At 47.4% G+C, this 54,568-nt stretch carries 38 protein-coding genes and 3 pseudogenes; 10 read left to right on the top strand and 31 right to left on the bottom strand.

Annotated features, from left to right (window positions below; all coding sequences use genetic code 11):
- Positions 1-97: 97 nt before the first annotated feature.
- Both NDA06_RS15935 and NDA06_RS15930 read right to left on the bottom strand, forming a co-directional pair.
- Positions 98-670: pseudogene (locus NDA06_RS15935) on the bottom strand (Uma2 family endonuclease).
- Between the two features lie 97 nt (positions 671-767).
- Positions 768-4,745: a magnesium chelatase subunit H gene (locus tag NDA06_RS15930; RefSeq protein ID WP_190987158.1), complete on the bottom strand. Its 3,978-nt coding sequence runs from the start codon at positions 4,743-4,745 to the stop codon at positions 768-770.
- A 280-nt stretch (positions 4,746-5,025) separates the two neighbouring features.
- On the opposite strand from NDA06_RS15930, the gene NDA06_RS15925 reads away from it, so the two are divergent.
- On the top strand, positions 5,026-6,315 hold the full coding sequence (locus NDA06_RS15925) for a lipid-A-disaccharide synthase (protein ID WP_190987157.1): 1,290 nt from the start codon (positions 5,026-5,028) through the stop codon (positions 6,313-6,315).
- Positions 6,316-6,318: 3 nt separating this feature from the next.
- Here the strand turns inward: NDA06_RS15925 and NDA06_RS15920 are convergent, their stop codons facing one another.
- Complete coding sequence (locus NDA06_RS15920) at positions 6,319-6,693, bottom strand: hypothetical protein (protein WP_190410880.1); 375 nt, start codon at positions 6,691-6,693, stop codon at positions 6,319-6,321.
- A 355-nt stretch (positions 6,694-7,048) separates the two neighbouring features.
- On the opposite strand from NDA06_RS15920, the gene NDA06_RS15915 reads away from it, so the two are divergent.
- A complete protein-coding gene (locus NDA06_RS15915; protein WP_347275884.1) occupies positions 7,049-7,684 on the top strand; it encodes a M23 family metallopeptidase in 636 nt (211 codons plus the stop codon).
- A gap of 276 nt (positions 7,685-7,960) precedes the next feature.
- Here NDA06_RS15915 and ftsH2 read toward each other — a convergent pair whose 3' ends face one another.
- Positions 7,961-9,841 (bottom strand): ATP-dependent zinc metalloprotease FtsH2, encoded by a 1,881-nt coding sequence (gene ftsH2 / locus NDA06_RS15910; protein WP_348251776.1) that lies wholly within the window; start codon positions 9,839-9,841, stop codon positions 7,961-7,963.
- A gap of 553 nt (positions 9,842-10,394) precedes the next feature.
- On the bottom strand, positions 10,395-11,681 hold the full coding sequence (gene petH, locus NDA06_RS15905; RefSeq protein WP_190429953.1) for a ferredoxin--NADP reductase: 1,287 nt from the start codon (positions 11,679-11,681) through the stop codon (positions 10,395-10,397).
- 552 nt (positions 11,682-12,233) lie between these two features.
- On the opposite strand from petH, the gene NDA06_RS15900 reads away from it, so the two are divergent.
- Complete coding sequence (locus tag NDA06_RS15900; RefSeq protein WP_190414500.1) at positions 12,234-13,244, top strand: phosphoribulokinase; 1,011 nt, start codon at positions 12,234-12,236, stop codon at positions 13,242-13,244.
- 182 nt (positions 13,245-13,426) lie between these two features.
- Positions 13,427-13,753 (top strand): hypothetical protein, encoded by a 327-nt coding sequence (locus NDA06_RS15895; protein ID WP_190414501.1) that lies wholly within the window; start codon positions 13,427-13,429, stop codon positions 13,751-13,753.
- 408 nt (positions 13,754-14,161) lie between these two features.
- Here NDA06_RS15895 and NDA06_RS15890 read toward each other — a convergent pair whose 3' ends face one another.
- From NDA06_RS15890 to NDA06_RS15875, 4 genes are all read right to left on the bottom strand, one after another.
- Positions 14,162-14,479 (bottom strand): hypothetical protein, encoded by a 318-nt coding sequence (locus tag NDA06_RS15890; protein ID WP_190986149.1) that lies wholly within the window; start codon positions 14,477-14,479, stop codon positions 14,162-14,164.
- 54 nt (positions 14,480-14,533) lie between these two features.
- The gene (locus NDA06_RS15885) at positions 14,534-15,958 is read right to left on the bottom strand and encodes a radical SAM protein (protein ID WP_190986150.1); all 1,425 of its coding nucleotides are present in this window, start codon (positions 15,956-15,958) and stop codon (positions 14,534-14,536) included.
- A 199-nt stretch (positions 15,959-16,157) separates the two neighbouring features.
- Positions 16,158-16,361 carry a hypothetical protein gene (locus NDA06_RS15880; protein WP_190986151.1) on the bottom strand — a complete coding sequence of 68 codons (204 nt, stop codon included), beginning with the start codon at positions 16,359-16,361 and terminating at the stop codon, positions 16,158-16,160.
- Between the two features lie 34 nt (positions 16,362-16,395).
- Entirely contained in the window at positions 16,396-17,199 is an 804-nt protein-coding gene (locus tag NDA06_RS15875; protein WP_190986152.1) for a prolipoprotein diacylglyceryl transferase family protein, read from the bottom strand.
- A 396-nt stretch (positions 17,200-17,595) separates the two neighbouring features.
- On the opposite strand from NDA06_RS15875, the gene NDA06_RS15870 reads away from it, so the two are divergent.
- Positions 17,596-19,470 carry a PAS domain S-box protein gene (locus NDA06_RS15870; protein WP_190986153.1) on the top strand — a complete coding sequence of 625 codons (1,875 nt, stop codon included), beginning with the start codon at positions 17,596-17,598 and terminating at the stop codon, positions 19,468-19,470.
- A gap of 29 nt (positions 19,471-19,499) precedes the next feature.
- On the opposite strand, the gene NDA06_RS15865 is transcribed toward NDA06_RS15870, so the two are convergent.
- The 7 genes from NDA06_RS15865 to NDA06_RS15835 form a co-directional block, all read right to left on the bottom strand.
- Complete coding sequence (locus tag NDA06_RS15865; RefSeq protein WP_190533779.1) at positions 19,500-19,916, bottom strand: hypothetical protein; 417 nt, start codon at positions 19,914-19,916, stop codon at positions 19,500-19,502.
- Between the two features lie 125 nt (positions 19,917-20,041).
- Positions 20,042-21,019, bottom strand: a complete 978-nt coding sequence (gene secF, locus NDA06_RS15860; protein WP_190414508.1) for a protein translocase subunit SecF — start codon at positions 21,017-21,019, stop codon at positions 20,042-20,044.
- Positions 21,016-22,434 carry a protein translocase subunit SecD gene (secD, locus tag NDA06_RS15855; protein WP_190414509.1) on the bottom strand — a complete coding sequence of 473 codons (1,419 nt, stop codon included), beginning with the start codon at positions 22,432-22,434 and terminating at the stop codon, positions 21,016-21,018. Before secD ends, secF begins: the two co-directional genes overlap by 4 nt.
- 137 nt (positions 22,435-22,571) lie before the next feature.
- The gene (locus NDA06_RS15850) at positions 22,572-23,555 is read right to left on the bottom strand and encodes an alpha-ketoacid dehydrogenase subunit beta (RefSeq protein ID WP_190414510.1); all 984 of its coding nucleotides are present in this window, start codon (positions 23,553-23,555) and stop codon (positions 22,572-22,574) included.
- Positions 23,556-23,615: 60 nt separating this feature from the next.
- Positions 23,616-23,783, bottom strand: coding sequence for a hypothetical protein (locus NDA06_RS15845; protein WP_190986154.1), 168 nt, complete (start codon positions 23,781-23,783; stop codon positions 23,616-23,618).
- A gap of 77 nt (positions 23,784-23,860) precedes the next feature.
- On the bottom strand, positions 23,861-24,205 hold the full coding sequence (locus NDA06_RS15840) for a DUF4870 domain-containing protein (RefSeq protein WP_190414512.1): 345 nt from the start codon (positions 24,203-24,205) through the stop codon (positions 23,861-23,863).
- 138 nt (positions 24,206-24,343) lie between these two features.
- Positions 24,344-26,563, bottom strand: coding sequence for an ATP-binding protein (locus tag NDA06_RS15835; protein ID WP_190986155.1), 2,220 nt, complete (start codon positions 26,561-26,563; stop codon positions 24,344-24,346).
- 743 nt (positions 26,564-27,306) lie between these two features.
- On the opposite strand from NDA06_RS15835, the gene prfC reads away from it, so the two are divergent.
- Positions 27,307-28,956 (top strand): peptide chain release factor 3, encoded by a 1,650-nt coding sequence (prfC, locus tag NDA06_RS15830; protein WP_190523949.1) that lies wholly within the window; start codon positions 27,307-27,309, stop codon positions 28,954-28,956.
- Between the two features lie 206 nt (positions 28,957-29,162).
- On the opposite strand, the gene NDA06_RS15825 is transcribed toward prfC, so the two are convergent.
- The 6 genes from NDA06_RS15825 to NDA06_RS15800 form a co-directional block, all read right to left on the bottom strand.
- Positions 29,163-35,876: a response regulator gene (locus NDA06_RS15825; RefSeq protein ID WP_348251775.1), complete on the bottom strand. Its 6,714-nt coding sequence runs from the start codon at positions 35,874-35,876 to the stop codon at positions 29,163-29,165.
- 229 nt (positions 35,877-36,105) lie between these two features.
- Complete coding sequence (locus tag NDA06_RS15820) at positions 36,106-38,967, bottom strand: methyl-accepting chemotaxis protein (RefSeq protein ID WP_190986156.1); 2,862 nt, start codon at positions 38,965-38,967, stop codon at positions 36,106-36,108.
- Between the two features lie 85 nt (positions 38,968-39,052).
- Positions 39,053-39,583: a chemotaxis protein CheW gene (locus NDA06_RS15815; RefSeq protein ID WP_190414516.1), complete on the bottom strand. Its 531-nt coding sequence runs from the start codon at positions 39,581-39,583 to the stop codon at positions 39,053-39,055.
- Positions 39,584-39,694: 111 nt separating this feature from the next.
- Positions 39,695-40,060 carry a response regulator gene (locus NDA06_RS15810; protein WP_190414517.1) on the bottom strand — a complete coding sequence of 122 codons (366 nt, stop codon included), beginning with the start codon at positions 40,058-40,060 and terminating at the stop codon, positions 39,695-39,697.
- Between the two features lie 74 nt (positions 40,061-40,134).
- Positions 40,135-40,311, bottom strand: a complete 177-nt coding sequence (locus NDA06_RS15805) for a hypothetical protein (protein WP_348251774.1) — start codon at positions 40,309-40,311, stop codon at positions 40,135-40,137.
- A gap of 33 nt (positions 40,312-40,344) precedes the next feature.
- Positions 40,345-41,649, bottom strand: a complete 1,305-nt coding sequence (locus NDA06_RS15800; protein WP_190414519.1) for a response regulator — start codon at positions 41,647-41,649, stop codon at positions 40,345-40,347.
- 119 nt (positions 41,650-41,768) lie between these two features.
- Here NDA06_RS15800 and NDA06_RS15795 point away from each other — a divergent pair, with 119 nt between their 5' ends.
- Positions 41,769-41,951 (top strand): hypothetical protein, encoded by a 183-nt coding sequence (locus NDA06_RS15795; RefSeq protein WP_190986157.1) that lies wholly within the window; start codon positions 41,769-41,771, stop codon positions 41,949-41,951.
- A 290-nt stretch (positions 41,952-42,241) separates the two neighbouring features.
- Positions 42,242-43,987 carry a pilus motility taxis protein HmpF gene (gene hmpF / locus NDA06_RS15790; RefSeq protein WP_190438377.1) on the top strand — a complete coding sequence of 582 codons (1,746 nt, stop codon included), beginning with the start codon at positions 42,242-42,244 and terminating at the stop codon, positions 43,985-43,987.
- A gap of 77 nt (positions 43,988-44,064) precedes the next feature.
- Here the strand turns inward: hmpF and tilS are convergent, their stop codons facing one another.
- The 5 genes from tilS to NDA06_RS15765 form a co-directional block, all read right to left on the bottom strand.
- Complete coding sequence (gene tilS, locus NDA06_RS15785; protein ID WP_190986158.1) at positions 44,065-45,120, bottom strand: tRNA lysidine(34) synthetase TilS; 1,056 nt, start codon at positions 45,118-45,120, stop codon at positions 44,065-44,067.
- Positions 45,120-45,422, bottom strand: a complete 303-nt coding sequence (locus tag NDA06_RS15780; RefSeq protein WP_190414523.1) for a KGK domain-containing protein — start codon at positions 45,420-45,422, stop codon at positions 45,120-45,122. Before NDA06_RS15780 ends, tilS begins: the two co-directional genes overlap by 1 nt.
- 78 nt (positions 45,423-45,500) lie before the next feature.
- On the bottom strand, positions 45,501-46,559 hold the full coding sequence (locus NDA06_RS15775) for a glycerate kinase (protein ID WP_190986159.1): 1,059 nt from the start codon (positions 46,557-46,559) through the stop codon (positions 45,501-45,503).
- Positions 46,559-46,915 carry a DUF565 domain-containing protein gene (locus NDA06_RS15770; RefSeq protein ID WP_190414525.1) on the bottom strand — a complete coding sequence of 119 codons (357 nt, stop codon included), beginning with the start codon at positions 46,913-46,915 and terminating at the stop codon, positions 46,559-46,561. The genes NDA06_RS15775 and NDA06_RS15770 overlap by 1 nt, the downstream gene beginning before the upstream one ends.
- Before the next feature lie 285 nt (positions 46,916-47,200).
- Positions 47,201-47,353, bottom strand: coding sequence for a hypothetical protein (locus NDA06_RS15765; RefSeq protein ID WP_190986160.1), 153 nt, complete (start codon positions 47,351-47,353; stop codon positions 47,201-47,203).
- 169 nt (positions 47,354-47,522) lie between these two features.
- Here NDA06_RS15765 and NDA06_RS15760 point away from each other — a divergent pair.
- A pseudogene (locus NDA06_RS15760) lies at positions 47,523-49,012 on the top strand (AAA family ATPase); the annotation flags it as partial.
- 18 nt (positions 49,013-49,030) lie between these two features.
- Here the strand turns inward: NDA06_RS15760 and NDA06_RS15755 are convergent.
- The 4 genes from NDA06_RS15755 to NDA06_RS15740 all read right to left on the bottom strand — a co-directional run bounded on the left by NDA06_RS15755 (position 49,031) and on the right by NDA06_RS15740 (position 54,121).
- Positions 49,031-50,365: an IS701 family transposase gene (locus tag NDA06_RS15755; RefSeq protein ID WP_348251772.1), complete on the bottom strand. Its 1,335-nt coding sequence runs from the start codon at positions 50,363-50,365 to the stop codon at positions 49,031-49,033.
- A 157-nt stretch (positions 50,366-50,522) separates the two neighbouring features.
- Positions 50,523-52,367 carry a dihydroxy-acid dehydratase gene (ilvD, locus tag NDA06_RS15750; protein WP_348251771.1) on the bottom strand — a complete coding sequence of 615 codons (1,845 nt, stop codon included), beginning with the start codon at positions 52,365-52,367 and terminating at the stop codon, positions 50,523-50,525.
- A gap of 593 nt (positions 52,368-52,960) precedes the next feature.
- Positions 52,961-53,494, bottom strand: coding sequence for a transposase (locus NDA06_RS15745; protein WP_190986504.1), 534 nt, complete (start codon positions 53,492-53,494; stop codon positions 52,961-52,963).
- A 33-nt stretch (positions 53,495-53,527) separates the two neighbouring features.
- Entirely contained in the window at positions 53,528-54,121 is a 594-nt protein-coding gene (locus NDA06_RS15740; protein ID WP_348251770.1) for a transposase, read from the bottom strand.
- A gap of 67 nt (positions 54,122-54,188) precedes the next feature.
- On the opposite strand from NDA06_RS15740, the pseudogene NDA06_RS15735 reads away from it, so the two are divergent.
- Positions 54,189-54,452: pseudogene (locus NDA06_RS15735) on the top strand (IS701 family transposase); the annotation flags it as partial.
- Positions 54,453-54,568: the final 116 nt, after the last annotated feature.

The following is a 54,568-nucleotide window of genomic DNA, read 5'->3' as shown; positions in this document are numbered from 1 at the left end:
AGCTCCGTATACGGCATACCAACTCCCCAGTTTCTTGATGCTGATCTACTCCCTTATTGTGCAATCTCGATTATGAACTGGCACACTACTTGACCATTCATGCAGGAGGTCTATTGAGTACGAATCCAGGGAGAACATTTTCTCCGGATAAAGTAGTAGGTGATTGCAGCACTTCTACTTCTTGACCTTGGCGATAAATTTATACTTGCTTGGATTTGCGGTTAATTAACAAACCCAAAACAGTGCCATTGTCTCGATATTCTTTCATTTTCTCTTGAGCGACTTTCAAACTATCGCTTGGTGAAAGTAACTCAACTACAAAATCAGGACAAATGGGGGGGAATTTCTCTTTCTGCTGCTGAGTTAGCGCATCCCATCGTTCCAGTTTCACCCAAGCAGCATCAGGAGAACGATCCGCACCATTGGGGAGTTTGAAACCTGTTGATGAATCGAAAACTTTACCCAATCTATTTTGCTCGTTCCAAATCCAAAGTTGAGCAGTTAGTCCGGCGTTGCGATTTCCTGTTTCTCCCCCGGCGGGTGACATGATGATTAATTCTCCCGTAGCAGTGCGCTCAAATCTTAGATTTTCATTTACTTGGCAAAGCTGAAAAAATTGCTCGTCTGTCAGTTGAATAATTGGGTTTAGATTGAGGGTTAGGGCAGTCATTTCTCGATTTTGGATTTTAGATTTTGGATTATCTAAACCATGTAGAGACGCGATTAATCGCGTCTCTACAACATCCATACAAGGGTTTAGTCTACGACTATTCTATTCCTTCAATTCGGTCTTCAACCTCCTGATACAATTCGCGTAGCATTTGTAAGTTGCTTTCGCTGGTTTCCCAGTACCCGCGACCATTGACTTCGAGTAAGGTTGCGACAACTTTGCGGAAAGAGTGAGGATTGAGATTCATTAGCCGCTTCCGCATCTCTTCATCTTGGATAAACGTAGTATTTGTATCCTCGTAAATCCAGTTATCGACTGCACCAGCAGTTGCAGACCAACCCATCGTATTTACTAGGCGCTTCGAGAGTTCGCGGACACCTTCGTAACCGTGACTTAGCATCCCTTCGTACCACTTGGGATTGAGTAGTTTGGTACGGGCATCTAAGCGGACGGTTTCTGATAGCGTGCGGACTTGGGCGTTGGCGGTTGTAGTGTCAGCAATGTAGGATGCTGGCGTTTTGCCATCGCCGCGCAGAGTGGCGACAACCTTGGTGGGATCAGAGTCAAAGTAGTGAGACACATCCGTGAGACTAATCTCGGAAGAATCAAGATTTTGGAACGTCACTTCGGCGGTTTTCAGCGTTGCTTCAAAAATCTGACGCGACTGTTCCATTGTGCCTGGGCTATCGGAGGTGAAGGCAAAGGATTTGCGGCTGAGATACATATCTTGTAGCTCAGATTCGCTTTCCCAAGTGCTGTTTTCTACAGCCAGGTTGATATTAGAAGAATAAGAACCAGAGGCATTAGAGAAAACGCGAGTTGCCGCTTGACGCAGGTTGATGCCCATTTCCTCCGCCTGTAGTAAGGCGTGTTTGCGGACAAAGTTCATCGATAGGGGTTCATCGGCTTCTGCTGCCATCTTCACGGCTTGGTCAAGTAGGTTCATCTGGTTGATGAACAAGTCGCGGAAGACACCAGAACAGTTGATGACTACATCAACGCGGGGGCGTCCGAGTTCAGCCAGGGGAATCAGTTCCAGTTTGTTGACTCGTCCCAAAGCATCTGGCACAGGTTTTACGCCCACCATCCACATAATTTGGGCGAGGGATTCGCCGTAGGTTTTGATGTTGTCGGTTCCCCAGAGGACGCAGGCGATGGTTTCGGGATAGGCACCCGTTTCGGCCCGTTGCCGTTCTAGCAGTCGGTCTACAACGACTTTGGCGGATTTGACTGCGGCTGCGGTGGGGATAGATTGGGGGTCGAGGGCGTGGATGTTTTTGCCGGTCGGCAGGACATCTGGGTTGCGGATAGGATCGCCACCTGGCCCCGGAAGGATGTATTCGCCTTCTAAGCCTTTGAGTAAGGCACCCAGTTCGTTATCGGCACAAACTTGCTGGAGGCAGAATTCCAAATACTCAAATAGAGGCTTAATCGCTTCTGGATCAACTTTCGCATAGCCTGCTTTATGCAGGGATTCGATCCAAGGTTCCTTCTTGCCCATGTTGAAGAAGTTGAGCTTGGAAACGAGGGAAACGCGACCATCGGCGTCAGTTTGTTCTTTGACGAGGGCGGAAACAGCGGCACGAGTGGCAAGGGTGATGTCTTGCAACAGCTGGACATCTTCTAAGATGCCTTTGTCGTTGTTTTTGTAAATGTCGTCAATGTCGCGTCCGATGCTGTTGGCGATGATGCGAGGAAGACTGAGAATTTCTTCTTCGTTGCGGTCGAGAGAGGCGATATTGACCAAGGTCGCGATCGCTTCTTCTGCACTCGGCGGTTTCCCAACGACGTGCAAGCCACAAGGCAATAGCCGCGACTCAATTTCCATCAGTCTCCGGTACACCAAGCCGACGAGAGTATCCCGTTCCTCGGCTGTCATCTCTTTGGCATCTTTCTCAGGCAAGGCGATATCTTTATCTAGATTCACCATGCGAGACTTATCTACGATCGTGTTAACAATCTGGATGCCGCGTCCCGTATCTTTGAGAGTTTGATAAGAACCGATTAACTCGCTCAATTCCTGCAAACCCTTGTAGAGTCCAGCATTTTCTGCCGGGGGAGTTAAGTAGGAGATGGTTTCCGCGTAGCTGCGGCGCTTGGCAATGGTGGCTTCGCTGGGGTTATTCGCCGCGTAGTAGTAAAGATTGGGAGTATTCCCAATCAAGTTATCGGGGTAACATTCGTTAGACATCCCCATCTGCTTACCAGGCATGAATTCCAGCGACCCATGCGTGCCGAAATGCAGCACGGCGTCGGCTTTCCAAATTTGCTCTAAATAGGTGTAATAAGCGGCAAAACCGTGATGGGGACTGGCAGAGCGGGAGAATAGCAACCGCATCGGATCGCCTTCGTAGCCAAAGGTTGGCTGGACGCCGATAAAGACGTTGCCAAAGTGTTTGCCGAAGATTAATAAATTCTGCCCGTCGCTGTTGAGATGTCCGGGTGGTTTACCCCAGTTTTCTTCTAGCCGTTGAGAGTAAGGCGTTAAGTCTTCATACTCCGGAACTGACATCCGATAGGCGATATTCAATTCGGGAGTACTGTATTGCGCTTGGGCATCGTGGATGACTTCTTGCATCAACGCCATCGGTGACTCTGGCAGTTCGGGGAGGTCGTAGCCGTTCTGCTTGAGGGCTTTCATCACCTCGTAGATGGAACCAAATACATCCAGATAAGCAGCAGTTCCGACGTTACCCTTGTCCGGTGGGAAACTGAAGACGGTGATAGCAACTTTCTTTTGGAGTTTTGGCTTGCGGCGCAGGTTTGCCCATTTTAAGGCGCGTTGCGCGATCGCTTCTATGCGATCTTGAAGGGCGATCGCTTTCCCAGTGGCTCCATCCCTTCCGGAAAGGATAATCGGCTCAATCGCTCCATCTAGTTCGGGGATGGCAATTTGCAATGCCACTTGCACCGGATGCAGCCCTAAATCGCTATTTTCCCACTCTTCTGTTGTTTGAAATACCAGCGGCAGTGCCACCATGTAGGGGCGATTCAGGCGTTTGAGCGTGTCAATTGCTTTGGGATGATCTTGTCTAGCAGGACCACCGACCAGGGCAAATCCGGTCAGGGATACCACCGTATCCACGATTGTCTGGTTGCCTTGGAGGAAGAAAGCCTCAACTGGCTTAGAAAAATCTAAACCGGAAGCAAAGACGGGAATTACCCGTGCGCCCATTGCTTCGAGTTCCTGCACCATCGCCACATAATGGGCATCGTCGCCTGTGACGAGGTGAGTGCGTTGCAGCACTAAGCCCACACAGGGAGCCAGGGGATCTTTGAGATCGGCAGAAATATCGTTGCGGCTGTTGTACCAGTTGAAATATTCTTTGACATCCTCAAACATCTGGGGTGCCAAGGGGTGCCAGATCCCCATATCAACATAGGTGACGGGGTCTTTGTATTGGAAAGACGAGCCACGGCGCGTCTCTACACCCTTGAGAACGTATCTATCCGCCAGCATCAGCAGAAAGTTCTCTAGGTTTTCTGAGGAACCGCCTAGCCAATATTGGAAGCTGAGCATGAAGTTCCGAGCATCCTGCGCTTTGTCCATTGGCAGGTATTTCAGAACTTTGGGCAAAGTTTGCAGCAGCTTCAGCATCCCATCCTGGAAGCCGCTACCGGATTTTTCTTTGCGCTTCCGCATGAATTGGGCGATCGCGCTCTTAGATTGCCCTAGCTGGGCCATCGAGAAGCTGCCCATTTTGTTCAGGCGCATCACTTGCGGCATCGATGGAAAGACAACAGCGACATCAAGCGCGTCGCGGTGGGGTTCTACTGCCGCAACAACTTTATCGGCTAAGTCTTCAATAAAAATCAGGGAAGCGATAAAGATATTGGCACCCGCAACGTCTCGCTTAAAACCCTCGTAGTTTTCCGGGTCGCGCAATTCTTCAAGCAGATAGCCGCTAATTTCGATGGCTAAGCCGGGATGGTTCTCGTTAATTGAGCGAACCGCTCCTGAGAGGGCACTCTGGTACTGCGGCTCTAGCACGACATAGACCACCTTGAGTAGCGATCGCCCCCGCAGGTTGTCCGGGGCAATGTGGCGAATGGTGGACTTGACGTGAGTGAACATTCGCGTAGGCTCCAAATGATAACGTGTTCTCTTATTTTGGAAGGCAGAATTAAAGATACAGAAGTCTGAGGCGATCGCTCATCTTTCTGAATTCTGGGTTCTGATGATTGATTGGCTTATGAAGTGTTTTTACCAAAAAATGCTTACCCAGTGAGGGGTTTGGGCATTATCTGACACAATTCGATAAAAACTTTGCAACAATTTTTTATATTTATTGACAAATATGAAAGTGCTTACTCATTTTTTTGCAAATAAGTATTAAGTTTTGGAGAGGCGGGGAATGCCAATATCGGACATCTTGATTCTTTCAAATGGCCCTGGGGAGTTAGCGACCTGGGTTCGTCCTGTGGTAAAAGCTTTACGGGAACAACTAGGGGATGACCGTTTGGCAGTGCGGATCTCGGTCGTTCTGTCTCCTTGTCCCAACGCGAGTGGCAAAGAAGCAGAAATTGCCCAGTCTTACCCGGAAGTAGACCGAGTACAGGGGGCAGAGAAGTTTTGGGAGTTCTTACTGTGGGGAAAGACGGCGGAAAACTGGGATTGGCGCGATCGCGGTGTGGTTCTGTTTCTCGGTGGAGATCAAGTTTTTCCCGTCGTTATTGGCAGACGCTTGGGTTATCGCACAGTTATTTATGCAGAGTGGGACGCCCGTTGGCACAGTTTGATTGACCGATTTGGCGTCATGAAACCGGAACTCATCGCCCGCATTCCCCAGAAATATGCTCATAAGTTTTCGGTTGTCGGGGATTTAATGGCAGAAGCGGCAGAATTAAACACTAAAAATGAAAAATTAGAAATTTCCGAGGCAATCTATCCGGGCGAAACGATTGGGTTATTGCCTGGGTCGAAACCAGCAAAACTTGCTCAAGGAGTGCCTTTGTGCTTGGCGATCGCAGAATGCATCTATGCTAAACGTCCCCAAACTCGCTTTGTGATCCCCGTCGCGCCGACTTTGGATCTAAAAACTTTAGCTCGATTCGCCGATCCTAGGCAAAATCCAGTGATTGAGTTAGTCAAAGGCGCAACAGCAGAACTCATAACTCCCGATCCGCCAGAACTTCCGTATTTAAAAACAGCAGCGGGAGTGCGAGTAGAACTGTGGACGCGATCGCCAGCTTATGACTTACTATCTCAATGTTCTCTGTGTTTTACGACCGTAGGAGCCAATACTGCTGAACTCGCTGCTTTAGCCGTCCCGATGATTGTCTTATTGCCAACTCAACAACTGGACGCCATGCGAAGCTGGGATGGGTTGCCGGGCTTACTTGCTAATTTGCCAGTTCTCGGTTCTAGTTTTGCCAAAGCGATCAACTGGATTATCATGCAAAAAGTCATGGAACAAGGGCGTTTATATGCTTGGCCTAATATTTGGGCAAAAACCCAGATAGTTCCAGAATTACTCGGTAAACTCCAAGCGGCAGAAGTTGCAGAATTTGCTTTGGACTATTTAAATCATCCTGAAAAATTGCAGGAAATGCGCGATCGCCTCCGCAGCATTCGAGGTGAAGCGGGTGCTGCCCAAAAACTGGCAAAGCTAGTTTGTGAGGAGTTAGAAAGACAAAATGCTTAATTTTTAAGCACTACGACGCCCTAGTTCGTAGATCCCGCAACCGACACAAGCCAGCATTCCCATACTGATTGCCCAGCTGCGCCCTAAGCCAAGTTCTACTCCGTAGTTGCAAACCGCGCCAATCAGGAAAAAAGGCACAATGCTGAAAATAGAAGCATAGAAGGCATTTTGAGCTTCTCTACCCTTGCGAGTTCTGTCAAATTCTTCTTGTGAAGTGTAGAGCGATCGCTCAGCAAAGTTAAACCAGCGATTAATTTGCTCCATCACCCATTCGCTGACCGGAGAGCAACCGAGATATAAAGCCAGCGACCATAGACCTGCACCTGCGATCGCGGTCGCATTTAGCTCGAATCTAAACGGTAGAATTTCAATCAGCATGGGTTTTACAACACTATAGTAGTTACTCTTCAGGGATTTTAACAAAAGTCAAGAATCTGTGAATATAGGTTGTTCCTCACTGCCTAAAAAAGTTGTGAGGTGCCGACAATTTCCACCCTGGGACAGACCCCAGCTCAAAGCTTGACTGCCAAACTTGACACGGCAGCAATCTAAAGTAACATCTTTCGGTTAATTGGCTGCGTAGATAAGCACCACAGTTCTCGGTTATCGATCTTAATTCGGGCAAACGAAGAGTAAAGCAATGCAGCAAGGGTCCGTACCACAAAACCTTCAAAACCGCTTTCTCCATCCAAGACGATTTCTATTTTTATTAGGGCTGCCTTTAGCCTGGTTAATGCCAGCAGTAGAATTACAGCCAAAATCAGTTGAGGCATTGGAAGTTAGAGCAAGTTCGGCATTAACTGGCAATAGTTGGCAAGGGGCATCTTTCCCAGTTGAAAATTTTCAAGGCTATACTTCTGCATTTGGCTACCGTCGCTCTCCTTCTGGTTCTGGGGGTTTGGAATTCCATCGGGGCTTAGACATTGCTGCACCTGAAGGAAGTTACATTCGTAACTGGTGGGCAGGGAAAGTCGTGAAAGTCTCACAAGATAGACTTTGCGGCACCTCAATTACTGTGGAGTCCGGTGCGTGGCGTCACGTCTACTGTCACATGAAAGGGAGCGTGGAAACCGCCAATGGCGGTCGTTATTTCATCGATCGCAGCGGGGGTCTTGTAGTTTGGGAAGGGCAACAAGTGCCAGCAGGTGCCCGGATTGGTCGGGTAGGGATGACTGGGCGCACTACTGGCCCTCATCTCCACTGGGGATTAAAGTATGGCGATAACTATGTAGATCCGGCTCAGGTTCTTAAAGCAATGTATGCTCAACAACCCGGTAATGTTCGGCAAGTTGGGCAACGTTTGCTTCAACCGTCTAGAAGTCAGACATCATGGTGGAAACGTCAGGGGCAACGAACGATTGATTATTGATCGACTTGACAACATTTTCTTAGGCTCAATCCTTCTTACCTAAGACAAAAGCAATTCAAGGACTGGGTGCAATACATCAGTAGGGACATGGCAATGCCATGTCCCTACTTGTTAGAAACCGCAATATACTGCACTCAACTGAGAAACGTTATACAGGAACGCCCCGAAGATTGGCAGGCTCAAATCTTAGCAATAAAAGAACCCGTTTTTTTCAGGAAAACGAGTTCTTTTATAGAAGTGTTCTGTTTAAAGAACAAGCACTTTTAATTAAGGTAATTAAGGAAGTGCTACCTCTTTCTTAGGCACTTGGGCGCGTTCAGTTACAATTTGACGAAAGCGATCGCCCTCAATCGTTTCTTGGTCTAACAAAAGATCTACCAGATAGTCTACCAAGACTCGGTTTTCCAAAATCAGCCGACAAGCTTCCCGATAGCAATGCTCAACAATTGTTCTGACTTGGGTATCAATGCGAGTCGCTATTTCTTCAGAATACTCGCTACGGCTCCCCCAATCGCGCCCTAAGAATACTTCCCCATTCGGAGTTTCCAACGACAGCGGCCCCAAATCCGACATTCCAAAGCGCGTGACCATCTGCCGCGCCAGGGATGTCACTTTCTCCAAGTCATTCCAGGCACCCGTCGTTACTTCGTCGTCGCCAAAAATGACTTCTTCCGCTGCACGTCCACCCAAGATTCCGGTAATTCGAGCCAGCAGCTGCGATCGCGAAAACAAACCCTGCTCTTCACCCGGAGTATACCAGGTTAGTCCTCGTGCTTGACCGCGTGGTACAAGGGTGACTTTCTGTACCGCGTCGTGACCGGGTAACAGGGTGCCGATCACGGCATGACCGATTTCGTGATAGGCAATTAATCGCTTGTTCTTGCTATCCACCAGCGGTGTGCCTTCCATCCCCGCTACCACCCGGTCAACGGCGTCGTTGATTTCTAGCTCTGTAACCGCATCTTTCCGCCGTCTGGCGGTCAAGATGGCAGCTTCGTTGAGTAAGTTCGCTAAGTCAGCACCTGTAAAGCCTGGAGTCCGACGAGCAATGTTTTCCAGCGAGACTTCGGGAGCGATTTTCTTATTCCGCGCATGAACTTCCAGAACCGCAAGGCGTCCCTTCAGATCCGGTGCATCCACCATCACTTGTCGGTCAAAACGTCCCGGACGCAACAGCGCCGAATCCAGAACATCGGGACGGTTGGTCGCGGCAATGATAATAATTCCAGTATTGCCTTCAAACCCGTCCATTTCTGTCAAGAGCTGGTTGAGGGTTTGTTCCCGTTCGTCGTTTCCGCCGCCAATTCCTGCGCCTCTTTGCCGTCCGACGGCGTCGATTTCATCGATGAAGATTAAGCAGGGAGCGTTTTCTTTGGCTTTTTTGAATAAGTCCCGGACGCGGGATGCACCGACGCCGACGAACATCTCCACAAATTCCGAACCGGAGATGCTGAAGAAGGGAACCCCGGCTTCTCCGGCGATCGCTTTGGCGAGTAATGTTTTCCCGGTTCCTGGAGGACCAATTAACAGGACGCCTTTGGGAATTTTCGCACCTACGGCGGTGAATTTCTCTGGGAGTTTGAGGAATGTGACGACTTCTTCGAGTTCTTCTTTGGCTTCTTCGATCCCGGCGACGTCGTCAAATTTGACGCCGGTTTTGGCTTCCATCTGAAATCTAGCTTTTGATTTCCCGAAGTTCATGGCTTGCCCCGGACCGCCAGGAATGTTGCTAGAGCGACGGAATAGGAAGAACAGCCCAGCAATCAACAAAATTGGAAAAATTAAATTCCCCAAAAATCCCCAGATAGCTCCATCGTTGCGAGCGGGATGGGTATCAAAGCTGATATTTGCGTTTCTGAGCTTAGCAATCAATTCTGGGGCAGTTGTTGGCAAATCTACCCGCAGCCGTTGGATGCGGTTATCCAGATCCGGATCGACGGCTTCGACAATTGCTGTCCGACCCCCATCGTAGAGGTCAACACTGGTAACTCTTTGGGCATCTAGGTATTCCAGAAAGCGCCCATAGGTCATGCGGGTACTAGCAGTGTTTTTGCCCATATCGGTGGGAGCAGCAGCAAATGCCCCTTGCCAGAGGAAAAACCCTATGACTAAGGCGGGTAATGTCCAAAGTACTAATATTCTCCAGGAAAATTTCATAAATCGGTTGTCTCTAGATACGGCTAATAGAAGCAGATTCAGCGCAGATAAAGCGTTATCACAAACAAGGGATGAGAGCTGATTGAAGGAACTGAAACATTCCTTTTTTTACCTAATTGAGCAAGACTTTAGGCAGAAAATCCCAGCCAAAAGCTGGATTTGCTACCACCAGGACATTTAGGCTTGTCCCTATAGGGCGAACATTGGCACCTTAAACGTGAACTTAATTAAATTTAACTTAATTCTCATCATTGGATCAACTGACTGCTTTATTTATATCCTTTGAGGACTTTTGTCAAGAGAAAATAATCATTGCAGATATTCATCTGTGCGAATCTACGCCCACGCCTGAATATCTTGCAATGAATCAGGAAAATAACCTTCCTCCAAAGGATTGACGCGCCTGCTTCCCAGTTTCAATTCTGGTAAGACAGACGCGCCAGTTGGCTTGAAGCGAGCGCCATCAAACTGAGAAACCCAGTTTCTTAAAGAAACTGGGTTTTTATGAGAGTCAAGGAGAGACGACTAGGCAGGACTTCCAGCCAGTAGTAACCTAGTAGGTTTCTACGTGCCAACGACCAGCCTTCTTGATCGTTCTTTGGTATTCGCTCCAAGTCACCCCATCCTTGGCAGCAGCGGCGGAGAGGGCTTCATCAATGCCCCCTTCCATACCCTTCAAACCGCAGATATAGGTGTGGGTATTCTCTTGCTGAATCATTTTCCAGAGTTCATCAGCGTGTTCAGCCACCCGATCCTGAATGTACATTCTGCCGCCTTCGGGGTTTTTCTGTTCCCGGCTGATGGCATAGGTGAGGCGGAAGTTTTCAGGGTACTGCTGTTGCAGTTCTTCAAGTTCTTCCTTGTACAGGATGTTGGGGCTGGTGGGAATCCCGAAAATGAGCCAAGCTAAACCCTTGTATTCGTAGTCGGTGTTAACTGCTCTTTCATTTTCCTTGAACATCCGCCACAGGTAAGCGCGGAATGGCGCAATACCCGTTCCGGTTGCCAACATGATCACGTTGACATTCGGATCTTCTGGTAACAACATTTCTTTACCAGTTGGTCCAGTAATTTTCACATCGTCCCCAACCTGGAGATTGCACAGATGGGTGGAGCAAACACCATAGACCATTTCGCCCGTTTCTGGATGCTTATACTCTAGTTGCCGGACACACAGCGATACAGTCTTGTCATCAACCTTGTCGCCATGACGAGTCGAGGCAATCGAGTACAGTCTTAGTTTGTGGGGTTTGCCCTTGTTGTCATTTCCCGGCGGGATGATGCCAATACTTTGACCTTCTAAATAACGGAGATCCCCTTGAGAGATGTCAAAGATCAGGTGACGAACGGTGCCGATCCCACCCTCACCAACTAACTCTTCATTACTCAGACACTTACCAATAAAGGGATTATTCGGGCGGTAGATATTAACGGGAATATCTTTTTCCGTTTTTTCCTTCGCTTGAGTCATAGGCTTACTCTCTTTTGGTGCTTGAGTGTCCTGTGCGACGGTTTGCGAAGTGGCAGGAGCATTCGTTGCACTTGACTCAACGCTTGCGGCAGCAGGGGAGCTGGGGGAGCTACCCTTAGAGCCATTTGCTCCGTTGTCAGCACCCAGAGGGTGGATGCTGACAATTTTGCCGCCCAAACGAGCGATCCGTTGCATTTCTTGATTCATGCGATTGTAGGGCACTGTGATAAACACGCTGCCACTACGACGAATCGGGTAGTTTACGTTGTCAGTTGCTTCGTTCTGACGCAGGCCCACCACTTCATAAACAAAGACGCGGCTACCAGATTCTGAATTTGCAGTACCGTTGGCTGCTGTGGAATTGTACATTGCTCTTAAATATCTCCGAACCCACCTTCTGTTAACATTCTGCTACAAAGCGGTCTTTCCACCACATATCGCTCTGCTGACCGAGGGCAGGTAAAAGAGGGCAATGACTGAATCTGGATAGTTAACGTCGCTAATATTAGGGATATTCTTCCTCGCCGGATGGCGATTCGGAAACCCTTCGCTAGCTTTTTTTAGGGTAGCCAGCAATTTATTTAAATAATGTCTCCATTGAGTCAATTTAATTTTTCCTTTCTAAAAATGCACGGCACGCCGTAGCATAAATACTGAGCGAGATGATTCCACTGGGGTTAGCTTGTAGCGTCTATCCCGTTCTGGTAAGATACTGTGTAACATCTAGTATTAAATACTTACTGGACGAAGCTTGAGTCTTCCCCAACGGGCCTTACTCTAGGGTGCTGTAAGCTCCTACTGGTTATGCCTTCTTGCTGTGTCGCAAGAGCTGCAAGAGTAACCAACGGGGTGCCCTCCGGGCTGAGGATTTAGATTGCTTAAAACTCAATGAGAAAAAATTTTTTGCGTTAGAGGGAAGCTATGACCAGTCAGCTGGATCGCGTGGTTCTAATTGGTGTTGCTGGAGACTCCGGATGCGGTAAATCTACATTTTTGCGCCGATTAACAGATTTGTTTGGGGAAGATTTCGTCACGGTGATTTGCCTGGACGATTACCATAGCCTGGATCGGAAACAGCGCAAAGAAACTGGAATTACGGCGCTGAACCCCAAGGCGAATAACTTCGATCTGATGGCCGAGCAGATCAAAGCGCTCAAGAACGGTCAGTCCATTGAAAAGCCAATTTACAACCACGAAACCGGCGAGATCGATCCTCCAGAGCGAGTCGATCCTAACCATATTATTGTGATTGAGGGGCTTCATCCTTTGTATGATGAGCGGGTGCGATCGCTCCTCGACTTCAGCGTTTATCTCGACATCAGCGATGACGTTAAGATTGCCTGGAAGATTCAGCGGGATATGGCTGAGCGCGGGCACCGATACGAAGACGTACTCGCTGCCATCAACGCTCGCCGCCCAGATTTTACTGCCTACATCGAGCCGCAGAAGGAACACGCTGACGTTGTGATCCAGGTGTTGCCGACGCAATTAGTCAAGGAAGAGAAGGTAGGTCAAATCCTGCGGGTGCGCTTGCTTCAGCGCGATGGCGTGGAAGGCTTTGAGCCAGCTTATCTATTTGATGAAGGGTCTACGATTGATTGGAGACCCTGCGGTCGTAAGCTAACCTGCGGCTACCCTGGCATCAAGATGTACTATGGCCCAGACTCTTACTATGGTCATGAGGTGTCCGTTCTGGAAGTAGATGGTCAGTTCGACAAGCTAGAGGAAGTCATCTACATTGAAAGCCACCTCAGCAAGACTGCGGCTAAGTACCACGGGGAACTGACCGAACTGTTGCTCAAGCATCGGGAATATCCAGGCTCTAATAACGGAACTGGCTTGTTCCAAGTGCTGGTCGGTCTGAAGATGCGGGCAACCTACGAGCGGTTAACGTCTGGAAAGAGCCAACCGTTGGCAGCGACGAAAGTATAAACTAGACCCCCAAGGGTAGGGATGCACGCTCGTGAGTCCCTACGACTGCGTTCAAAGCCTTCTAGCAAGGGCTATCTAAGTGAATTGCTGACGCGAGAGACTGACAAAAGGCTCTCGCATTTTATTTTAGGTATCTAGGTTTTAATAGAGATATAAATTTTGGGATTGGGTTGAGTAGAAATATGAGAGTGTGGGTTGCCAGTTTTTTGCTGCTGTTTGGCTTTGCAGAAATCTATCAGTGGTTGAAACAGTTCACGCTGCCGTTGCCGGTGTATATTCTGGGAGGTGCGTTTTTAGCGATCGCATCTAACTACGACAAACTATCTAGCTTTCCTTTTTTGCGAAGCCACGAAGACGAACCAGCGTCGATTAAAGGCCAGACGCCGCTAGCCATGCGTTCTGTTTCTAGCCAATCTCCATCGAACCTCACGCCTCAATCGCCTCGTCCCATTTCTTTCAAAATCGAAAAGAAGACTAAAAAAGGCGCGAATAGCAGCCACTCAATCTAGTGCCACTGGGTCGGAGAATTGTAATATTTACCGGCTTACCGAAAGGATTAAGAGCCAGCAACCACCGTTGAGTAAAGCAGTAAGAACTGCACCAATAATCACTCCTTTCATCAATCCCCATCTTTGTTGCCGTCTTAGCCAAAAAATTATTGGGACTACATACAGAAGTTGAGACAATCCAATAGAAAAAATTAATATTGCTAGAATTTGAGCAATGCTATAAATAGACAATAAATTTACAATTATAAACGATAAAAATTCTAAAATAATCCAAACTAAAATATGTATTCCTAATACTAAGAATATACCGCTAATCATTTCAGTGATTTCATTCCTTGAGCGCATAATTTTGTTCTTATAAACATGAAATTATTGCTGCTATATTAAAGTGTTATAAAATCTAGGGTTTTATTTAGGACTAAAGTACAGTAAATAGCAGGTTCCATTTAATAAAGCGGTAAGAACTGCACAAATAATTACCCCTTTCACCATTGCCCTTCGCTGTCGCCGTCTTAGCCAAAAAATAAGCGGAATCACATATAAAAGCTGCCATAAGAATATAGAAATAGCAGAAAACGCCCAAACGATTAAAATAGCGTATCCTCCTCCTAGCAAAGCAGCAATAGGAAAACTTACTAAAAATACTGCTAGACCGGCGATAAGATGCATACCTAATAACAACAGCATTCCGGAAAGTACCCCAAGCAATTCATTTTTATGTTCCATAAAACTCCTGCTGAATTAAACTAATATTTGTTGTTAATAATGGTTTTAGATAAATTAAACCAGGAGGGGACGATTATTAACCAAGTGATATCCAGCACTTCCCTCGCGGTAAAACATATTAAACGTATCAAATGGAATAATCCTCCCATCGGGATGCACAATGTGGATGCAGGAACGCTTCACAGAACGGACATCGAAGTTAAAGGGGTCGAGAAACTGTACAATCATCACTCGGAATATATTTTCGTAGGTAATTCCTTCAGGAACAGGTAGTAGTGGCAAACAACAAAGTAATTGTTTTAAAGATGTTGCAGAAGATGCGGGTGAATGGCTAGTGGAAAACAAATTAAAAATATTTCGCTTTAGATCATCATCCTGTTCATAAAGAACAGAATTTGGCATGATTTTCACAAAGGTATTTGGCTCCAAAAGTCCAGTTAAGGGTATCACTTTGCCCTTTACTTTCAGCGCATAAGCCATTGCTAAACAATCGGGATGGCAAGGAACTGGGAGAATATCTTCTGGTTTAAAATAGGGACTCTGCTGTAAGATAGAGCGACGAACTTCTGTGAGAGTGTAGCGATCGCGCTCATGCTCAAATCCCTCCAGACGCCCTGCTGCCTGAATCGGTTGAAAGGTAACACCCCGCACGCATCGCTGCTGCAAGGCGTATTCGATAATTTTGCCGATTTCGCCGTCGTTTAGCCCTTTTTTCAAGGTAACGACCAAAGTTGTCGAGATGTTAAACTCGTTGAGATGCGCGATCGCTTGTTCCCGAATCTCTCGCAGATCTGCCCCCCGTAACTCCTCTAATGCTGCCGCCTCAAAGCTATCAAATTGGAGATAGACTTCAATTCCGGGCATATATTGACTTAAGCGATCGCAAAAATTTCGGTCTTTGGCAATTCTAATACCATTGGTATTGATCATTAAATGGCGAATTGGCTTACTTTTAGTAATATCCAGAATCTTAAAAAACTCTGGATGAATCGTTGGTTCACCCCCGCTAATTTGGACAACCTGCGGTTCCCCTTCATTTGCCACCACCGCATCAATCATTCTTTCAATTTGCTCTAAGCTGCGATGACGCCGGGATTGACTGGAATGTTGAGAAACTTCTTCTGTGCCCGAATCTGCGTAACAAATTGGGCAGGAAAGATTGCAGCGATCTGTTACTTCTACTAAAGTTAAACAGCTATGTTGTTCGTGATCGGGGCAAAGTCCGCAGTCATAGGGGCAGCCATATTTTATGGGAGTATTAAATTTAAGCGGCATATCCCCTGGTTTGATAAATTCCTGGGAGAGTTTGTAATAATCGATATCATCAGCAATTAAGACTTCTTGATGTCCGTGGGTAGGACAGTGCTTTACCAGGTAAACGCAATCATCTCGAAAGATAATTTTTGCCTCTACTTTGACGAGACATTTAGAGCAAACGCTGTTAGTTAAAGCATAGAAAAGGTAGTTTCGAGTAGGCATATATTTTTTTGTTAAAATGATTACAATCGGTTGATCAGCTTTCCTGATTGATATTAGGTGTATAGATTCACAGGTTTCCAATTATAGGAAAATGCTTCGTTATCATTTGCAACTCAGTTATAAGATTTAAGAGAAGAGATCGATCGTTGGAGAAATTAAAGGTTAAAGTGTTGGCATCACCAATTAGATAAGTTGTTTTTCAAGTCCATTGGATGTGTCCTAAATTATTAATTTCTGATTTTAGGTTTATCAATCCTTCCATTGTACTTAGCTCTGCAATACCAGATAGCGTTTGAGATATCTCTTTAAGTTGTTCCAAGAAACTAAATATTTCCTCAGTCCGTATATCACCCAAAAAATTAGCGTGATAGCCAGGTAAGATTATCTCAATTTCTGAATTCATCCAATTTCTATCCCAATAATCGTCTGCAATGAGATTATTTATGCCTTGAATGCGAATGATTACTTTTTCTTGATTTCCCTTGACAGTAAATTGCATTAGATGGTTTAAAAACGAACAATTTTAGAATGCTGTTCCGATAATATAAAATTCCCAATAAACAAGCAAGTTGAATTGCACTCAGCCCCAAAATAGGGTGAAAATCGGGTTTTAGAAAATCCATGAAAAAGCGAAAACTTAAATAAGAAATCATGTAAAACTTAAATAATTCGCCTTCTTGCCGATAGTAGCGGCTGCGAATTTGTAAAAATATCATTAAAATTAGTAAAAAAATAACTTCATATAATTGAGTCGGATGCCGGGGAATGCCATCACCAAAATCTACTCCCCAAGGTAAATGAGTGGAAATGCCGTAAGTGCGATCGCTTAATCCCGTCAAAAAGCAGCCAATCCGTCCCACCGCCGTTCCCACAATCAAGGGATAAACAAAAACATCGCCGGTAGATCGATTGACACCAATCATTTTCTTGGTAATTTCTACACCAATTAATCCACCGAGTAACGCCCCTACGACCGTTTTTCCTTGAAGGAGAACCAAAAAGAATAGTTGCCAATTATTCCCAATTAAATCGATGTGCTGTAGTAAAACCAGCGCTTTCGCACCAACTAGCGCCCCTACCAAGCCACCGACAATTACCGAACTGCGCTGCGTGGGTGCGATCGCATCTTTGCGAGCATTTTTGATTAATAAACGGAAAGCGATCGCATACGCCAACGACTCAAACAAAATATGAGGGTGAATCCGCACCGAACCCAGCCACAAATAAACCGGGAAACTCATTATTTGTATCTCCGCTTGAGGATAGTGCCTCCTCGTGGCTTGAAAATATACCCGACAAGCCCTGTTGCCTGGAGCTAGACAGAGGTTGCCTAGACGATATCATACCCACCCAAGCTTGTAGAAGCTATATTTCCTGGAACTCTTCACAGAAGATTGCTATCCTCTGCTAAAGGATTAAAAATTTCTTGCCAGCAATATATGGCAAGGCATTTTACATGCAAAATCTAAATCTTCCGCATAAAAATTGTTAATAACTGTCAAGTAATAAATAAAAAACTATATGATGTGTAAACATGCATCGCCAGATTTGAGAATTAATCAGGACTAGAGTCTCCGTCAACATCAGGGAAAGCATCAAGGAGATGATTTGAGCGAACTAGGTAGGTAAAGTGAAAAATGGCAATCCCAGCGGCAGAATCCCCCATTACCGAGAGCAGCAAAGTGGAAGCAGAGAATAATCGTTTCTTCACGCTCTCACTGGATATGTTTTTCATCGCTGGTTTCGACGGCTATTTCAAGCGACTGAACCCGATGTGCGAAAAAACGCTCCTGTTCACATCTGAGGAATTTCTAGCCAAGCCGTGGATTGCATTTATTCATCCCAAAGACCGGGAATCTACTCTGGTTCAATTGCAGGAACTATCCAGCACCGGGGAGACGGTCACTTTTGAAAACCGCTTTCGCTGCAAAGATGGGACTTACAAATGGCTGCTGTGGAATGCCGCCCTGTGCGCGGAAGAACAATTAATTTACGCCGCTGCCCGTGACATTACCGAGCGCAAACAGGCAGAAGAGGAACTGCGGCAAAGCGAAGAGCGTTTCCGCTTGTTAATCAAAAATGTCAAAGACTATGCAATTTATATGCTCGATACCAGCGGGAAAGTTATTAGTTGGAACAAAGGGGCGGAGAGGCTCAACGGGTATCAGGCAGAGGAAATTATTGGTCGGCATTTCTCCTGCTTTTTTCCTTCCAGCGAGAGCAAGAGCGGCAAACCTGAGCAAGTTCTACAAAAGGCAGCATTAGACGGTCGGTGTGAATGGGAAACTTTACGCTTACACCAAGACGGGTCGCAGTTTTGGGCAAATGTTGTCGTGACAGCTTTACGAAGTGAAGATGGACGGCTGCGCGGCTTTGCCACAATAACGAGGGATATCACCGAACGCAAGCGATCGCAAGCAGCACTGGAACAAGCAAATAACGACTTAGAAAGACGAGTTGAGGAACGCACCGCTGAATTAAAAGCCGCCAATGAGCTGCTAAAGAGGGAAGTTAAAGAGCGTCAGCAAGCGGAGAAAGCTTTGCGACAATCAGAAGCGCAATTGCGAGAAAAAGCAGCAAAGCTAAAACAAGCTTTAAGCGAATTAAAACAAACCCAAACCCAGCTGATTCAAAGCGCAAAAATGTCCAGTCTGGGACAGTTGGTTGCCGGTATTGCCCACGAAATCAACAATCCCGTCAGTTTCATCTACGGGAATCTCGACTACGCCATTCACTATATTCAAAGCTTGATCGACTTGTTGCAACTTTATGGAAAACACTCCCCCGAACCCCCTGAGGAAATCCAGGATCTGATAGATGAAATCGATCTCGATTTCGTGATCGCAGATATGCCGAAACTGCTGTCCTCAATGAAGTTAGGGGCTGACCGCATTCGGCAAATTGTCGCCTCTCTGCGGAACTTCTCGCGCCATGACCAAGCAGAAAAGAAGTCGGTCAACATTCACGAAGGCATTGACAACACTCTGAGATTGCTGCAAGACCGCTTAAAAGCTACCGCTACCCATCCGGCGATCGAGGTTGTTAAAGAATATGGCGACCTACCATTGGTAGAGTGCTATGCCGGTCAGTTCAACCAGGTATTAATGAATATCCTCAATAATGCGATTGATGCCCTGGAGGAGGCAGACGGCCCCAGAAGCAAAGGGGCACAGGAGATGGTATCTCCCTGGCTTTCTGGCTCCCCGGCTCCTCAGTCTTGTATTCGGATTTGTACCGAGGTCAAAGACAGCGATCGCATCGCCATCCGGATTGCTGATAATGGCCCTGGGATGAACGAGGAAGTCCGTCGTAAGTTATTTGACCCCTTCTTTACCACGAAACCGATAGGCACAGGTACGGGACTCGGCTTGTCCATTAGCTATCAGATTGTCGTCGAAAAGCACGGCGGTCAATTGACTTGTGTTTCCGAACCGGGAAAGGGGGCAGAGTTTTTAATTGAAATTCCGATTCGGCAGACTCGTTCCGAACCAGCTCTGTCTCGGTGCGCCTGAGAAACAATTAAAAGTTAGAAATTAAAGTTTTAATTGACTTGACAAACCCACTTCCAAAGCGGGTGACTTTGTCCTTGCTGGCGAATCCGATATACCTGTTGCTCTAAGCGATGTTGTTCCCGACTGGATATTCCTAGTAAAATATTCCGGCTTTGCCACACCAATACAGAAGCTGTCATGCCAATGCACAAAGCAAGTCCCAGAGCTGGCAGTGGATTGTAATAAAGTCCATATCGCACTGCCGCCCAGGTAAAGTATTCCCGCAATAGAAAAATTGGGTAGCGCAAGCCCCAGAGACTCAAGGGACCAATGGTAATCCAAAGCAACCCGGCGACCAACCACCTGCCGTAGACAGTCAGCCGGTGTAACCTTTGCACTTGCTGTTGGAAGCTTGGGTCATCAGCATGGCTGAGGGGGTTGCGAGTCAGAGGTTCAGAAGGGCACAGGGGTAGAGGAGAAGTTGAATCTAGATTATCCTGTACTTCCCCACTCTCCGGCCCTCCAGATCCTCTGCTCCCTTGCTCCCAGCGATCGTCTCTTGCCTGATTCATTGCTTCTTGCCTTATGCCCTTCAGATTTCATCAGAAGCTTTGGGTTCCGTTGCCGCAATAGCGATCGCTTGACCCGTCCGTTCTCTCCACCAAGCTAAAAGGGTACTCGAAATGAAGATACTGGAATAAGCACCGGCGGCAAACCCAACAATCAGGGCTAAGGCAAAGTTTTTCAGCGTTTCTCCACCAAAGAAAAAGATGGAAAACAAAGTCAGCAACACTGTAAAGGTGGTGTTAATCGAACGAGTCAGGGTTTGATTAACCGCGTCTTCGACAATCTGGTTAATATGCTCTCCAGGATTCAGTTTAATGACTTCCCGAACCCGGTCGTAGATCACCACCGTATCGTTGACCGAGAAACCGATGATAGTCAAGATAGCGACGACAAATAAGCTATCTACCTCAGTACCGAACACCAAGCTCAAGATGGCGAAAAACCCCAGGGTGATCAAAACATCGTGGAGCAAGGCAACAAAGGCGAACAAGGAGTAATCGAACTGGAAGCGAAAGGTCAGGTAAACAAAAATACCCACGAAGGAGAGCAAGATAGCCAGTAGACCAGAGGCAAACAACTGGCGTCCAAGGGTAGGGCCAACCGTGTCTATCTGAGTCTTTTGGGGATCGAAGGCTCTGAGTTGGTTTAAGGCATTTTGCAGTTTGGTACGTTGGTTAACATCCAACGCTTTGGTGCGGATGGACAAACCCGGCTGAGTTTGCCCTAAAGCGTTTTGAGTTAAAGCTTGGATGCTACTGTCACCCAAACCCTGAGCTGCGATAACTTCCCGAACTGCCCCGATATCAATCGGTTTATCGCAGTTATTTGGTTTAGAACAGTCGAGTTCAAACTGTAACCGCGTACCGCCGACAAAATCTAAACTGGGACGTAACGGCGCACCAATCTGCGTCCAGTTGATTGCCATTGCAATCAGCCCAACCAGGATAAGGACGGCAGAAATCGTCCACCAGAGCGATCGCCGTTTGATTAGATTTAGTTTCATGATCCTACCCCTGGCTCAGACTTCCTTGATGCTGGTAGATTTGGACAAAACCATTGTGGCTTGCGTAATTCTGGAAAGCTGATGGCTGTCATGAGCAGGGTGCGACTACAAGTAATCGCTGTAAACATACTCACTAAAACTCCAATTGCTAGCGTCAGAGCAAACCCTTTGACCAAACCCGAACCCAGCCAAAACATAAAACCACAAGCAATTAACGTCGTTACGTTACCGTCCAAAATGCTGGAAAATGCCCGATAAAAACCAGATTCTACCGAGCGATATAAACTCTTCCCGGCTCTTAATTCTTCTCGCGTCCGCTCAAAAATCAGTACATTGGCATCTACTGCCATCCCGATACTGAGAATAAAACCAGCAATCCCAGGGAGAGTCAAGGTAACGCCGAGTAAAACAAAGGCAGATAAGCACAGTAGCGAATATATGAATAGGGCTATCCCAGCAATTGCCCCCGGTAAGCGGTAATAGACACCGATGAAGATCAACACTAGAATCAGACCGCCGATAGAAGCGTTGATACTGCTTTGGACACTATCTCGCCCCAGGGTTGCCCCCACGGTACGGTTTTCAATGATTTCCACTGGGTAGGGTAGGGCACCGCCCCGCAGCTGGACGACCAGCTCGTTGGCTTCTTCTAAGCTAAAGTTGCCTGTAATCTCGGCACCTCCGCCGCTGATGCCTTCTTGGGCATACTTCACTTCAACGGTAGCAGCGCTGAGCAGTTCTTCATCTAAGAAGATTCCCAAAGTGCGTCCCGTCCCAGCAATATTTTTGGTCAACTGGGCAAAGCGTCCGCCTCCTTCAGGATCAAAGGAAATGTTGACACTCCAGTTGTCGCTCGTCTGAAAAGGTCGAGCGGTGGCTCCTGTGAGGTTTTTGCCTGTAAGTGGGGGGTTGGTGCGCTCAAACAAAGCTGCGATCGCTTGGTTACTCCGCTGAAGAGCTTCCTGATTTTTAGCGATCTCCGCTTCATCTTTCGTCTTTCTCAACTCATCCTGCTTCGCTTTTAATTCCCGTCGCAGCTGTTGTTCAATTTGCAACTGGGTTTCCGAACCCGGTTTTTGTTCGCGGAAATCCAATTGAGCAGTGCCACCCAGCACCCGTTCTGCTTGCTCCGGATCGCTGACCCCCGGTAGCTGCACCAAAACCTGGTCTTGTCCGACCGTTTGCACAATTGCTTCAGAGACCCCAAGACCGTTAATCCGGTTCTCTACGACTTTCTGAACTGCTTCTAAATCTTCTCGCGTGATTTCTTTGCCTTCAGTGGGTTTCACCTGAAGCGTCAGTTGCGATCCCCCTTGAAGGTCTAATCCCAGCCGAATTGGAATCCTGGCAAGCACGGTGATAGAAGCAATCACCAGAACCAGAATTAAGGCTAATAAAGAACGCTGTCTCTGCATACCACGACCCGCTCAAACAAATGCTATGATAATCCCTTTTGGGCTGGTCGATCCGGATTGATTGTCAGCGGGCATTAGTCATTAGTCATTCGTCATTGGCAATTGACTCAGACTAGGGACTAAGGACTAATGACCAATCACACTTGGAGTGCCATCATCTTTTGCACGGCTTCCACAATTTGCTCTGGTTGGACAATCGTCAACCGCTCCAGCGCTCCATTATAAGGTGTGGGAATATCCTGGGAAGATAGCCGCAGAACGGGCGCATCTAGCTCATCAAATAGCCGATCGTTAATTGAGGCTGTCAATTCTGCCGCAATCCCGCCGGTTTTCATGCATTCCTCTACGATAATCACCCGGTGGGTTTTCCGGACGGAAGCGCCGATGGTATCGAAATCCAGTGGTTTGAGGGAAATCAGGTCAATCACTTCCGGATCGAAACCTTCTTTTTCCATCTGTTTTGCCGCTTGCATGACATGATGACGCATCCGCGAATAAGTGAGGATCGTGACATCCTTGCCTTGCCGCACGACTTCTGCCTTATCTAAGGGCAGCACATATTCTTCCTCTGGTAAATCTTCTTTCAGGTTGTAGAGGAGAACGTGTTCAAAGAATAAAACCGGATTATCGTCGCGGATGGCAGCCTTTAACAATCCTTTGGCGTTGTAAGGTGTGGAGCAGGCAACAATTTTCAAACCTGGCACCGCTTGGAAATAAGCTTCTAGTCGCTGAGAGTGTTCGGCACCCAATTGACGACCGACGCCACCTGGCCCCCGAATCACCATCGGAATTTTGAAGTTGCCGCCGGAGGTATAGCGCAGCATTCCAGCGTTGTTAGAGATTTGGTTGAAGGCAAGGAGCAAAAAGCCCATGTTCATGCCTTCGATAATCGGTCTGAGACCTGTCATTGCAGCGCCCACTGCCATGCCGGTGAAGCTGTTTTCGGCAATAGGGGTGTCGAGTACGCGCAAGTCACCATACTTTTTGTACAGGTCTCTGGTGACTTTGTACGAGCCGCCATAGTGACCGACATCTTCACCAAGGACAAATACGGCTGAGTCGCGGGCCATTTCTTCGTCTATGGCTGCGCGGAGGGCGTTGAAGAATAAAGTTTCTGCCATCGGTACAGTAGAGGAGAGGAGTTTGATCGGGTCAGATTAGGATTTTAACCTCTTGAGGCTCTAGAATTTTGCCAGCGATCGCACATCGCTGTGGATTGGGGAACCGGAAGCGATCGCACTTTGTTCATTGTAAAATAATTGCCCTATTGACAAAACTTTAAAAGTATGCAGCAAAAACCCGTCTTCTTTGAGAAAACGGGTTTTTATTGGAAAATTACGATGAATCAACTAACAACCTTCTCGAGTTCAAGCACCTTTTAAGAGCCAGCGAATCTCTAGTACAATTCTGGTTTGGGTGCCTTTTTTTAAAGCAGGCGGAAGGTGAAGGGATAGCGGTAGGGTTGATCGGGATTACCCAAACAGTGAGTAATTGCCAGAATCGTCAGTGCCCAATGAACGATAAACCCGATAGGTCCGAGGATAAAGCCCAATAAACCAAGGGTGATAAAAGTTAAGAAGGCAATAATCGCTCCATAGAACCAAACATTGAAGTGAAAGTTGATTGCTTCTTTGGCATTGTCTTTCACAACCGGATCATCGGATACAAATAACATCGCGACGGGTATCCCGATAGACACCAGTGTTGTACTAAGAAAGATCGAGCCATGAGATAGTACCGACAACAACTTTCGCTTGTCCGTGTCGTACATCTAAACCCCCTAATGCTTCTGTTGCGTTGCCTCTAGTCAAGACTGTAACACGCGATCGCTGGGGGTGAGCCGCACGCTAGCGAACGGCTTTCCGTACCCGAAAGGCACAAAAGTTTCTGGTACTAAAGCAGAGAGAATTTATCCTGAAACAGCCGCAGAATTTCGGTCACTGACCGCAGCCGTTTGCTGATGTTGCTGCCGAATTGGAATCGCGATCGCGAACTCCGCCCCCTGTCCCGGTGCTGAAACGCATTTCAAGCTGCCGCCGTGTTTTTCGACTACAATTTGATAACTGATAGATAACCCCAAACCTGTGCCGCTACCAACAGGTTTAGTTGTAAAGAAGGGGTCAAAAAGCTTTTGGCGTACCTCCTCCGTTATCCCAAGACCATTATCAGAAATCCGAACCACAACTTGACGATCGTCTTGAACTTCAGTGCGAATCCGAATCCAAGGCAGGGGCGCTGGGGAACAAAGCTGCTGAGGAGAGTGTACCAAATTCTCCTCTGCACTTCTGCGCCTCTGTGCCTCTGCCTCTTCTAAGGCATCAATTGCATTGGTGATGGTATTTATAAATACTTGATTCAGTTGCCTCGCATAACACTCGATGGGGGGCAGATTACCATACTCTTTAATAATTTCAATCGCTGGGCGTCCCAGTTTCCCTTTCAGGCGGTTTTGCAGGATCAGCAGCGTACTGTCAATGCCTTCGTGGAGATTAACCGCCTTCACCTCTGCCTCATCCAAGCGCGAGAAGTTTCGCAACGATAAGACAATTTCGCGGATACGGTTCGTCCCCGCCTTCATTGAGGACAGCATTTTGGGTAAGTCTTCTTGAAGAAAATCTAAGTCAAGGTTCTCCACGACTGCGGCAATTTCAGGAACAGGTTCGCAATCGTGTTGCTGATAGAGGCGAATCAGATGTAGTAATTCTTTTGTATATTCGTCGGTGTGAATTAGATTGGCGTAAATAAAGTTAATAGGGTTATTAATTTCGTGAGCAACACCGGCAACCAATTGACCCAAGCTAGACATTTTTTCGCTCTGAATCAATTGAGATTGGGTTTGTTTCAACTCACATAAGGTTTTTTCTAGATGAAGTGTCTGTTGTCTTAATTGCGCTTCCGATTTTTGTAAAGCAATTTCTGCCTGCTTGCGTTCGCGAAGCGCGGCTTGCCGTTCGCTAATATCGCGTACTATTACCAAAGCTTCTGATTCTAAGCTACGCGCATACCGAGCCTCATAATCGTGCTGGTTGCCGTCTAGGGAAGTCATTTGATACTCGTAGAGTTGTGTTTCACCGGAAGCGATCGCTTTCGATACGTTGTACATGGTAGCTTCAGCTAACTCAGCAGGTAATACCTCCCACACGCTTTTCCCCAAAAAGTGACTGGGAGGCATCGCCAGAGCATCTTCTCTAGGCGCTTGAAAGTCCATAAAAGTCCCATCACTACAAATCCGAAACAACATATCCGGTAGGGCTTGGATGAAGGCGCGATTTTTCGCTTCGCTTTCCCGCAATGCCGCCTCTACTTGCTTGCGTTGAGTAATGTCGCTTGCTACGACTACAATCCCTTTACGGCTTCCATCTGGGTTGAATAAGGGCACCTTGGCGACATCAAACTTCTTCGCTGAACCATCGGGTAATAAAATCTCTTCTTCGTAATGGCTAATGGTTTCTGCACGCCACGCTCTTTCATCGGATTCTTGACAACCAAAAAGAGCTTCCTGATAAAATTCTGTATATTCTTCTAGTTCTGCGTCTGTCTTGCCCTGATAATCGACACCTTCGAGCTGAAAAAGCTTCAGTCCTTCTTGATTCGAGATCAGCCAGCGTCCTTCACCGTCTTTCATATTCACCACGTTCGGAACCGCATCAATCAGGGTATTTAGCCAGTATTCTTGACTTCGCATCTGCGCCTCTATCTGCTGACGTTCCTGAATTTCTGATTTCAGTCGGCGGTTGGCTTCCTCGATCTGAGCGGGACTGGGCAGTGCTAGGATGTTAGGAATCAATGACATCAATACGATACCTGTCGCTACAGAAATCACAGCCGCTACAGCTTTCACCAACCCTGACAGCCAATACATTGGGTGCCATAGGGTCCAGATTTCCAACACATGACTTGTCCCACAAGCGATAATAAAGCTGCCAAACAACAGAAATACCCAATCAAAGGGCAAATCGCCTCGCTTGCGGACAATGTAAACCAACAGCAGCGGAATTGAATAATAAGCCAGGGCGATTAAACCATCTGACAGAATATGCAGCCACACTAGCCCTGTTTTCCATAAGTAGCAGTGTCCGTGCGGGATAAATTGCCCGGAAGTAAAAAGATTGTGCAAAAGTGATGGCATAAAGTCTCCTTGGGGTTGCTACTTTATAGCTGAATATCGCTCGCTTGCGAGAGTTGGCATGGGTAGGTCTGCACCGAATAAATTACAGTTGTTTTGCTCTTGCAAAAAGACGGTTGGTTTCTTAGCGTAGAACTTCAAAAAAAACTTGCTTTGCTTAGCGCCTTGTATTTGGATTCGTCAGCAGTGCGTAATTTTTGATAGGAGACGAGTATTAACGGAATATATCGGCTTAGAATTAAATTAAGTAGATAGATATAAAGAAAGTGCAACCTTAAACGAACCTTCCCTGCGTTCTCAGTTCACCCACAAGTCAGGGGAAGAATGGTGAGAATTTTTATTGACGAAAGAGAGAAACTTTCTCCCTTTTTCGGGGCGAAAAGTCTAAACAGAGGTTTCCTCTGTTAGCATTAGGTTCTCGCGAATGGAAGAGCAACGCTTGTCAACACAGCAGGCGCATGGGCAAGGTCTTCCGGTTAATTGGACTTACCTCCTTAGACAAAACTGCTAGCGAATTGCGGCTAGCAGGAGTGAATCTAAATTTTTGATGAAGGTGAGAGTTGTTAATCGGGAATGTTACTGAAAGAAGCGATCGCGTCTTAGTCCAATCGGAACGCTAGAACGAATAAAAGTAAAAAGGCTATCTCCGGTTTGGGTTGTTCTGTCTGTTGTATACGGATACGCTTCATCGTTTCACAATCTAACCTTTTATAATTTTTGTTGAAAGTACCGAACCAGGCATCCGAATGTTTACTGATTTCCAGTCCCCAGAAGCAACCACTCAATCTGAAATACAAGCAGCGGTTGAGCGTCGGCGTAACTTTGCGATTATTTCTCACCCTGACGCCGGTAAAACGACGCTGACCGAAAAGCTGTTGCTGTACGGAGGTGCGATTCACGAAGCGGGGGCGGTGAAGGCGCGTCGAGCGCAAAAAAAGGCAACTTCTGACTGGATGGAGATGGAGCAACAGCGGGGAATTTCGATTACCTCGACGGTGTTGCAGTTTGCATATCACAACTGTCAGATTAATTTACTGGATACTCCGGGACACCAAGATTTCAGTGAAGATACGTATCGGACGCTGGCGGCAGCAGATAATGCGGTGATGCTGATTGACGCAGCGAAAGGTTTGGAACCGCAAACACGGAAGCTATTTGAAGTATGCCGGATGAGAAAAATCCCCATCTTCACTTTTGTGAATAAACTCGACCGCCCCGGACGGGAACCATTGGAACTGCTGGATGAAATTGAGCAGGAATTGGGATTGCAAACCTATGCCGTAAACTGGCCAATAGGAATGGGCGATCGCTTCAAGGGCGTCTACGACCGACGCCAGCAGAAAATTCACCTATTTGAGCGCAGCGCACATGGCAAGCGGGAAGCCCTGGATACCGTTGTAGACATGGGAGATCCCCGAATTGAAGAACTGCTAGAGCAAGAACTTTACTATCAACTCAAAGAAGATTTAGAACTCCTGGAAGGCGTTGGCTCAGAACTGGATCTAGACCTCGTTCACAATGGCACCATGACGCCCGTGTTTTTTGGTAGCGCCATGACCAACTTTGGGGTGGAGTTATTTTTGGATGCTTTTCTCGACTACGCCCTTAAACCCGGTTCAAGGCAAAGCAGCAATGGGGCAATTCCACCCACTTACCCAGAATTCACGGGTTTTGTCTTCAAGCTGCAAGCGAATATGGACCCGAAGCACCGCGACAGGATAGCCTTTGTGCGCGTCTGTACCGGCAAGTTTGAAAAAGACATGACAGTGAATCATGCCCGTACTGGCAAAACCGTTCGCTTGTCTCGTCCTCAGAAACTATTTGCCCAAGATAGAGAATCGATTGAAGAAGCGTATCCCGGCGATGTCATTGGATTGAACAATCCTGGCGTCTTTGCGATTGGCGATACGATTTATACGGGTCAGAAGCTAGAGTACGAAGGTATTCCCTGCTTCTCTCCGGAATTGTTTGCTTATCTGAAAAACCCCAACCCTTCTAAGTTCAAGCAATTCCACAAGGGCGTCTCGGAATTGCGGGAAGAAGGTGCAGTGCAAATCATGTACTCAGTGGATGAAGGCAAACGCGACCCAATCCTAGCAGCGGTGGGACAATTGCAATTTGAGGTAGTGCAATTTCGCTTGCAGAATGAATACGGTGTTGAAACTCACACAGAATTATTGCCTTATAGTGTGGCTCGTTGGGTAGCCGGTGGCTGGGAGGCTCTGCAAAAAGTGGGACGTCTTTTCAACACCGTGACGGTGAAGGATAGCTGGGGGCGTCCGGTGCTGTTGTTCCGAAACGAATGGAATTGTCAGCAGGTGCAAGCGGATCATCCAGAGTTGAAGTTAAATTCTGTAGCGCCTGTAGCGGCGGGGCAACAACCAGTAGATTTTTGACCTAAGCGCTTGGTGAAAGCCAATACCTCACTGGTTTCCTGGGTCATGATTGATGTTTCCCAGCCTGTTTCAGGCTGGGTGCCATTGTCTCGCCGGAGCCGGATATCAAAAGGAGCCGGATATCAAAAAAGGTGGACACTTGCCCACCTTACCTACTCTCATCTTCCGTTTTATCTAGAAAGGGCGGGAAAACCCCGCCCCTAGTATTAGGCGTTCGTGTTAATACTCAGCAGCACCTCACCTTTGATCATCCGTTGGGCGGCATCGAGGAGCGCTTCTTCCAGATAAGGCTTGGTAAAGTAGCCTTTCGCTCCCAACTGAGCTGCCATTTGCTGGTGCTTGCTAGCGCCACGAGAAGTTAGCATGGCTACCGGCAGATGGTTGAGGCTGGGGTCTTTCTGAATCCGTGAGAGCAACTCGAGTCCGTCCATGCGAGGCATTTCAATGTCGCAGAAGACAATCTCGCAAGGCAGACCCGACCGAAGTTTATCCCAAGCTTCCTGACCGTCACGGGCTTGTTCCACTCGGTATCCTGCCTTGTTAAAGGTCATGGAGAGAAGTTCGCGCACCGTAATTGAGTCATCTACAATCAAGACCATCGGATCGGTCTTCACTGCTGGAGCCTCCACAGGAAGGGAAACACCCGCCTTATCCCACAGAGAAACGTTACGGTCTTTGCCAATCCGACCCGTCGCCAAGTCAATCAGCTCTAGAACGTCAGCAATGGGCATGATCCGACCATCCCCTAAGACAGTAGCACCTGCGACGCCTAGGGGCTTGGGCACAGGGCCTTCCAGTTGCTTAATCACAATTTCTTGTTCTCCCAGCACCTGATCTACTTGGACGGCGATAAAATTGCCAGCACTGCGTAGCACGACAACCGAAATCATGTCATCTTCCCTGTTTCCACCATAAACGGTGCCTCGACTGAGGTGACGCTGGTAGGTCAGTAGTTCCTCTAGAGGTTGGAAGGGCATGAGAGAGTCGCGCCAAGAGATACAGGTCTCACCTTCTGAGTTCGTTTGAATGCGGTCTTGGGGCACATCCAACATATCTTCCACCCCATCCATCGGGAAGGCAATGCGAGCTTTGTCACTCAGGCAACAAAGTGCTTTGCAAATACTTAAGGTAAGGGGCAGACGAACGGTAAAGGTAGTGCCCTTGCCTAGGGTGGAGTCTGTTGTGATTACACCGCGAATTTCGTTCAAACTGGTGCAAACCACATCCATCCCGACGCCGCGACCTGAGAAGTCATCGGCTTTGTCTTTGGTACTAAAACCAGGATGGAAGAGCAGATCGTAGACTTCCAGACGGGTCATGGACTTGGCTTCAGATGCGGTAATCAGCCCTTTTTCGACTGCCTTTGCCTTTACCCGTTCTGAATCAATGCCTGCGCCATCATCCGAGACGGAGATAACGGTTTGGTTGCCTTGATGGAAGGCTCGGATGGTAATCCGACCTACGGGAGGCTTTCCGGCGGCTATACGCACTTCTGGCGGTTCAATGCCGTGAGTGATGGCATTGTTCACCAGGTGCGTCATCGGGTCGTAGAGGTGTTCCAGGATCACTTTATCGATCAAGGTTTCCCGACCCTCAATCTGTAGCTCGGCTTGTTTGCCGCACTTGAGAGAAATCTCGCGGACGGCACGGGGCAAGCGGTCGGCAGTTTGGGCAAAAGGCACCATGCGCGATCGCGTCAATCCCTCTTGCAACTGAGTCGTCACCTGCCGCAGCATCCGGGCGACTTGGTCGGTTTCATCAACGAGGAATTCAATGTCAGCCGCCGACTCTCGGACGCGGACAATTAGCTCAATGATTTCTTGGGAAAGGCTGTGGAAAGGCGTAAACAGATCGAGTTCCAATTCACCCAAACCAAAACGGCTGTTGGCGGGAGCCTCCTGCGCTGCCGACGTATGGTCAGGTCGGGCGTTGAACCGATTGCTTTGACGACTGGCGAGTAGAGAGCTTTCTAGGAGCGATCGCTCATACCGATCCTGCATCCTCGCTCCCACGTCACTGAGTTGCTGTACCTGGTGCAGCAAGTTATCTAGAAATTGTCGCAGGCGTTCTTGATCCTGTTCCAAAGTGTTCCGGTTCACCACTAATTCCCCCACCAGGTTGCTGAGGTTGTCTAAGTGCTTAACCGGCACCCGCATGGTCTGTTCAAACACTTTAACCGGACGGGGACGATTAACCGGGCGAACTTGGCCTGGGCTTGTTTTCACGCTACGTGGCCCACCCATCGTCTCCTCAGCCTGTCCCAACAGTTCCTCCAAATCCCCGAATCCATCGTCTAGGGCGTCTGCGGATGTAGCTGTTTCAGCTATCGGCTTCGTAGGAGAACGTTGCGATTGAGCGAATTGAGGAACAAGCTGAGGTTCATCATCCCCCAAGAGAGCTTCCAAGTCAGCAAACTCATTCATGTCTTCTGCATCAAAAGCCGCTGGGACGGATTCCTCTTCACCTAGCAGTGCTTCCAACTCGTCAAACTCATCGTTACTTGCCAAGTTAGATGCTGGTTCTGCGAACACTTCCTCACCCAACATTGCCTCTAATTCGTCAAACTCATCGTTTTCCACTAATGAGATGGCTAAGTCTTGGTCTTGTTCTCCAACTGTCTCTAGCAAAGACAACTCATCTAAAACAGCAGCCTCTGAAGGATTTGCAATCTCTTGTTGTTCTGTCACTAAGTCCCAGAGATCGTCAACTTCCTTCAACTCATCTGCGTCAGACGCTTGGTTTTCTGAAGGAATTTCTCCAATTAACAGATTCTCTTCAAAATCCAATCCATCCCCAAACTCTACTGGTTCGCTACCTAAGAGATCCTCTAACTCGGAAGCTGCCTCTTGAGACACCGCTGCTGAGTCGATTCCCCACTCGGCATCGTCCATGTCGCTGCTAAATAGGTCTAAATCTGCTAATTCCAGCGCTTCTGGAGTCGATGCAGATGATGCTTCTTCTCCAAACATCGCTTCCAGATTCTCTGACTCCACTGGCACCGCAGCTAAGTCGATTCCCCACTCAGCTTCCGTATCGTTACTGCCAAATAGGTCTAGGTCTGAATCTGCTAATTCCAGCGCTTCTGGAGTTGGTGCTTCTTGTTCCCCAAACATCGCTTCCAGATTCTCTGACTCCACCGGCACCGCGGCTAAGTCGATTCCCCACTCAGCTTCCGTTTCGCTGCTAAATAGGTCTGAATCTGCTAATTCCAGCGCTTCTGGAGTCGGTGCAGATGATGCTTCTTCTCCAAACATTGCTTCCAAATTGTCTGACTCCACCGGCACCGCCGCCAAGTCGATTCCCCACTCAGCATCGTCCATGTCGCTGCCAAATAGGTCTGAATCTGCTAATTCCAGCGCTTCTGGAGTTGGTGCAGGTGCTTCTCCAAACATTGCTTCCAGATTCTCTGGGGCTTCCGCAGGCAACGAGGAATCTAAGAGATCCTCATCAAGCTCGAAAGCTGCGTCGACAGGTACTGCTGCTGAGTCGATTCCCCACTCAGCGTCGAATTCAGTAGCTAACAGATTTTCTTCATTCAAATCCAGCGCATCCAGCGCATCGGTACTGGAAGATGGCTCATCGCCTAACATTGTTTCTAGATTTTCTGCGGCATCCAGAGATCCTTGAGATGTTTCCTCTGACGGCAGTTCTAAAAACGCATCGGTTGTAGCGAAGAAATCATCGGAGGCGTCTGCCGAAACAAGGGACTCTTCCTGACTAGTATCAAACAAACTGGATAACGGCTCGCCTAGGCTAGCATCAAAAGCATTTGTATTTCCATCGGATAGGTTCATGCTGGCAAAGTCTAGAGAACTATCCCACTCAGTCGTTGCAGTTGCTTCTGGCTCTGCCTCAAAGAAGTTATCTAATGCGTCAAGTTGGGGCACTTCATGGCTTTCCCCATTCATGTCAAGAGATTCATCTAAAGATGCGAATTCTGTTGTTTCTAGCTCTGCTGCTTGCGACCCAAAGAAATCACCTAACTCATCTACCGAGACAGTTTCGGTAAGATTAGGAACAGAGTTTAGCGCCCCATTCGCATCTGCATCTTCTTGTAGCGCTAGGTTCTCGATCTCGCTACCAGTGCTTTCCGCTTCACTTTCCCCATCCAGGCTAAAGGGACTGGTTTGTGGATTGTCCAACTCCAACAAGTCCAGTGCTTCTTCGTTCCTTGCGTCTGAGGCGCTTGTATCCAGTGCAAATGCATCTGGAGACGCCCAATTGCTGGGAATATCTAAATCGTCTAAAGCTGAGAATGGCTCTTCAACCAAAGTTTCATTGAACTCCAGTTGGTTTTCCCAATCTTCTAGGTCTTCTCGTGCCGTTCCTGGCATTTGAGCTGCTGTTACTTCTGAGAAGCCCGCGGGTTGGATTGTCTCGTCCCACGCCAAGTCTGTTGCTGACCAATCCTCTAGGAAAGCTCTGTCAACGCTGCTTGTACTGGCATCGATATCTTCCACACCTGGTATGGCAGGCCAATTAAAGTCGAGGTTAACATCTCCTACCGCATCCGCTTCGATTTCGGGTGCGATCGCCTCTGACTCAAAAGGAGTTCCTATCGCTGCACTCAAGTCCAAAAGGTCGTTTGCCTCGTTTCTTGGCATCGTTTCTTCAAGCCACAGATCTGTGTTGTCATCCAACATCAGTTCCTCGAGAACATCGCCATTGTCTGCTCTGGCGTGTGGGGTTTCAAACAGATCCAAGTTGCTAAAGTCAGGTTCTTCTTCCCAACCTGCTGCCGTTAAATCAACTTCATCTTCCAACAGGCTACCCATCTCCAAATCGCCTGTCAAAGCTGTACTCGTACTCTGCTCATCTTCAAACACAAAATCTGGCAAATCGTTACCAGTCGTGGCGATTGGCTCGGCGGCAGAAACACTATCGAGTACCTGCAAATCCTCGCTCGACCAATCTGTAGTCCAGTCCGACCCTTCTATAGACATGATCGATGGAGTTTCTAACTCTTCTGAAACTTCCTGGTTGCTGTTCTCGGCTGCTTCGCCAAACAGCGTTCCTGTTGTCATCAATTCCCAGTCTGACGACTCCTGACTCGCTGCTGCCTCGATCGAGTCATTTTCGTTAGTATCTATACCCGCAGCACCGAACAGATCTTCATCCGAATCCGACTCTAACGCTTCAGATTCTGTCGCCAAGAGTGCCAAGTCCAAATTCTCAGAGGTAAGAATGCCTAATAAATCTTCATCTGTAGCAGCCGCAAGCGACTCGCTTAAAGGGTTGGTATTCTCCTGTTGCTCAAAGCCTTCATCTTCTAAGAAACTGTCACTCCAGAGATTGGCTAAATTCTCTGATGGGGTTGCTTCTGAAGCTGCGCTTGGGGCATCTGCCGCAAACAGCAGGTCAGAAAAATCATCTTCATCTCCATTTCCATCTGACACGCTACCTGCGAACAATTGTGCGGCATCTTCCCGTTCACTTTCGGCTGAAGGCGTTTCGCCTTCCTCTACTAAGTCTTCTCCAAATCCAAATAAAGTTAAATCATCTTCCTCGGTTGCTGGAGTGGCAGATTTTCCTAACCCATCTGTATCACCACCCAGTAAGTCAGAAAAGTCGTTTTCTTGTTCAAGATTCAACCATTCCTGACGCTCTGTGCCCATATTCTCTGCCCCATCGCCAATGACTTGTTCTTCTTGCCAGGTTTCATCCAGATCCGGGGCTTCCCCTTCAAACAAATCAGCAAGGCTATTGAGTTCTGCCATGCCGACTTCCGGCCCGTTGGGATCGGCTGGATGATTGGCAGATTCCTTACTCCGACCTGATTTGATACTCGGTTGAGAGAACGTTGTATCTGAATTCGCAGAGGTGAGGGAGGGTTCTTTCAACCCAGCCCCCGATTCACCAGATCCAAACCGTTCTTCTTGGATAAACGTCTCTGAGTAGTTGAAACGGTCGGTTGCTTTTGGTCGGCTTTGACGAGTTCCGGCTTCTGCTGGGGTCATAGAATGCTGCGATTGTACAGACGCAATTCGGGTCTGTAAATCGGCAGTTGTTGCTCCAGCTAGTTCTTGGGCTGAATAGATGAGCGAGGGTTCGGCATCCAGTTGCTCCAAAAGCGATGGAGTGGCGGAGGATGGTAGGAGTGCATTGAGCTGGGAACTCGGCTCAATTGAGCTAGCGCGACCTGCTAGCACCAGCTCTTGGGCTTGTTTAATTTCTTTAATAACGACCGTAGCCAGAGTGCGATAGGAATTTTCTGGATTTGCGATCGCGCTTGCCGAAGCCTGAATCAGTTCTGACCACTTCGGGCATTCATATTGTTCGCCCATCCGTTCCAAAGAGCCGCAGATTTCCTGAAGCTGTTGTCTGCACCTGGGTTGGTCGGTTTGTTTAAATAGCTGCAACATTTCGCGCAGCTGGTTGAGTACGTCGCTTTGAAAGCGTTTTTGGGCTTGCCCATCTCGAAGGTAGCCGCCTGCCGCCGTTGCCGCCCCTGTCTCTTGAGCGCCGCTAGCCGCCTCTAAGGAGACATTCCCGCCAGCCCCATTCACTAGGAATGCCATATGCTGGTTCAGTTCCTCAAATACCGGCTCGACGCCTGACATGATACCGTTAGCAATCTCCTCAGTTAAACCAAATGGGCCGCTGAGTTGTTCTATCAGTTCCTTGAGGGTATCGGAAACCTTCAAAAAGAGGGACTCTAGTTTTTGGTCAATCTTCACCGGACACTCTTTGAGGACTTTGAAGCAGTCTTCTAAGCGGTGGGAGGTTCTCTGAATACTGTTGATTCCCAGCATTGCCGCCCCGCCTTTGACCGAATGGGCGGCGCGGAAAACTTCATTCACCATTTCAGAATCTTCAATGGTGCTTTGCAGATTCACCAATCCCTGTTCAATGGTATTGAGGTGGTCTTTCGCCTCCTCAATGAAGTAGCCCATGATTCGCTGTTGTTGCTCCGGCTGCATAGCAGTATCCTTCGAGAGTGCTGAGTGCTATTGACGCCCATACGGCGGCTTCCCGTAGGGAGTGCTGAGTAGGAGAAAGAAGATTTTTTCTCCACTAGATTGCTTTTAATGTACCCAATCTATACAGAATCGACATCATTGATTTTTGCTCGATTTGTAGAAACCCCATTTATCGCGTTTCCAGGGTAATTTTCAGTCGTTTTTGCCCCACAATTTCTGATTTCTCAATTTATTTCCCTTCAGTAGCTTCGATGCGGAAGCGTTCGACGGAAGTTAGCAGGTCTCGTGCCACTCCGACCAAGTTTTGCAGCGCAGTGGATACCCGTTGCGCTTCCTGAGAAGTTTCTTGCGCGGTCAGTTCCACCGATTGCATCACCTGGGCAACAGCAGAAGAAGTTTCTGTCTGTTCCACGGTGTCAGCAGTAATCGAGCGAACCAGGGCGTCGATCCGATTTGACACCTGAATGATGTCTTCCAAACTCCGCTTCGCCTGTTCTGCCCGCTTCGTTCCATCAATTACCTGTTGAGTACCTTCCTCCATTGCCATCATCACCGAACCCGTTTCGCTCTGGATTTGTAGCACAATCTGTTCAATTTCCTTCAAAGCTTTCGCAGCTCGGTCTGCAAGTTGTCGCACTTCATCTGCCACCACAGCAAAGCCCCGACCCGCCTCACCGGCGCGTGCTGCTTCAATACTTGCATTGAGTGCTAGGAGGTTGGTTCGGGAAGCGATCCCTGAAATTAACGCGACAATCTTAGAAATTTCCTGAGAAGATTCAGCAAGGCGCTTGACTTTTCGAGTCGTTTCTGCAACGGTTTCCCGAATTTGCAGAATTCCTGCCACCGTTCGTTCTACGGATTCACCACCCTTCAAGGCTGTGGCAGAGGCGGCGCGGGCGACTTCTTCTGCTTCTCTCGCATTTTCAGCAACCCGCTGAATCGAGCCAGTCATCACCTGAACCGAGTTGAGAGTCACCGCCAGCTCTTCTGCCTGTCGCAGCGCATCGGAAGACAAACCGCGAGCAAATACTTCACTGTCAGTCGCTCCTCTACTGACTTGTCGAGCCGCCATCTTCACCTGTTGAACGATTTCCCGCAGGTTTTGAATGGTCAGGTTAAAGGAGTCGGCAACGGCTCCCAAAACGTCTGCGGTGACTTCTGCCTGCACGGTCAGATCCCCACGGGCAGCACCTTCTACATCATCCAGCAGTCGAATCACTTGACGTTGCAAGTCTTCTTTTGCTTGTTCTTGCTCTTCAGCTTTGCGTTGAGCTTCGGATGTAGTGGTCAGGATGACGCGAGCCATTTGGTTGAACCCAGCGGCAAGGGAACCGAATTCGTCTTCCGAGTAAACGGTTGCCTGGGCATTAAAGTTGCCACCAGAGACAGACTCAAACTGGGCTTGGAGGTCTTCGGTGGTTTTTTTGATTTGCCGAGTCGTGATTCGTCCTAAAGCCAGGGTAGTCCCAAAGGTGGCGGCACCCGCTGCCAGACTCATCACCCAGCTGGTGTTACGGAGATGGGAGATTGTAGTGTTTTTACTGTCTTGGGGAGCAGCACTCGCGGAGATGAAGCTGACAAGTGCAACGACAACGGCGGAGACAATTCCGGCAGCGGCGGCAGAGATCAGCGGCTTTTTACTCAGAGGGGCGTTTTCAAAGGCAGCTAAAGGGCCTTGTTCAATGGTGACATTTGGCTCTGCTTTGGAGCCTTCTGGAGTAAAGGAAATCGTTCCGGGGCTTTGTTCGGAGGTTCCGGTGATGCTGAATTCATCATCGTGAACGCCCAAGCTTGAACTTCCGGAGGATTCGGTAAAAGTTCGCGTCTCTACTTTCCGCTTGGAATCTCCAGATGCCCGTCTTGAAGAGGTTCCCAAGTCGGAAATTCCTGCGGAGAATCCTTGGCTATTGCCTTCTGAATGAGACAGATCGAAATCCGGAATGCTCCCTAAATCGTCTCCAAAATCACCAAATTCGTCTAAGAAGTCGCTGCTACTTTCATTGAGCCGGTTGCGCTGTTGATTTTCTGAGGAAAACGAGTCATAGCCAATGGCATCGTCAAAGGCTTCAAAATCAAATTGGTCATTTCGGGTATTCCCGTTTTGATCGGAATGGGCGACATAAGTAGCATCGTCTTCGTAGGGATGAGTCTCAAACGGGCGGTGACGGGATCTAGTGGGATCGTTGCTACTGGTATAAGGTTCGGTATCGCCTAAGGCATCCTGACTGTCATATCCGAAACTTTCCTCCTCTGTTCTTCTAGATTCCAGCTCTCCGGATCTCATTAACAGTGTTTCGTCTTCCAGAGGAAAGTAATTGAAATTGGGTTCTTCTAAAGTGTCTGAAGAATTGGGAATTTCAAATGTCGAATTGTCATTCTCGAAGTTGCCCGATGGCATTTGAAATTCACGATCCGCCGTTTGATCGAAGTCAGTAAAGGCGTCGAGCGGAAATGCCTCTGCATCAAAATCTGTATTGGTTGCGGGCGATCCAGTCTCGTCATCCAGAGAACTGGGCGACCATGATTGTGCAAAGGGGTCGTGATAGGCTTCTGGTGTTTGTGCTGTTGCACTATCTGTATAGTCCGAGCTGACAAACGGATTCGCCGCTGAGTAAGACTCTATATCCTGAAAATCTCCGGAGTCGAAATCATCTAGAGAAGAGATGTCCTGAGTTGCCATCTCTGGTTCTTCTAGGGATGGCCATGCTGCGTTGGCTTCTGGAATCGCATAATCATCATGGTTGAGTGCAAATTCGTCTGGTTCCAACTCGCCACCAACGGGATCGGAAGTTGCACCAACCGATTCGGAGTAGTTTTGGCAAGAGAGGGCGTATTCTATTCCGTTGTTGGCACAATCGATAAACTCTTGGTCGTCGGTGAGCTGAGGCACCAACTCGTATTGTTCTTGCGCGATCGCGTACTGCTGTAATCCATAACAGTAAATATGACCCCGTAGAATCCGAGCATTTGGGTCATTGGGAAAATTTTCGACTAACCGATCGATGATGGCCGCTGCCTCTTCGTAGTTGCCCAGCGTGTAGGCTGAAAATGCGTGTTGATATTCTTGTGTGTAATCTGTACTTGATTTCATTTGCTTCCCCCAAAACAAGTAAAAATTAAAAATTAAAAATTAAAAAATTCATTTTGCCTTTTTACTTTTTAATTTTTAATTGATTTCATGCTGCCCATCGCGCTGAGCGAACAATTGCGACTTGGTCTAATAGTCGGAGAAACTGATTTTTCTCTTTGTCTAATAACCACTCACCCTTAAGAAAAGGTGCCATACTGTCTGGAACGTTAGTAAGCATCTGTACCTGATCGATATCGAGCCAGTCCATGCCGACAATACGCTCAACGGCTAAGCCTAACATGGTGTCCTGGTCTTCAACGGCAATCACTGGAATCTCAGGTTTGTCTGTGTTCAGGGCAGATGAATCCCCTAAAAACTGCCCGAGGTCTGCGACCCAAATCACTTGCCCGCGCCAGTTCAGCGTTCCTAACAGGAGGGGAGAAGCGTTGGGAATTGGAGTAATCCTGTCTGGTGATGGAGAAACCACTTCACGGATTCCACTGGCTCCTAGGGCAAATTCGTTACCGGATGGAACGTAAAACCGCAGGTGTAATTCACCTTCAGGACTCTCCAGTTCCTGAAATCCGGGTGAGTGATCTTGACCGCTGCCTGTTAAAAAGTCCGGATTGCCGACCATTCTATCTCCTTAGCTGTTAACTGTTAGCTGTTAGCTTTTGTTACTTCTCGAAACCTAAAAGCTACTAGAACTTTGGAGGTTAGTAGTTTTGGGCTAATGGCTAATGGCTTGTTAGCCTCGTAGCAGCTGTTTGACCGTCCCTATTAGCTCGGTTGGCTGAAAGGGTTTGGCTATATAAGCGTCTGCACCTTGTTTCATCCCCCAGTAGCGGTCAAATTCTTCTCCTTTCGACGAACACATTACCACAGGAACATTCTGGGTTTTTGGGTCGGCTTTGAGCCGACGACATACCTCATAACCGTTCATTCGGGGCATGACAATATCCAATACCACTAAGTCGGGACAAGACTTGAGAATTTGTTCCAAGGCTTCGACACCATCAGTGGCAATCGTTACGGTTAACCCACTTCCCTTGAGGAGGTCTGAGATCATTGCCCGTTGTGCGGGACTGTCTTCTACAACCAGAACTACACTCATAACTCCCTACCTACCTGTCTGCCGGTTCAAACATGAACGCTCATAAGCCACGATTGGTTCACCCCTCAACCATGTCATGACTTAAGTATCCCATCTAACTTTAGACTCCTGTACGGGCGCTGTTTACGAGATGTCTCCCCTGCTTTGGAGAGTCGCTGGTAAACGATTGCCCCCACGACTTGCTTAGTATCTGTAGTCGGTAGCCCGTCGTTGATAGTCCCTAGTCCATAGTCTATTCCTAATTTCATCATTGAATGAAGCCCCGCCTCATCGGTGGGGCAATTTTACCCGACTCGTACATCTGTTTCTTCTATCTCTCGATTTAACTCTGTAGGGTCTAAAGGTTCTGATATCGTTGATTCCTTTTCACCAGGGCCAATATATCTCTCTAGTAGCATTAATAACTCACTTTCTCCAAAAGGCTTGGTTAGGTAGTCGGTTGCGCCTACCATCCTGGCTCTGACCCGATCGATAAATCCATCTTTGCCAGTCAGCATGATGATGGGGGTCTGTCGAAAAGCGGTTGATTTCCGGAGCATGGCACAAATCTCATAGCCTTCGAGGTCGGGCATTGCAATATCACAAAGAATCAAGTCGGGTTTGAGTTGGAAGACGAGACTGAGTGCTTTGAGAGGATTGCTAATCGCGGTTGCCTCATAACCTTGTGGTTTTAGGATATATTCGACGGTTTTACCGATGGCAACGTCATCATCGATACAGACAACGCGAGGAATTTTGTTGGCTGGGGTCGAATCGGATTCTATGCTAATTCCGACTCGGCGACTGGCTGCTGTTTCGTCGCTGGTGCAACTTTGCAGTTGTACCCAACCTTGTTGTACATAGGGATAAATTGCTCTTGCCACGGTTAAAATTTCACGATTCAGATATCGGGCTAGCTGCCGTAGGGAGGTTTTTCCATCTAGCTGGCGATCTAGGGTTTTAAAAGCATTTTCTGGCAGGGCAGCGCGTAAAGAAACTGCATCGGCAATGACTGGGCAGTGATTGGGAGATTGAATGTGGGGATGAAATTGTTTCCACTCCTGCACCTGCTTCATGATCTTGGCGACGAGGGGGGCAATTTCTAGGGTGGTAAGTTGCGGTGCTAGCGCTGGGCCAATGTCGAAGATGAAGGAGCCTTGATGAAGGCTGAGGAGGTCGAATAAGGTTTCATGCACCATACTGCGGATGATGCTGCGCCCTTGAGCGGGGGTCAAAATATGATTTTCCAACAGTGCCCACAAGTAGCCGTATTCGGGCGCATTAATCGCATCAATTAAGGGGACTTCCAGAGTTTTGAGGGAGGTTTCGGCTCGATAACGGCGTAGGTAGTCGCGCAAACGCAACAAACTGCCGGTTCCATCGCTAGCATAGGCGATTTGTCCATTGAGGAAGAAGACAAACCAGAACGGCCCTGGTTCTTTGAGTTTTGCGTCTCGGTAGGGGATGCTGGTACGTCGCGCCCCTACATGCTCACCCGTTCCTTGAACGGGTGAGCTGTATGCCTCCACGAATAATTCGCCTGTTCGCTGACCTAATTCGATCAGTTGCAGGATGCTGCGTATATCAATTTCATTTAACGTTCCCTGCATGTAATGAAAATGCGCTCCTAATAACCGTTTGAATCTGAGTTAATGTTGCATTTGTCAAGTTTTCCGCGGTGCCTGCTATAAAAATCTTTACAATTAGGTAGTTTTTCTTTGAGTAAAGGATGGAGCCAGATAATACAGTACCAGGGAAAGAGATTCTGGCGAAGGCACAATCTTTACTGACAAAAGTCAAACCCATGCAAGTTATTTGTCTGGTTGCTTTTGCCTGGGTTCAGTTAGCAATGGAACTAGCCGAGAATTGTCTGTGGCAGGATTGCCTAGGATTCAAGTTAAATATTAAATAAGAAAGAAATCGAAACATATTTAGTTTAATTTAAGACTTGACGTGGCTGCCAACACGGGCTAAATTACGGAGTCTTCAGGGAGAAACTGACCAAAAGGCGATCGCGTTTTAGATCGGGGTGTGAATTCAAAGGTGGAAGCGCCTCGTGGGTCGGCACTTCCACAACAAGGTCTGAAAAGGTTAGGATCGTTCTGGTTATGAAGCCTGGGCGAGAATTATGGCGGCATGGCTCTGGTGGGACCAGAGATCGGTCAACAAGCGGGCACAAGATACATCAAGAGGACCATCAGCGTGCTGTATCTAGCAGAAGTACAAAAAAAGAGTGGCGGTGTTTTTGGTGGTGGCAAGGCCGAACTAAAACTGCTGGCTTGTCAGCAGAATGACCAGAGTTGGCGTGCTGCGTCTGATGAAGTGATTCCCGCTCCTGAAGAAGCCAATAATTTTAATGGTGGCGTCTTGGTGCTGGTTGAGCTAAGCGGGAATCGGCAAGTGCAGCGTCCGCCGACAGAGGCGGGGCGTCAGTTGGTGAATATCTTGCAGAATTTCTCTCGCCAACTGGAAAAGTCGAAAACTCAGGAAGAAGAAATTGAACAGTGGAAGCAGTCGCTGACTTATCAGAGTCAGGAGCTAAACCGGCGCGAAATGGAAATGGAAGCGCGGGTGGAACAACTGCAACAGTTGGAGGAAGACTTTGAACGGTTGGAGGCGCAACGTCAAGAAATTGACAGTTCGCGGGAGGAAATTGAGCGACTGCGGGAAGAGTGCGATCGCAACCGCATCGAGATGGAGGGAGCGTGGGAACACTTGCGGGGCGAGCAGCGCCGCTTGGAGGAACGACAGGCGGAGTTCCAACAGGGAACGGTATTAGATGAGGAGCAAGGTCAAAAGATTCGGGAATTACTAGATCGTTTAGCTTCGGCGATCGCTCCTACGGAAGCAGTGCGAGAACAACTGAATCTGGCTTTTGAAATTGTCAACGGGCAGCAGGGAACCCTAGATCAGCACTGGCAAAATCTGGAGCAACAACGCAACAATGCCCAACAGAAGCAAGCGGAAGTAGACCAGCAAACTCAAGAACTGCAAAGGCGCACGGAGGAGTTAAAGCAGGCTCAAGAGGCTCTGGAAAAAGTGCGTTTAGAGCGGATGGTGCTTCAAAACTCCCTGGAGATCAAGCAGGAGTATGCTCAGATGCAAAGTCTCCAGTTGCGAAATCAGGAGGAGCTGTACGAGCAACTTCACCGTCTGGCAACAACTTCAACGGGTGTCAAAATTAGCCAAAAGGTCGATCTGGAAGCGCTGGAGAAAATGCCCCTAGGCGAGCTGCAAGAAACCGTGCAAAATCTTCAGCAAGATTTGGAAAAAGTGATGCGCTTTGTCAATGACCAAGAAGAAGAGTTGACCTTGCAGCGTCAAACGGTTGAGGAATTGCAGACGAAGATCGAGCAAGCCAGCGAGTATGACCGCCTCAGTTTGGAAAATGAGCTAGCAGAGGAGCAGGATTGCTACCAAATGCTGGATGAAACGCTGGTGGGTCAACGCATCTACCTGCGGGAGCGAGAAGAAGTTTTAAATCAACACTTGCGGGTGCTGCGGCGACGGCAAGGGATTGTGGACAATGAAGGGCAGGACAATCAAAAGATTGACTTGGGTCCGGTTCTGAGTCAGTTGGAAGGACAACGACAACAACAGGCAGAGGAACTACAAAAACTGGAAAGCCAGATTGAGCAGGTGCGGATGAGCATTCAGCAAGCTCAAGGCATGATTGACCATCAAGCTGGCGAACAGGAGCAAGAGCGTCAGCAGATTAAGCAGCTAGAGCAGAAATTGCAGGAAATGAGGGCGGCGGCGGCGGAACTCGTGGGCAAGGTAAATACCTATCAGGAAACGCTACAGCCAATGCAGGATCGCTTGAATGAGATGCGGCAGAAGTTGGAGGCAATCGTGGGGACGTTGGCTCAGGTTCAGGAAACGGGTGACTATCAGCTGCAATCAATTACTGAGATGCGGCAAGTTCTCCTCACCTTGATCGGTGGTTAGTTGAATGCGGCATGAGAATTAAAAATTAAGAATCCAAAATTAAAAATGAGTCGTTCTGAATTTTTAATTTTGGATTTTTAATTTTTAATTGAAATCCAAACTCCATCTACTTGTGCGATCGCGCCCCCAGGAAAGGGATCGGTTTGAGAGCGGTTGGGGGCTGTAATTAAGGCAGTCAGTTTTTCGATTTGCTCGAAGCTGGGGGCGATGGGTAGAACTGAGGCGAGGAAGTGCCGCATGACGCGACGTTGCAGGGCTAGGGGGGCTTGACGCAATACGAAACGATTGAGTCTTTTGTTAGTGTTGAGTGCTGTAGAGCCGTCTCCCTGCCCATGCTGAGAGATAAGTGGCGAGTCTTCGTTTTCTAGGGCTTGTTGCAGCAGCTTCTGAGCGGCTTCTTCAAGATATTGCACATCTGCCCGTAAAAGTTCCGCTGTCTTCGCCAGTGTTTGCTCAACTTGGGGGTTGAAGTGAGTTTGTAAGTATGGCAGTAACTCCTGGCGGATACGGTTACGGGCATACTTGAAATCTTGATTCGTAGAATCTTCCCAAACGGGAATCTGAAATTCTTGGCAAAATTGAGCGGTTTGTGCCCTAGTAACTTCTAGAAGAGGGCGCACCAGTTGCAGTGTTGGATGCAGTGTTGGAGTCAGCGGACGCTGCCAGGTTAGGGCTTGTAATCCATCGGCACCACTGCCGCGCATCAGGTTATAAAGGAGGGTTTCGGCGCGATCGCTCGCTGTATGACCTGTGACAATGTATGGGAAGTTGTTGGTTTGGGCGATCGCACTCAAGGCTTGATAACGCCACTGCCGCGCCGCTGCCTCTGAGGTGATAGATGGCGTTTCTGGGGCGGTTTCCAAGTAATAGGAGACTTGCCAGGTTCTCGCCAACTGTTCCACATGGTTGGCATTTGCTTGGGAATCCGGACGCCAGCGGTGATCGCAGTGAGCAATTCCTAGATGCCATCCCCACTTTGGCTGCAAATCTAGCAGTAATTTGATTAAGCAGAGAGAATCTTGTCCCCCGGAGACTGCAACTAATAGGGGCTGGTTTCGCGGTAAGAGATGGCGATCGCGTAAAATTCGATGCAATTGGGCATGGAGAGGCGTCCAAGGGGGAAGATTAGGCATTAGCTATCATCTTCTTTGAGTTGCTGACGAATATCCTCTAGTGGTGATTCTGGCTCATCCGGGCAAAATTCTAGAGTTACTCTAACCTTTCCTTGTTTCCAGTTAGCACCGGGTCTTAGAACCTTGCAATCTATACCCTCACTAAACCACTTTATTTGCTCACCAGTTGCTCCTACCTGAGCCTGCATCCGGTTAATGAATTCACCCACTTGGAAAGTGGAGTGATTAATTAAAAGTCTCTGAGTATTTGTATTAACACACAAAACATTGTCCGCTTCTATCCGCTCGAATCCATTATTCATGTGAATCTCCAGTTCCAGCACTTGTTCTAGATTTTTTCAGAAGTAGCCGCGAGTTTACTTGTTAGGCTGCTATTGGTTTTAATCAGTGCGATCGCTCGGTCGATAAACGTCACCGGGGGAGTGGTCGGGATTAATCTCAATCACCAAGTCTACCGTCCTAGGATTTCTCGTCAGCGGTTTGATAAATAACTCTGGGTGGAGCGATTTCCAGAAATACTTGACAAATTCATCAATTTCCGAATCTGTCATGCCAGATTTACCAGCAGCAATCATGTCGTGTTCTGCCTGCCGTCGCCACTGCACAGACAGACGATAATCAACGGGATACAGCATCATCAGCCGATCTAACCGTTCCCACAAAGGTAAATAGTCCTGCAATCGGGTATTCATATCGCGGGCAAACGTTCGCTCAGCGGCGGTTAGAATCGGCGGTGGCGCGTTGTCAAAGGCAGCAGGGTCAATGGGACGGACGCCGACAAACCACCCTTCAAACAGGATGATATCGATGTCTTGGACAATTTCTGGCTGCGTCCTATCACCGGCACCTTCCCAGGCAGATTTATCAAAGCGAGGGACTGGAATCGGTTGCCCGGATGGCTGACGCAGACAGTCCAAAACGTCTAAACCCAATTGAATATCGTGGGTTCCGGGTGGCCCGCGCCAGATTAAGCGGGGGTCTTGCTTTCTTAAGGCAAGGCGATCGCGATAGGTTTTGTAGAGGTCATCTAGAGACAGGCTGAGTGTCGAGTTCCCTAGGTGTTTGAGAATTAAGGTAAGGACGGCTCCCAGAGTCGTTTTGCCAGTTCCCTGTCCCCCTAAAATTCCCTGGATGAGGGGGCGTCCTAACTGTTGCCGATCCTGCGCTAGTTTTGTGGCTAGGGGAAGCCAGAGGTTCCACAGCGTTTCTAAACTGAGGGATAGGAACTGCGGGCTAAGGACTGAGGAAAGATGGGGATAGATTAAGAGGAACAAATGCGATCGCTTGCGGATGACTTCCTCCACATTGGCGGGTGCGATCCCAAAAGCTTTCGCCCGGAAGTCATCTGCTAGCGCCTGTGCTGCCAAATGTTCCAACTGTGCTGAAGTCGGCGTTTTTCTAGCGATCCAATCGTTAAAAATTTGGCGAAGAGAGTCCATCACGAACCAAGTTTAAAGGCTTCAATAAATAAACTGTAAGTCAGACCAATTTTCAGCGCATTCAACATTTCTGTCACTAATAAGCGGTTGGGAACGCCTTCACCTGTTGGCACAACTCGCCGGTTTCTGCCGTAAACGAACCGATTCACGGTTTCGGTGAAAAAAATTAAAAATCCAGCGGCAATCACATCCCAGTTAGCGGTTTGTCCCGCTGTTGTGGGAATAGCGGTTCCTAGAAACACGCCCACTAATAGGCTCATCACCACCAGCGATATCCGTCGCCAGGGATTGCGAAACCATCGCCTCAGCTGTTGGCTGACAACATCAAAGAGATTGTTGAGACGAGTCCTTTGCATCGTTGAGGCTGACTCCGAAGTAATGTCCTGCTTTCCAAAAGCTTTTTTTAATTATCTAATGCTCCTACCACTTCCTTGATTGGGAAGTTTTATAAAGCTGGAGGCGGCGCTAAGCGCGATCGCCGCCTTAATAAAGATTTGTGTTTGTAATATAGAGATTTATTTAGAATCAAAAATTTTCTTAAAAGTAAGGGCATTCTCAATACAGATGAGATGATGTGTCCGTGCCTTCTCCTATGCCAACCAGCATACAGATAGCCCTGGCAACGGTAATCAGGAGACAACTTAGGATTGGAGCGATCGCGCTGCGGCAATGGGGTAGCGATCGCTCCATTTTACATATTCAGCATAGGTTTGCACTTCCTCCAAATCATTTTCTACATTTTCTAATTGTGAGGAACTTATAAAACGCAACAACCAAAACTCAACAACTCTCATACGCTCTATGAGATTTAAAGATTGAATTAAAAATTTATAGAAAAAAGTATCAATTCAACCTGTGTTAATTTCGCGATAACTTATCCTAGATCAATTCCTCTAAGCAAGCCTCCTCTCCTAGCATCTATCAACATCACACGCCAATACTATACTTATTAAACTTCCGAAAATGAGCATCAACCTAACGGGTTATCAGCTTTCCACTTTACCTCTTCATGAAGGAGCTAAAACAGTTATTTATCAGGGGACTAGAGAGGCTGAACTAATCTCTGTAAGTGTAAAAGCCCTTAAAGCCGAATATCCCACTCTTGAAGAAATTTCTCGATTGAGACATGAGTATAAAATTTTACTCCCTTTGGATATAGAAGGGGTTGTTAAATCACTGGCATTAGAAAACTATAACAACGGTCTAGCGTTAGTATTAGAATATTTTGACGGAGAATCTCTAGAAAAGTTATCAAATCTCCCCTGAAAACTGATTTAAACCAGTTTCTTCCGATTGCTATTCAGCTAGCAGATACCCTTGCCGCCTTGCATCAAAACCAGATTATTCATAAAGATATTAAACCACACAATATCCTAATGAATTCTAAAACTGGTCAAGTTAAGATTATAGATTTCAGCATTTCATCGCGTCTTTCTAGAGAAACTCAGACACAAGGTAATCCCACTTTACTAGAAGGCACCCTTGCCTATATGTCGCCCGAACAAACAGGCAGAATGAATCGGTCGATTGACTACCGTACCGACTTTTACTCGCTAGGCGTCACCTTTTATCAAATGCTGACGGGAAATTTACCTTTCTCTTCTACTGACCCGCTGGAACTCGTTCATTTTCACATTGCTAAACAACCTGCTTCTCCTGACCAAATCAATCCAAATATCCCGGCATCAATTTCAGCGATTGTAATGAAATTATTAGCTAAAAACGCTGAAGATCGATATCAAAGCGCCCAAGGATTAAAGGTAGATTTAGAGGAATGCCTCGTTCAACTGCAAAGAAATGGCAAAATTGAAGATTTTCTTCCAGGTCAGCGAGATAAATCTGGGCAATTGCTCATCCCTCAAAAACTGTATGGTCGTGAAACTGAAGTAACTACCCTAATGGATGCCTTTGACCGAGTCAGTGCTGGAACTACTGAGATGATGCTAGTTTCGGGTTATTCAGGTATTGGTAAATCTTGCTTGGTTCAAGAAGTTCATAAACCCGTTGTGCGTCAGCACGGATATTTTATTGCGGGTAAGTTTGACCAGTTTAAGCGAAATATTCCTTATGCTGCTCTGATTCAAGCTTTGCAAGAATTAATCCGGCAACTATTAACAGAAAGTCAGGAACAGATAGTTTTTTGGAAAGAAAAGCTAGAAAATGCTTTGGGATCGCAAGGTAAGATTGTTATTGATGTTATACCCGAAGTCGAACTAATTACTGGAGTTCAGCCAGAAGTTCCACAACTAGAACCCAGTGAATCTCAAAATCGCTTCAACCGGGTGTTTCAACAGTTTATTCATGTCTTTACAAAGCCAGAACATCCGCTGGTTATTTTCCTGGATGACTTACAGTGGGTAGATTCAGCTTCTTTAAAATTCATCGAACTACTGATGACTGACCCCAACAGTCAATATCTGTTAATGATTGGAGCCTATCGAGATAATGAAGTTATCGCTGCTTCTGTCACTCTAGGCAGCAGAAAATAGGGAATCTTGCATTTGTAGGGGGATAGGAACTGCACCGTGAAAGTAATTCATAAGCGCAATCAAGCGTGAAAATCCCAAAGATAGAGCCGGGATTGGAAAGACTTTGAGCCAAGGTCGAATCAGGTTAAATAGGGCAAAGGGTTGCAGGATTAAACGAAGATTATTTAACAAATTCTTCCAACCCGTTTCTTCATTCCACCAAGGATGCAGGGAAAACTTTTTAACTACAACTGAAGGGGGATTATCCTCCTGAAAATTGGGTTGAGGATAGAGTGAATCTGAGTGTAGGCTCACTAACAGATAAGCACTCATTACTATCTCCCACCATTTCTGAATCTGAGCATAACTCGTCACCCGAAAATCCGCCCAACCCAGTTCATTCTTACTTTGCTTTAAGCCATATTCTACCCAATTTCGTAACCCGTAGAGATTACCTACTTGATGATATTTTATTTCGGCAACATGCGTCATTACATACCAAGTTGAGTTTTTTGGTAACGTTTTGGGGTCAGTTGTAATTTCCCAAAACTGAGTGGCACGACGCTTGCCAAAAATAATCTCACGGATATATCTCTGCTGGGTCGTTCCGTCTGAAAATATTCGCTCAAATTCCCGCCAGCGATTGCAGCGCACCCTTTGCTCTTTAGGCAGCAAGACGGCGTGATTGCTGCGAATAGCGACAACAAATGGCAGCTTTAACTCGTACAACACATCAATGAAGTTACTGCCACTTTCCCCATATAAGCTATCGGCAAGCACGAGTTTAAACCGGAAACCTAACGCTTGTAATTCTCTTATTATCTGAGCTGCAATCTCTGGCTTACTTAAATATTTATCTCCGTCTTGAAGGCGTTCTTTTGGCTTGTAGACTTCAAAGGTTAGCGGGAAGGTAATTTTGTCAATTACTCCATAAGCTGTGACCGCTACAATTCCATTCTCAATTTTGCCTAAGTTGCCGATGTACTGTCGTTTCACATAATCCGTATCATTCCCTTTCTTTCGGTCACCTGTTTCATCAATAATTAGACTAATTTCCCTTCCTCCTAGAACTTGTAAAATTAGCTTTAATCTTTGCTGTCTCAACTGTTCTACTTTCCAGGGTGAGGTAGTGAGAAAGTGATGCAGCGACTGCTCCTGATCTAGTCCCACCACTTTGGCTATCGCTGGTAATGATTTCCTCTTGATGTCCGAAATCATCCCAATATGCAAATGTTTAAAAGCTTCAAAGCTTCTCACTTCTGGAAATAGGGATTGATACCATTGGCAGTAATCATCCACAAATTTCACGGTGGCTTGGGCTGGACGTGGTTCTGTCATAGGTAAATTCTGGCTTTGAACCGTTTTAGCCTATTATCCTCTCCCTAAAGTGACAAAAGAGCGTTATGGTGTAGGGGGGAGGTAAGATAAACTTTACCTCCCTTACCAGTGACCTATTGCAAGAGACACAACCCCGTTTTTGTGTCTGCGTATTTCTCTACTCCAGCATTTCCAGGTTTCGTACCGCGCCTTGATCCGCGCTAGTCGCCAGCAGTGCATAAGCCTTGAGCGCTGCACTTACCCGACGCTGCCTCTGCTGTGCAGGCTTCCAGGCATCTTTGCCCTTCGCTTCCATTGCCACACGACGGTTGGCTAATTCCTCCGCCGATAGCTCCACATTGATGCGGCGATTGGGGATGTCGATTTGGATCGGATCGCCACTCTGAACCAGCGCAATGTTCCCGCCCGCCGCCGCCTCTGGAGAGGCATGACCAATCGACAGACCCGAAGTCCCGCCAGAAAAGCGACCATCGGTCAATAATGCACAAACCTTGCCCAGTCCCTTAGATTTAAGGTAACTGGTCGGATAGAGCATTTCCTGCATCCCAGGCCCACCACGTGGGCCTTCGTAGCGAATGATTACCACATCGCCCGGTTCCACCTCATCGTTGAGAATTCCTTTGACAGCAGCATCCTGGCTTTCATAAATACGCGCCTTGCCTTCAAACACATGAATGCTTTCGTCTACGCCTGCCGTCTTCACAATACAACCGCGCTCAGCCAGATTGCCGTATAGCACAGCAAGTCCACCCTCGGTGCTGAAGGCGTTTTCGACGCGGCGGATACAGCCGTTTTCTCGGTCTTGGTCGAGTGAGGACCAGCGGGTTGATTGACTGAACGCTTGCTGAGTTGGAATCCCCGCAGGGCCGGCCTTGAAGAAGGTGTGGACGGCTTCGTCATTGGTACGCATGACATCCCAATGATCGAGCGCTTCTTTGAGCGTCTTACTATGGACTGTCGGCAAGTTTGTGTGGAGCAGTCCGGCACGATCTAGCTCACCGAGAATAGCAGGGATACCACCCGCCCGGTGGACATCCTCAATATGATACTGAGGTGTGTTAGGTGCTACCTTGCAGAGTTGCGGCACCTGGCGCGAGAGACGATCAATGTCGGTCAAGGTGAAATTGACGCCGGCTTCATGAGCAGCAGCCAGCAAGTGCAGAATGGTATTGGTAGAACCGCCCATCGCGATATCCAGCATCATGGCATTCTCGAACGCTTTGAAACTGGCAATGGAGCGGGGCAACACCGATTCATCGTCCTGCTCGTAGTAACGGCGGGTAATGTTGACAATGGTTCGCGCGGCGTTGAGAAACAGATCCTTACGGTCGAAATGGGTCGCTAGCACAGTCCCATTGCCAGGTAAGGAAAGACCAATCGCCTCCGTGAGACAGTTCATAGAGTTGGCGGTGAACATACCAGAGCAAGAGCCACAGGTCGGGCAGGCGGAACGCTCATATTCTTCAACCACCTCATCGCTGATACGGTCGTTCGCGGCAGCCACCATCGCGTCCACTAGGTCTAGTTTATATTCCGAGAGCTTGGTCTTGCCAGCTTCCATAGGCCCGCCGGAGACGAATACTGTAGGTATGTTGAGACGCAGGGCTGCCATCAACATACCGGGGGTGATTTTGTCACAATTGGAAATGCAGACTAGGGCATCGGCACAATGGGCGTTGACCATGTACTCAACCGAATCGGCGATGATTTCGCGCGAGGGCAGACTGTAGAGCATTCCGTCATGGCCCATAGCGATGCCATCATCCACGGCGATGGTGTTGAATTCTTTGGCAACACCACCGGCGGCTTCAATCTCACGGCACACCAGTTGTCCCAGATCCTTCAAGTGAACGTGACCAGGTACGAATTGGGTAAAGGAGTTAGCAACTGCAATGATTGGCTTCTCAAAATCCTCAGTGTGCATTCCGGTGGCACGCCAGAGCGCACGGGCACCGGCCATATTGCGTCCCTGGGTGGAGGTTCTGGAGCGATAGATCGGCATGACGCATCCTATTCGTCTAAGGGTTCTTAATAGTCTAGACTTTATGGTTACGTCGCGAAAACTTCTTAGTGACACACGCTTTGTGTCAGTCTTGTTGCCTTAAGCGATAAGTCCAAAGTGCTGTTGTCCCAAGAGAACCTTTATCGCTACAACATAGGAAAGAAGAGAAGTATATCGATTTAAAATTTTAACGAGATTAAATTTGATGACACGCCAAATAATTTGTTATTCGACAGCAGTTTGAGAGCTTGTGAGACTGATAATGGTAATAATACGGCTTAAAAGACAGCAGCATTAAAGATTCCGCTCGCTTGGGAAAGGTGCTTCAATCTGTCTCACAAACAGTAGATATTGTGACATTGCAGCACAGTTGTTATCCCTCTTTTGTTACTAGGGAGAGAGGATAATCAGGAAGAGATTCAACTAGCAATAGGGAAACTGACAGGAGAAGCGCGAAAATCATTCATGAGGTGAATTAATTTCAAAAAGCAACGTTTCATCCCAGGAATGTTAAATACTTGTAGCCAAGGTCGAATCAAACAGTAGAAGATATAAGGTTGAATAATTAATCTCAGGTTATTCAATGAACTCTTCTAGGTCGTACCAGACTCCCAATCAGGATGTTGACTATGTTGAGAAATATTGGAGTCGCTTGAGTCTGGCACTAATGATGTAGATGTTGGGCTTGATTGGGGTGAAAATTGAAATGAAGCAGCTTGAATGCTGACTAAAAGATAGGCGCTAAAAACGATTTCCCACCACCGTTCAATACTTTCATAGTCAGTCAGTCTAAAATCCGCCCAGCCTAGTTCATTTTTAACTTGCTTAAAACCATATTCAATCCAGTTTCGTAAACTATATAGCTCAGCTACATTCGGTGACAAATCAATTGAGAAATTAGTCATGATGTACCAACTTTCCTCTCCGGTTGGATCGGGAGTATTCGTCTTACTAATTTGGTAATATCTCCGGCGGTGACGTTTGCCAAAAATAATTTCTCTCAGGTAACGAGTTTCGGCTGGGCGGTGCGAAAGCCTTTGCTGATAAGCTTTCCATCGGTTATAACGTTTTCGGCTCCCGGGCGGCATCAACACTCCATGATTGGAGCGAATTGCGACGATAAACATTATTTGTAACTTTTCTATGCAGCTAATTACATCTCAACTTTCTCCGTAGAGACTATCTGCTAAAACTAACTTGATTTTAAATCCCCATTCTTTCAACTCTTGAATCATATCTATTGCTATTTGGGGTTTGGTTTTATATTTATCTCCTGGTTTCAGGCGGTTTTTTGGTTTAAATATTTGAAAGATCAATGGATAAGTAATTCCATCTACTACCCCATAGGCGTTTGCTGACACTATTCCATTTTCGGTTTTACCTAAATTCCCAATATATTGACGAGTTACATATTCTGTGGCTTTTCCCTTTTTTTTATCCCCGGTTTCGTCCACACATAAAATTATTTCTCTTTCCCCAATCAATATCTTTGTAAACTCCAGCCTCATTTCTCTTGATTTTTTTGTATCCCACAGTGCATCTCTTAAAAAATGATGTAATGATTGACTGGATTTTAGCCCTACTGTTTTCGCTATTTTGGGCAAGGATTTTTGGGGGATTTCTGATAGCATCCCTAAGTGTAAATACTTGAATGCTTCAAAATGCCTGACATCCTCAAATATTGAATAATAGTGTTGACAATAGTTATCGATGAAGCCGACTGTATTTACTGCTTCTCTACGTGGCGTAACCATTGCTGTTACTTACTGTTTCTGGTTTTCTTCCTGATTATCCTCTCCCCCTAGTAACAAAAGAGGGTTGATGCCGAGTGCATATCAACGCGATAGCTTGCAAGCGTTGCTGGGACTGTTTTTACAAGCCTAAAAACATCCACTTCCAGAGAATTGTCAAGTCAAATCAGCCAGCGCTTTAAGTCGATTTCTGAACGAGTACCCCAGGTCAACTCGTCAGATGATTCGACAGGTACGGCAAGCAGTTTTAGATCAATTGCTATCGTATCGACCGCAAGGGCGAAGACCATGTTTACAGGTGATTATTGACTTAACCAGTTTGCAGAAACGAGGTAACGGTATTTAAACAAAAATTCAGAAACAATAAAGATATAATCCTGACATGGCAAGTATTCCACGTTAAAGATTGAGCCATGAAAGAGACAACTCCTGCCGCCATGCCTGCTTGTT

This window comes from Trichocoleus sp. ST-U1 (genome assembly GCF_039961835.1).
GTDB lineage: Bacteria > Cyanobacteriota > Cyanobacteriia > Cyanobacteriales > FACHB-T130 > FACHB-T130.
Note: the sequence above shows the minus strand (reverse complement) of the source record. Positions and strands in the feature narration are given on the sequence as shown.

What these genes read in the sequence shown, in the direction of transcription:
- NDA06_RS15930 (WP_190987158.1), bottom strand. Translation starts at nt 4,745, where the DNA reads ATGTTCACTCACGTCAAGTCCACCATTCGCCACATTGCCCCGGACAAC.
- NDA06_RS15925 (WP_190987157.1), top strand. Translation starts at nt 5,026, where the DNA reads ATGCCAATATCGGACATCTTGATTCTTTCAAATGGCCCTGGGGAGTTA.
- NDA06_RS15920 (WP_190410880.1), bottom strand. Translation starts at nt 6,693, where the DNA reads ATGCTGATTGAAATTCTACCGTTTAGATTCGAGCTAAATGCGACCGCG.
- NDA06_RS15915 (WP_347275884.1), top strand. Translation starts at nt 7,049, where the DNA reads ATGCCAGCAGTAGAATTACAGCCAAAATCAGTTGAGGCATTGGAAGTT.
- ftsH2 (WP_348251776.1), bottom strand. Translation starts at nt 9,841, where the DNA reads ATGAAATTTTCCTGGAGAATATTAGTACTTTGGACATTACCCGCCTTA.
- petH (WP_190429953.1), bottom strand. Translation starts at nt 11,681, where the DNA reads ATGTACAATTCCACAGCAGCCAACGGTACTGCAAATTCAGAATCTGGT.
- NDA06_RS15900 (WP_190414500.1), top strand. Translation starts at nt 12,234, where the DNA reads ATGACCAGTCAGCTGGATCGCGTGGTTCTAATTGGTGTTGCTGGAGAC.
- NDA06_RS15895 (WP_190414501.1), top strand. Translation starts at nt 13,427, where the DNA reads ATGAGAGTGTGGGTTGCCAGTTTTTTGCTGCTGTTTGGCTTTGCAGAA.
- NDA06_RS15890 (WP_190986149.1), bottom strand. Translation starts at nt 14,479, where the DNA reads ATGGAACATAAAAATGAATTGCTTGGGGTACTTTCCGGAATGCTGTTG.
- NDA06_RS15885 (WP_190986150.1), bottom strand. Translation starts at nt 15,958, where the DNA reads ATGCCTACTCGAAACTACCTTTTCTATGCTTTAACTAACAGCGTTTGC.
- NDA06_RS15880 (WP_190986151.1), bottom strand. Translation starts at nt 16,361, where the DNA reads ATGAATTCAGAAATTGAGATAATCTTACCTGGCTATCACGCTAATTTT.
- NDA06_RS15875 (WP_190986152.1), bottom strand. Translation starts at nt 17,199, where the DNA reads ATGAGTTTCCCGGTTTATTTGTGGCTGGGTTCGGTGCGGATTCACCCT.
- NDA06_RS15870 (WP_190986153.1), top strand. Translation starts at nt 17,596, where the DNA reads ATGGCAATCCCAGCGGCAGAATCCCCCATTACCGAGAGCAGCAAAGTG.
- secF (WP_190414508.1), bottom strand. Translation starts at nt 21,019, where the DNA reads ATGAAACTAAATCTAATCAAACGGCGATCGCTCTGGTGGACGATTTCT.
- secD (WP_190414509.1), bottom strand. Translation starts at nt 22,434, where the DNA reads ATGCAGAGACAGCGTTCTTTATTAGCCTTAATTCTGGTTCTGGTGATT.
- NDA06_RS15850 (WP_190414510.1), bottom strand. Translation starts at nt 23,555, where the DNA reads ATGGCAGAAACTTTATTCTTCAACGCCCTCCGCGCAGCCATAGACGAA.
- NDA06_RS15840 (WP_190414512.1), bottom strand. Translation starts at nt 24,205, where the DNA reads ATGTACGACACGGACAAGCGAAAGTTGTTGTCGGTACTATCTCATGGC.
- NDA06_RS15835 (WP_190986155.1), bottom strand. Translation starts at nt 26,563, where the DNA reads ATGCCATCACTTTTGCACAATCTTTTTACTTCCGGGCAATTTATCCCG.
- prfC (WP_190523949.1), top strand. Translation starts at nt 27,307, where the DNA reads ATGTTTACTGATTTCCAGTCCCCAGAAGCAACCACTCAATCTGAAATA.
- NDA06_RS15825 (WP_348251775.1), bottom strand. Translation starts at nt 35,876, where the DNA reads ATGCAGCCGGAGCAACAACAGCGAATCATGGGCTACTTCATTGAGGAG.
- NDA06_RS15820 (WP_190986156.1), bottom strand. Translation starts at nt 38,967, where the DNA reads ATGAAATCAAGTACAGATTACACACAAGAATATCAACACGCATTTTCA.
- NDA06_RS15815 (WP_190414516.1), bottom strand. Translation starts at nt 39,583, where the DNA reads ATGGTCGGCAATCCGGACTTTTTAACAGGCAGCGGTCAAGATCACTCA.
- NDA06_RS15810 (WP_190414517.1), bottom strand. Translation starts at nt 40,060, where the DNA reads ATGAGTGTAGTTCTGGTTGTAGAAGACAGTCCCGCACAACGGGCAATG.
- NDA06_RS15805 (WP_348251774.1), bottom strand. Translation starts at nt 40,311, where the DNA reads ATGATGAAATTAGGAATAGACTATGGACTAGGGACTATCAACGACGGG.
- NDA06_RS15800 (WP_190414519.1), bottom strand. Translation starts at nt 41,649, where the DNA reads ATGCAGGGAACGTTAAATGAAATTGATATACGCAGCATCCTGCAACTG.
- NDA06_RS15795 (WP_190986157.1), top strand. Translation starts at nt 41,769, where the DNA reads ATGGAGCCAGATAATACAGTACCAGGGAAAGAGATTCTGGCGAAGGCA.
- tilS (WP_190986158.1), bottom strand. Translation starts at nt 45,120, where the DNA reads ATGCCTAATCTTCCCCCTTGGACGCCTCTCCATGCCCAATTGCATCGA.
- NDA06_RS15780 (WP_190414523.1), bottom strand. Translation starts at nt 45,422, where the DNA reads ATGAATAATGGATTCGAGCGGATAGAAGCGGACAATGTTTTGTGTGTT.
- NDA06_RS15775 (WP_190986159.1), bottom strand. Translation starts at nt 46,559, where the DNA reads ATGGACTCTCTTCGCCAAATTTTTAACGATTGGATCGCTAGAAAAACG.
- NDA06_RS15770 (WP_190414525.1), bottom strand. Translation starts at nt 46,915, where the DNA reads ATGCAAAGGACTCGTCTCAACAATCTCTTTGATGTTGTCAGCCAACAG.
- NDA06_RS15765 (WP_190986160.1), bottom strand. Translation starts at nt 47,353, where the DNA reads ATGAGAGTTGTTGAGTTTTGGTTGTTGCGTTTTATAAGTTCCTCACAA.
- NDA06_RS15755 (WP_348251772.1), bottom strand. Translation starts at nt 50,365, where the DNA reads ATGACAGAACCACGTCCAGCCCAAGCCACCGTGAAATTTGTGGATGAT.
- ilvD (WP_348251771.1), bottom strand. Translation starts at nt 52,367, where the DNA reads ATGCCGATCTATCGCTCCAGAACCTCCACCCAGGGACGCAATATGGCC.
- NDA06_RS15745 (WP_190986504.1), bottom strand. Translation starts at nt 53,494, where the DNA reads ATGTTTATCGTCGCAATTCGCTCCAATCATGGAGTGTTGATGCCGCCC.
- NDA06_RS15740 (WP_348251770.1), bottom strand. Translation starts at nt 54,121, where the DNA reads ATGGTTACGCCACGTAGAGAAGCAGTAAATACAGTCGGCTTCATCGAT.